The organism is Nannocystis sp., assembly GCF_016714285.1.
In the GTDB taxonomy this organism is placed as follows: domain Bacteria; phylum Myxococcota_A; class Polyangia; order Nannocystales; family Nannocystaceae; genus Nannocystis.
Map to the genome: position 1 here is coordinate 228,630 of NZ_JADJNN010000003.1, position 57,055 is coordinate 285,684.

The 57,055-nt window shown below is 71.3% G+C and carries 44 protein-coding genes and 3 pseudogenes (2 of these 47 only partly in view); 18 read left to right on the top strand and 29 right to left on the bottom strand.

What is annotated here, in order from left to right; genetic code table 11:
* The 8 genes in view from IPJ59_RS08575 to IPJ59_RS08610 are tightly spaced (at most 34 nt apart) and all read right to left on the bottom strand, a layout consistent with a single transcriptional unit that may run on beyond the window.
* Positions 1–832, bottom strand: the 5' portion of a protein-coding gene (locus IPJ59_RS08575) for a PIG-L family deacetylase (RefSeq protein WP_293270724.1). 8 nt of this gene lie to the left of the window's left edge; 832 of the gene's 840 nt are visible here — the first part of the coding sequence; it begins with the start codon at positions 830–832; the stop codon falls past the left edge of the window.
* Positions 829–1,602, bottom strand: coding sequence for a hypothetical protein (locus IPJ59_RS08580; protein ID WP_293259343.1), 774 nt, complete (start codon positions 1,600–1,602; stop codon positions 829–831). Before IPJ59_RS08580 ends, IPJ59_RS08575 begins: the two co-directional genes overlap by 4 nt.
* Positions 1,572–2,603: a glycosyltransferase family protein gene (locus IPJ59_RS08585; RefSeq protein WP_293270725.1), complete on the bottom strand. Its 1,032-nt coding sequence runs from the start codon at positions 2,601–2,603 to the stop codon at positions 1,572–1,574. Before IPJ59_RS08585 ends, IPJ59_RS08580 begins: the two co-directional genes overlap by 31 nt.
* A complete protein-coding gene (locus IPJ59_RS08590) occupies positions 2,600–3,769 on the bottom strand; it encodes a glycosyltransferase (protein WP_293270726.1) in 1,170 nt (389 codons plus the stop codon). Before IPJ59_RS08590 ends, IPJ59_RS08585 begins: the two co-directional genes overlap by 4 nt.
* On the bottom strand, positions 3,766–5,520 hold the full coding sequence (asnB, locus tag IPJ59_RS08595; RefSeq protein ID WP_293259334.1) for an asparagine synthase (glutamine-hydrolyzing): 1,755 nt from the start codon (positions 5,518–5,520) through the stop codon (positions 3,766–3,768). The genes IPJ59_RS08590 and asnB overlap by 4 nt, the downstream gene beginning before the upstream one ends.
* Complete coding sequence (locus tag IPJ59_RS08600; RefSeq protein ID WP_293270727.1) at positions 5,499–6,470, bottom strand: asparagine synthase-related protein; 972 nt, start codon at positions 6,468–6,470, stop codon at positions 5,499–5,501. Before IPJ59_RS08600 ends, asnB begins: the two co-directional genes overlap by 22 nt.
* On the bottom strand, positions 6,467–7,699 hold the full coding sequence (locus tag IPJ59_RS08605) for a radical SAM protein (protein WP_293270728.1): 1,233 nt from the start codon (positions 7,697–7,699) through the stop codon (positions 6,467–6,469). The genes IPJ59_RS08600 and IPJ59_RS08605 overlap by 4 nt, the downstream gene beginning before the upstream one ends.
* Before the next feature lie 34 nt (positions 7,700–7,733).
* Entirely contained in the window at positions 7,734–8,615 is an 882-nt protein-coding gene (locus IPJ59_RS08610) for a hypothetical protein (RefSeq protein WP_293270729.1), read from the bottom strand.
* Between the two features lie 215 nt (positions 8,616–8,830).
* Here IPJ59_RS08610 and IPJ59_RS37675 point away from each other — a divergent pair.
* From IPJ59_RS37675 to IPJ59_RS08620, 4 genes and pseudogenes are all read left to right on the top strand, one after another.
* Positions 8,831–9,034: pseudogene (locus IPJ59_RS37675) on the top strand (ribosomal protein bL12); the annotation flags it as partial.
* A gap of 96 nt (positions 9,035–9,130) precedes the next feature.
* A pseudogene (locus tag IPJ59_RS37680) lies at positions 9,131–9,415 on the top strand (ribosomal protein bL12); the annotation flags it as partial.
* A pseudogene (locus tag IPJ59_RS38675) lies at positions 9,397–9,597 on the top strand (ribosomal protein bL12); the annotation flags it as partial. The pseudogenes IPJ59_RS37680 and IPJ59_RS38675, both read left to right, overlap by 19 nt.
* Positions 9,586–9,894: a ribosomal protein L7/L12 gene (locus tag IPJ59_RS08620; protein ID WP_463673354.1), complete on the top strand. Its 309-nt coding sequence runs from the start codon at positions 9,586–9,588 to the stop codon at positions 9,892–9,894. The pseudogene IPJ59_RS38675 and the gene IPJ59_RS08620, both read left to right, overlap by 12 nt.
* Positions 9,895–9,934: 40 nt before the next feature.
* Here IPJ59_RS08620 and IPJ59_RS08625 read toward each other — a convergent pair whose 3' ends face one another.
* A complete protein-coding gene (locus tag IPJ59_RS08625) occupies positions 9,935–11,617 on the bottom strand; it encodes a lipoxygenase family protein (protein WP_293270732.1) in 1,683 nt (560 codons plus the stop codon).
* Between the two features lie 44 nt (positions 11,618–11,661).
* Positions 11,662–12,489, bottom strand: coding sequence for an SDR family oxidoreductase (locus tag IPJ59_RS08630; protein WP_293270733.1), 828 nt, complete (start codon positions 12,487–12,489; stop codon positions 11,662–11,664).
* A gap of 69 nt (positions 12,490–12,558) precedes the next feature.
* Between IPJ59_RS08630 and IPJ59_RS08635 the strand changes: the two genes are divergently transcribed.
* Positions 12,559–12,858 (top strand): hypothetical protein, encoded by a 300-nt coding sequence (locus IPJ59_RS08635; RefSeq protein WP_293259314.1) that lies wholly within the window; start codon positions 12,559–12,561, stop codon positions 12,856–12,858.
* Positions 12,859–12,977: 119 nt separating this feature from the next.
* Here the strand turns inward: IPJ59_RS08635 and clpA are convergent, their stop codons facing one another.
* Both clpA and clpS read right to left on the bottom strand, forming a co-directional pair.
* Complete coding sequence (gene clpA, locus IPJ59_RS08640; protein ID WP_293259311.1) at positions 12,978–15,407, bottom strand: ATP-dependent Clp protease ATP-binding subunit ClpA; 2,430 nt, start codon at positions 15,405–15,407, stop codon at positions 12,978–12,980.
* Positions 15,394–15,738, bottom strand: a complete 345-nt coding sequence (gene clpS / locus IPJ59_RS08645; RefSeq protein WP_293259308.1) for an ATP-dependent Clp protease adapter ClpS — start codon at positions 15,736–15,738, stop codon at positions 15,394–15,396. The genes clpA and clpS overlap by 14 nt, the downstream gene beginning before the upstream one ends.
* A 65-nt stretch (positions 15,739–15,803) precedes the next feature.
* On the opposite strand from clpS, the gene IPJ59_RS08650 reads away from it, so the two are divergent.
* Together IPJ59_RS08650 and IPJ59_RS08655 are read left to right on the top strand one after the other, a co-directional pair.
* Positions 15,804–17,033 carry a GNAT family N-acetyltransferase gene (locus IPJ59_RS08650; protein WP_293270734.1) on the top strand — a complete coding sequence of 410 codons (1,230 nt, stop codon included), beginning with the start codon at positions 15,804–15,806 and terminating at the stop codon, positions 17,031–17,033.
* A gap of 64 nt (positions 17,034–17,097) precedes the next feature.
* Entirely contained in the window at positions 17,098–18,741 is a 1,644-nt protein-coding gene (locus IPJ59_RS08655; RefSeq protein ID WP_293270735.1) for a DUF4215 domain-containing protein, read from the top strand.
* Between the two features lie 4 nt (positions 18,742–18,745).
* Here IPJ59_RS08655 and IPJ59_RS08660 read toward each other — a convergent pair whose 3' ends face one another.
* The 5 genes from IPJ59_RS08660 to IPJ59_RS08680 all read right to left on the bottom strand — a co-directional run bounded on the left by IPJ59_RS08660 (position 18,746) and on the right by IPJ59_RS08680 (position 25,434).
* A complete protein-coding gene (locus IPJ59_RS08660) occupies positions 18,746–19,708 on the bottom strand; it encodes a dienelactone hydrolase family protein (protein ID WP_293270736.1) in 963 nt (320 codons plus the stop codon).
* A 121-nt stretch (positions 19,709–19,829) separates the two neighbouring features.
* Positions 19,830–20,927, bottom strand: a complete 1,098-nt coding sequence (locus tag IPJ59_RS08665) for a sterol desaturase family protein (protein WP_293270738.1) — start codon at positions 20,925–20,927, stop codon at positions 19,830–19,832.
* A 126-nt stretch (positions 20,928–21,053) separates the two neighbouring features.
* Complete coding sequence (locus tag IPJ59_RS08670) at positions 21,054–22,088, bottom strand: hypothetical protein (RefSeq protein WP_293270740.1); 1,035 nt, start codon at positions 22,086–22,088, stop codon at positions 21,054–21,056.
* Positions 22,089–22,227: 139 nt separating this feature from the next.
* The gene (locus IPJ59_RS08675) at positions 22,228–24,387 is read right to left on the bottom strand and encodes an alpha/beta hydrolase family protein (RefSeq protein WP_293270742.1); all 2,160 of its coding nucleotides are present in this window, start codon (positions 24,385–24,387) and stop codon (positions 22,228–22,230) included.
* A gap of 99 nt (positions 24,388–24,486) precedes the next feature.
* Entirely contained in the window at positions 24,487–25,434 is a 948-nt protein-coding gene (locus IPJ59_RS08680; RefSeq protein WP_293270743.1) for a hypothetical protein, read from the bottom strand.
* A 140-nt stretch (positions 25,435–25,574) separates the two neighbouring features.
* On the opposite strand from IPJ59_RS08680, the gene IPJ59_RS08685 reads away from it, so the two are divergent.
* Complete coding sequence (locus IPJ59_RS08685; protein WP_293270745.1) at positions 25,575–27,215, top strand: MBOAT family O-acyltransferase; 1,641 nt, start codon at positions 25,575–25,577, stop codon at positions 27,213–27,215.
* An 8-nt stretch (positions 27,216–27,223) separates the two neighbouring features.
* Positions 27,224–28,987 (top strand): GDSL-type esterase/lipase family protein, encoded by a 1,764-nt coding sequence (locus IPJ59_RS08690; RefSeq protein WP_293270747.1) that lies wholly within the window; start codon positions 27,224–27,226, stop codon positions 28,985–28,987.
* A gap of 51 nt (positions 28,988–29,038) precedes the next feature.
* Here IPJ59_RS08690 and IPJ59_RS08695 read toward each other — a convergent pair whose 3' ends face one another.
* Positions 29,039–30,556 (bottom strand): hypothetical protein, encoded by a 1,518-nt coding sequence (locus IPJ59_RS08695; protein WP_293270749.1) that lies wholly within the window; start codon positions 30,554–30,556, stop codon positions 29,039–29,041.
* Positions 30,557–30,624: 68 nt separating this feature from the next.
* On the opposite strand from IPJ59_RS08695, the gene IPJ59_RS08700 reads away from it, so the two are divergent.
* Complete coding sequence (locus IPJ59_RS08700; RefSeq protein ID WP_293270751.1) at positions 30,625–31,182, top strand: hypothetical protein; 558 nt, start codon at positions 30,625–30,627, stop codon at positions 31,180–31,182.
* On the opposite strand, the gene IPJ59_RS08705 is transcribed toward IPJ59_RS08700, so the two are convergent.
* Together IPJ59_RS08705 and IPJ59_RS08710 are read right to left on the bottom strand one after the other, a co-directional pair.
* Positions 31,168–32,211, bottom strand: a complete 1,044-nt coding sequence (locus IPJ59_RS08705; RefSeq protein WP_293270753.1) for a hypothetical protein — start codon at positions 32,209–32,211, stop codon at positions 31,168–31,170. The genes IPJ59_RS08700 and IPJ59_RS08705 overlap by 15 nt on opposite strands.
* Positions 32,212–32,350: 139 nt before the next feature.
* Positions 32,351–33,088 (bottom strand): TerB family tellurite resistance protein, encoded by a 738-nt coding sequence (locus IPJ59_RS08710; protein ID WP_293259269.1) that lies wholly within the window; start codon positions 33,086–33,088, stop codon positions 32,351–32,353.
* Between the two features lie 120 nt (positions 33,089–33,208).
* On the opposite strand from IPJ59_RS08710, the gene IPJ59_RS08715 reads away from it, so the two are divergent.
* Positions 33,209–34,099: a hypothetical protein gene (locus tag IPJ59_RS08715; protein WP_293270755.1), complete on the top strand. Its 891-nt coding sequence runs from the start codon at positions 33,209–33,211 to the stop codon at positions 34,097–34,099.
* On the opposite strand, the gene IPJ59_RS08720 is transcribed toward IPJ59_RS08715, so the two are convergent.
* The 7 genes from IPJ59_RS08720 to IPJ59_RS08750 all read right to left on the bottom strand — a co-directional run bounded on the left by IPJ59_RS08720 (position 34,076) and on the right by IPJ59_RS08750 (position 45,766).
* Complete coding sequence (locus tag IPJ59_RS08720; RefSeq protein WP_293270757.1) at positions 34,076–35,182, bottom strand: calcium/sodium antiporter; 1,107 nt, start codon at positions 35,180–35,182, stop codon at positions 34,076–34,078. The genes IPJ59_RS08715 and IPJ59_RS08720 overlap by 24 nt on opposite strands.
* Positions 35,183–35,329: 147 nt before the next feature.
* The gene (locus tag IPJ59_RS08725; protein ID WP_293270759.1) at positions 35,330–36,082 is read right to left on the bottom strand and encodes a hypothetical protein; all 753 of its coding nucleotides are present in this window, start codon (positions 36,080–36,082) and stop codon (positions 35,330–35,332) included.
* Positions 36,083–36,228: 146 nt separating this feature from the next.
* Positions 36,229–38,061 (bottom strand): serine hydrolase domain-containing protein, encoded by a 1,833-nt coding sequence (locus IPJ59_RS08730; protein ID WP_293270761.1) that lies wholly within the window; start codon positions 38,059–38,061, stop codon positions 36,229–36,231.
* Positions 38,051–38,659 carry an RNA polymerase sigma factor gene (locus tag IPJ59_RS08735; protein WP_293259255.1) on the bottom strand — a complete coding sequence of 203 codons (609 nt, stop codon included), beginning with the start codon at positions 38,657–38,659 and terminating at the stop codon, positions 38,051–38,053. The genes IPJ59_RS08730 and IPJ59_RS08735 overlap by 11 nt, the downstream gene beginning before the upstream one ends.
* 151 nt (positions 38,660–38,810) lie before the next feature.
* Positions 38,811–39,521, bottom strand: a complete 711-nt coding sequence (locus IPJ59_RS08740) for a hypothetical protein (protein WP_293259252.1) — start codon at positions 39,519–39,521, stop codon at positions 38,811–38,813.
* Between the two features lie 54 nt (positions 39,522–39,575).
* The gene (locus IPJ59_RS08745) at positions 39,576–43,553 is read right to left on the bottom strand and encodes an AAA-like domain-containing protein (RefSeq protein WP_293270763.1); all 3,978 of its coding nucleotides are present in this window, start codon (positions 43,551–43,553) and stop codon (positions 39,576–39,578) included.
* On the bottom strand, positions 43,550–45,766 hold the full coding sequence (locus IPJ59_RS08750) for an AAA-like domain-containing protein (protein ID WP_293271341.1): 2,217 nt from the start codon (positions 45,764–45,766) through the stop codon (positions 43,550–43,552). The genes IPJ59_RS08745 and IPJ59_RS08750 overlap by 4 nt, the downstream gene beginning before the upstream one ends.
* Before the next feature lie 313 nt (positions 45,767–46,079).
* Between IPJ59_RS08750 and IPJ59_RS08755 the strand changes: the two genes are divergently transcribed.
* The 7 genes from IPJ59_RS08755 to IPJ59_RS08785 all read left to right on the top strand — a co-directional run bounded on the left by IPJ59_RS08755 (position 46,080) and on the right by IPJ59_RS08785 (position 55,036).
* Positions 46,080–48,815, top strand: coding sequence for an energy transducer TonB (locus IPJ59_RS08755; protein WP_293270765.1), 2,736 nt, complete (start codon positions 46,080–46,082; stop codon positions 48,813–48,815).
* A 207-nt stretch (positions 48,816–49,022) separates the two neighbouring features.
* Positions 49,023–49,463: an Hsp20/alpha crystallin family protein gene (locus IPJ59_RS08760; RefSeq protein ID WP_293259244.1), complete on the top strand. Its 441-nt coding sequence runs from the start codon at positions 49,023–49,025 to the stop codon at positions 49,461–49,463.
* A gap of 47 nt (positions 49,464–49,510) precedes the next feature.
* Positions 49,511–49,897 (top strand): Hsp20/alpha crystallin family protein, encoded by a 387-nt coding sequence (locus IPJ59_RS08765; protein WP_293270767.1) that lies wholly within the window; start codon positions 49,511–49,513, stop codon positions 49,895–49,897.
* A 254-nt stretch (positions 49,898–50,151) separates the two neighbouring features.
* Positions 50,152–51,585 carry a mucoidy inhibitor MuiA family protein gene (locus tag IPJ59_RS08770; RefSeq protein WP_293270768.1) on the top strand — a complete coding sequence of 478 codons (1,434 nt, stop codon included), beginning with the start codon at positions 50,152–50,154 and terminating at the stop codon, positions 51,583–51,585.
* Positions 51,578–52,423 carry a DUF4139 domain-containing protein gene (locus IPJ59_RS08775; protein ID WP_293270770.1) on the top strand — a complete coding sequence of 282 codons (846 nt, stop codon included), beginning with the start codon at positions 51,578–51,580 and terminating at the stop codon, positions 52,421–52,423. Before IPJ59_RS08770 ends, IPJ59_RS08775 begins: the two co-directional genes overlap by 8 nt.
* Before the next feature lie 3 nt (positions 52,424–52,426).
* Positions 52,427–54,064, top strand: coding sequence for a mucoidy inhibitor MuiA family protein (locus IPJ59_RS08780; RefSeq protein ID WP_293259235.1), 1,638 nt, complete (start codon positions 52,427–52,429; stop codon positions 54,062–54,064).
* An 81-nt stretch (positions 54,065–54,145) separates the two neighbouring features.
* Entirely contained in the window at positions 54,146–55,036 is an 891-nt protein-coding gene (locus IPJ59_RS08785) for a PAS domain-containing protein (protein WP_293259232.1), read from the top strand.
* Here IPJ59_RS08785 and IPJ59_RS08790 read toward each other — a convergent pair.
* Together IPJ59_RS08790 and IPJ59_RS08795 are read right to left on the bottom strand one after the other, a co-directional pair.
* The gene (locus IPJ59_RS08790; protein ID WP_293259229.1) at positions 55,020–56,654 is read right to left on the bottom strand and encodes a hypothetical protein; all 1,635 of its coding nucleotides are present in this window, start codon (positions 56,652–56,654) and stop codon (positions 55,020–55,022) included. The genes IPJ59_RS08785 and IPJ59_RS08790 overlap by 17 nt on opposite strands.
* A 127-nt stretch (positions 56,655–56,781) precedes the next feature.
* A protein-coding gene (locus IPJ59_RS08795) for a hypothetical protein (protein ID WP_293259226.1) crosses the window boundary here: on the bottom strand, positions 56,782–57,055 show its end. The gene runs 2,003 nt beyond the window's last position; only the last 274 of its 2,277 coding nucleotides appear in the window; the start codon falls outside the window, past its right edge — the gene reads right to left on this strand; it ends in the stop codon at positions 56,782–56,784.

Sequence of the window (57,055 nt, forward strand, 5' to 3'; positions counted from 1 at the left end):
CAGCCGGGCCGTCAGCGCGCCAGTAGATGCGCTCGGCGTAGGGCTCTGCGAAGCGGGCCGCGACGTCGTCGGCGCCGAACAGGTCGGCGAGCTGCGAGGCATAGGCCTGGACCGCCCGCGCGGCGTCCGAGCGCGCTTCGGGCGTGAAGCCCAGTCGCTCGCTCCGCAGCGCCAGACCCGATGGCGGCGCGGCGAGGGTCAGCGCCGCGGCGAGGCGAGCGAGGCAGAGCTCGCGCTCGTCCGCGGGCAGGTACGCGTGGATGTGCGGCGCGACCCGGGCCGCGGCCAGGAACTCGTCGACGGCCGCGGGACAGGGCGTGACCGCGGCGCCGTCGACCACGGCGCCGAGCCGCAGCAGGCGGGCCCGAACCGCGTGCTCGATGAGCGCGTAGGGCCGGTCCTCGTAGAAGCCGACCCGCCCGGCGAGCCCCGTGTGGGCCGCGTGGACGATGCGGTGGTCGATGTGCTCGCCGACGCCGAGCGGCAGCAAGATCGAGGACGCGTCGATCGCGGCGATGGCCAGGGTGAGCGCGTGGGTCACGGTGGCCGCGTCGATGTCGTCGTCCGCCAGCTCGCGCAGGACCAGCTCGCGGAAGCTGGACGCGACGCCGCGACGCAGCGGGGCGTCGCGCAGCCCGAGATGCTGCGGGATGGCGCCCAGCAGCGCGAGCGCGGCGAGGTCCTCCACGCGCCGCGTCGCGTGCCCGGCGTCGCCCTCGCTGAACACGGTCAGCACGACGACCTGCTCGCCGCGCAGCGCCCGCGCGCGAATGAAGCCGGGCAGCGAGAGCACGGCGTCGTCGAGGTGGGGCGAGACGACGAGCGTGGTCATGCGCTGCTCCGCAGCAGCGCGCCGCCGATGCCGAAGCCGACGGTGAGGACCAGCGCGGGCGCGGCGATCGGCGGGCGCGTGGCGACGCCGATGGCGGCGAGCTCGGCGTCGTTGAGCAGCAGTGTCGGCACCCTGGCGAGCCCCGCCGCCGCGAGGATCTCCGGCACGATCGTGTCGCCCGCGCGCCATGGATAGGAGCAGGTGCCGAGCTCGCCGTCCTGCGAGATCTCGCAGGGCAGCGCCAGCACGATCGCCGCGGGCCGTTCGTCGTCCGCGGCCGCGCGCAGGGCCGCCGCGACGAACCCGACGAGCGCAGCGCGTCCGTTGCCGTCGACCGGGCGCGCGCTCACAGGGATCTCGGCGAGGTCCCGCGGGTAGACGCGGCGGCGGGCGCCGCTGACCTTGAGCCGACTCTGGCCGAGGTCGACGACCAGGCCACGCGCGCCGAGCTCGGCGAGGAGCGCCCGCCCGCCCTGCTCGGCGCAATGCTCGGGGTCCGCGGCGTGCCGCGCTGGCACCCGATCGCTGGTCCACACGACCTCGCCGGCGGCCCCACCCACGAGCACGACCTCGCGGATATCGTGGCACTCCGCGGGGAAGCGCGCGCCCGACTCGCTGACCGCGACGCCGTCGATCAGCGATTCGACCGCGCGTCCGAGCGCCGCCCCGAAGCCGGCGCCGCGGTCCACGCGATACAGCGGCGCGCCGTCGACGACGAGGTCCCACAGCTCCAGCGGCGCTACTCGTGGATCTCGGTGGCGAGCGAGCACTTGGTCTCCTCCACGGGCGGCCACGCCGGGCAGGTGGTCCGCGAGAAGTGTTGATAATAGGCCCGCTCGATCCGGTACGCGACCCGGCACAGCGCCAGCGCCAGCGTGAATGTATGGTAGGCGACGCGTTCCGACAGCGGCGCCGTCGCCAGCCGATCGGCGCGTCGGACCCCGTAGCGGGCGGCGGCGGCGTCGTACTCGGGGAACAGCGCGCTCACCCGCTCGAGCTCCATGCGCATGCGCCGATAATAGCGGTACATCCCCCGCCAGGTCTCCGGCGCGCGATAGACCACGCAGCCCTCCGCCGTCTCCATCAGGGGCGTGGGCCCCCGCTCGGCGACCACGCGGCGCGACAGGTAGATATCGTCGACCCGCATCCCGGCGGAATAATCGTAGAAGCGGTCGACCGGCAATCGCGCGATCCGGGGCGCGAGCTCGGCGCGGGTCGGCACGCTCCAGCCGCGCATGGCGAAGCACTTGCCGTTGAACCAGGTGCGCTGCGACGAGAAGCCGCGCTCGCGGTTGTAGATGTGCAGCGCCCACGCGAGCCACCCGCGCGACACCGGCGGCAGCGGCCGCCGCGGCGGTGAGGCGACGACGAGCTCGGGCCGCGCCAGCAGGGCCAGCACCAGCGCCGCGAGGGTGGGCGGGGTCACGAGCACGTCCGCGTCGATGAACACGCAGATCGGCCCGGCTGGGCCGTGTGGGCCGTGTGGCCCGTGTGGCCCGTCTGGCCCGTCTGGCGCGGGTGGCCCGTTTGCCAGCGCCTCGCGCAGCCCGGCGCGCTGGGCCTCGACCTTGCCGCCGCTGGCACGCAGCGTGCGGACGCCGCGGGCGCGCGCGACCGCCTCGGTATCATCGGTGCAATCGTCGAGCACGACCCGCAGGTCGAAGGCGATGCCCTGATCCGCGGCATATCGGACGGCGACGAGGAGCGCGTCGAGGCAGGGCCCGAGGCTCTGCTCCTCGTTCTTCGCGGCGACCGTGAGGGGAATGATCACCGCAGTAAATCCTCGATCGCGGCGGCGACCCGGATGGCGCCACCCGCCAGCCGGTAGCTGTCGGCGATGCGACCCGCCGCCGCGCGGGCGGGCCCGTCGGCGCACAGGGTCGCCAGCGTGGCGCGCACCTCGTCGGGCGTCGCCCGCGAGAGATCACAGATATGCCCCGCCCCGGCCGCGGCCACGAATCTCGCGTTGTGCGGCTGATCGTTGCAGATCGGCGAGACCAGCAATGGCACGCCGTGCGCGAGCGCCTCCATCACCGAGTTGGCGCCGCCGTGCGAGATCATCGCCCGCGCTCGCGCGAGCGCGGCCAGCTGCGGCGCGTAGGCCATGGCCCTCACGTGGGCAGGGAGCGCGGCCTTCCCTGCCAGCTCGCCCATCGCCAGCACGAGCTGCCAGGCCTGCCCGCGCGACGCCTCGATCACGATCTCGAACATTCGCGGCTGATGGTAGATCTGACTGCCGAGCGCCATGAACACGAGCGGCCGCGCCGGGTCTGGCTCCGGCCCCAAGACGTCGCTTTCGTCTCCGCGGGCGACCTGCGGCAGCGAGGCCCCGGCCAGGAGCACCCCGGGCGGCGCAGCACCGACCAATTCCGGGGTGGTCCAGGCGACGTTCAAATGCGGTGACAGGCAATCGCTCACGCGAAAGCTGGCCCCGGGGAGCCCGTACTTCGCGAACAGCTCGGCCCGCGGCAGCGCCGAGGTGGTGGCGATCAGCTCGCTGCGCCAGCCGTCGGGGACCAGCGCGTTGAGCGAGGTCGAGACGCCCGCCCACGGCAGCCCGGCGCGCGTGGCCACGATCGGCGCGGCGTAGGCCATCGGATCGGCGACGATCACCTGCGGTCGGAATCCGTCGACGACGGCGGTCAGGCGCGAGACCTCGAGCGGGACGCTGTCGATCAGCAGCGCGGAGATCCATCGCCGCAGGCGCTCCGCGTCGCGCACCAGCGCGGCGAAGGCCGGCCCGCGGCCCGCGTCCTCGACCGGCTCGGAGCCGCCGACGAAGACGTCGCGAATGCCGGCCCGGGCGAGCGGGCCGCGCAGGTCACAGGGCGCGTAGAACCCGACCTGGTGGCCGCGCCGCGCCAGCTCCTGTGCAGGCGCGATGAACGGGTGGACGTGCCCCTTCTCGGCCAGGACGACGAACAATACGCGGCTCATGAGATCCCGTGGTGACGCGTAAAGTGGCACAGCACGATGACGCGGAACAGGGCCGCCCGCTCCCACTCGCCGAGCGGGCGGGCGGGGTCCAGCAGCGGGCGCAATGCGCCGAGGTCGATCAGCTCGCGCACGAGCTCCGGCGGCTCGGCGAGCAAGCGCGCGGCCTCCTGTTGATAGATGGCGGCGCAGGCCTGGTCCTTCGGCAGCGCCGACTTGCGGCGCAGGCGGATCGACTCCGGCAGCGCGCCGCGGAGGGCCGCGCGCAGCCGGGTCTTCTCGCCGTCGGCGAGCCCGGCCGCGGGCGAGACGGTGGCGGCGAGCGCCAGCAGCTCGGTGTCGGCGAAGGGCACGCGCGCCTCGAGGCCGACGCGCATGCCGTGAATGTCACCGTTGTGCAGCAGCCGCGGGAGCCAGCGCTCGACGATCAGGGCGGTCGTCCCCGCGATCTGCTCGTGCATGGATAACCCGGGCCGCATCCATGCGCGGTACCTGTCGCTGAACACGGTCAGCGGATCTGCGAGGACATCGCGGCGCACCGGGACCGCGGCGAATCGCTCGAGGATCGCCCGCGGGCTGGCGATCGCCGCCGGGTCGAGGAGGAAGTGGTAACCGAAGTGGGTCTCGTCGGCGGCGTCGCCGACCAGCACCGCCTTCAGGCCCGCGGCCGCGGCCGCGCGGGCGAGGCGGTCCTGCGCGAGCTCCTGCTCCCACGCGGGTAGGGCGTCGTTGCTGGCGGCGATCCGCTCGAGGTCGGCCGCGAGCTCGCCGCGCGGCGCCCGGACGACGGTGAGCGGCGCGCCGACCGAGTGGGCGGCGAGCTCGGCGAAGGGCAGGTCGTCGGAGACGACGATCGTCGAATGTGCATAGTCGAAGTCCGGCATCCCCGCGAAGGCGATGGTGAAGGCCGGCGGCGGCGTGGGCATGGCGCGGGCGGCGAGCGCAGCGATCGCGCTCGAGTCGAGGCCGCCGCTGAGGAACACGCCGACCGGCTCGTCGGCGACGCAGCTGCGTCGCACCGCCCGCTCGAGCCCGGCTCGTAGGGCCTCGTCGTCCGGCCCCGGATCGTCCGCACCGCCGACCGTGAACCGGTAATATCGCCGCACTTCCGGCCCCTCGGGTCCGATCTCGAGCCAGTGCCCCGGCGGCAGGTAGGCGACGCCGGCGAACATGGGGCGCTCCACGCCGCTGAAGCAGGGGGCGACCAGATATTCGAGGACCGCCCCGATGTTCGCGCGTACGGGCCGCTCGCGGGCGCGGGCGACCACGTGGGCCTCGGAGGCGAACAGGAACTCGCCGTCGTCCCACGCGTAGGCGAGGGGCTTGACGCCGAGCGGATCGCGGGCCGCGAAGCCGCGGCGGGCCACGGCGTCCCACACGAAGAAGGCGAACATTCCGTTCAAGGAATGCACGCACTCGGGGCCTCGCTCGACGAAGGCGGCGAGCACGGTCTCGGCGTCGGAGCGGGTGCGAAACGGATACGATAGTTGCTCGCGCAATTCGCGGTGGTTGTAGACCTCGCCGTTGTAGACGATCGAGTAGCGGCCGTCGGGCGTCGACATCGGCTGGGCGCCGCCGGCCCGGTCGAGCAGGGCGAGGCGGGTGTGCTCGAGGATCGCGTCGGCGTGCAGGACCTCGCCCTCGCCGTCCGGTCCGCGGTGACGCAGCGCGGCCCGCATGGCGCGCGCGCGTGCCAGGTTGTGCCCGGTCAGGGCCCCGCCGTCGCGGCGGATCAGTCCGGCGATCCCACACATGAGAGGTCGAGGCCGGGGAATTCGCGGGCGAACAGCGCGAGGGTCGTCCACGCCACGCGCTCGCGGTCGGTGGTGGTCGCGGGCGTGCGGCCGAGGCTGCGGGCGAGCGCGGCGATCTGCGCGGGGTCGTGGTGGCGCGCGAGGTCCATCGCCGGGGCGAAGCGCGGCGCCTTGGCTCGCCACGCGATCGCCTCGGGGACGCCGAGCTCGCAGGCGAGGCTCCGCAGCGCCCGCTTGTCCGGGTCCGCGGCGACCCACGGGGCCATGGTGGGGTCGAGGAAAGGCGCACAGGCGACGAGCCCGGTGGCGCGGGTCATCGATCCGACGATCGGCAGATAGTCGGCGCCGTCGCTGCCACGAAACACTTCGTCGGCGCCGTCGCCCGAGATCAGGACATCGAAGCCGTCGGCGCGGACCGCCCGCGCGAGCAGGTGGCGGCTGACCGGATGGAGGTTGTAAAGCGGGCACTCGCATTCGCGGATCGCCGCGGGCAAGGCCGTGACATAGTCGTCCTCGCGGACCGTCACCCACCGCAGGGTGACGCCGAGCTGATCGGCGATCGTCTGGGCCTCGCTCGCCTCGCTGTATCCGGGCAGCTCCGGCGCGAGGGTGTATGCGACCACGCGATCACGCAGGATCGCGGCCAGCACGGCAGAGTCGACGCCGCCGCTGAGCGCGAGCGCGGCGGGCCCGGCCGGGAGCTGCGCGCAGGCGGCGGTGAGCAGGTCGCGCAGCGGGCGAGCGGGCGCGCTGCGCCCGAAATGTGGCCATTTCTGTGGCCATTCGCGGCGGGCCCCGAGGATGCAGGTGGCGCCGGTCGGCTCGGTCTCTCCGAACGCAGCGCGCACGCCCTCCGGGTCGAGGCGCACGCGGGCTGCGCCGATGAGGCCGCGCAGCGAGGGGCCGCTGTGGCCGCGCCACTGCACCAGCGAGGCGAGGCGAGGGTTCATGGGCCGAGCACGCGCAGCGGACGCAGCCGACCCGCGCGCACGTCGGCCCCGGCGAGCTGTGTGTGGGCCGCGAGCGGGCCGGCGCCGCCGTGGCAGAAGCGGCATGACGCCAGTGCCTCGCTGCGATTGAGGTAGGCGAGGATCGCCTCGCCGAGGTCTGGGGTGGTCAGCGGGACGCCGTCGCCGGCCCGCGCCGCGGCGAGGTCGTCCGGGTGCGCGCCGTGCAGCAGGTCGCGGTGGAACTCCTCGGCGTAGGCCGCCCGTGTACACATATAGAACCGACCGCGGCGGACGACCATGCAGCGGTGGCGCAGCCAGCAGCCCTCGTAGGTGCGCTGCACCTCGGCGGGGTCGTCCTCGCGTTCGCCGCGCATGACCTCGCTGAACTCGGCGACTGGTTTGACGTTGAGGACGACGTCGAAGGCGCGGGCCTTCGCGCGGGCGTCGGCGAGGAGGGCCGGCTTGACCGGGGCGCTGGTGTAATTCGAGATCGTGAGCTCGTCGAGGGCGGCCCAGAAATCGTCGGACATGCTGTGCAGCAGCAGGCCGTTGGTGAACAGGCGCACCGCCTGGCTGATGCCGCTGCGGCGCACGGCCTGAAGCACCTCGGCGATTTGGGGGTGCAGCAGCGGCTCGCCGCCCATGATCTTGAACACGTCGACGTCGAGGTGGCGGGCCATGGTCTGGCACATCGCCGCGATCTCGTCGACGCCGAGGGTGTGCTCGGCGAGGTACGGCGACATGTTGCAGCAGGCGGTGCAGCGCAGGTTGCAGTGCTCGACCACGTGGAGCTCGAAGGCCTCGACGCGGATGCGGCCGGCGATTCGTTCGTAGCGCTGGCGCTGCGAGGTGGGCCGGGCTCCGCGGCGGGCGAAGGTAGCGACGACGCGGGGCCGGTCGCCGCCGCGGACCTCGATCTCGGTGTCACGCGCGAGGCGACGCCGCAGCCAGCGGGTCGCGGGTGCGAGCTCCGCGTCCGCCATGGTGACGACGACCGTGACCAGGTCCTCGACGCGGAAGGGCCCCTCGACGCCGTGCGCGCTCAGCTCGGCGTGGGACGAGGCGTGGCGCAGGGCCGCCAGCAGGCGCTCGAGCGCGACGTCGGCGTGGCCGTCGTCCGGCGCAACGACGGCCGCGTCGACGGCGAGGAGCGAGCCGTCGCCCGCGAGCGTGACCGCGATCGCCACGCCCGCGTGGATGGTGGACCAGCCCGTGACAGGGGGATGCATACGACCTACGGCCGGCGGTCGATGGCGCGGCGAGTCACGGGTTGATGTCGCAGACGAGCGGCTGGCGGGCGACGCACTGGCTGGTGTTGTCGTCGCACTCGCTGTTCGCGTCGCAGGTGAAGTTGATGCAGGGCTCGCCCGCGCCCGGGGCGGCCTTGCAGACCATGGCGTCGCACACGAAGTTCTCCTTGCAATCGAAGGTGCAGGGCTCGCCCTCGCCCGGGGGCGGCTTGCATACGCCGCCGTCGCAGCTGAGGCCCTCCTTGCACTCGACGGTGCATGATTCACCCTCGCCGGGGGTGGCCTTGCAGACGTTGGCGTCGCAGGTGAGGCCTTCGGCGCAGCCCGTGAACCCAGGGCAGGCGCCGCCCTCGGCGATCAGCGGGATGCAGGTCAGGGTGTCGCCATAATCGCAGTACAGGCCGTCAGCGCAGATGCCGATGCCCTGAATGTCGCCACCGGTGTCGATGGCACAGACGGCGCCCGCCGACAGCCGCTTGCAGGGGTCGACGCACACGCCGTCGGCGCACTGGAGGTCCTTGGCGCAGTCGCTGAAGTTCTCCTGGTCCACGCAGGCGGCGCCCTCGGGCTGGCTGCCGTGGATGATGGCGCAGAAGCTACACTCCGTGATGTCCGGGAAGTCGAGGCCGCACTCGACCTTGTCGGTGAAGATGGCGGTGCCCCGGTCGACGCAGCTCTGGTCGTAGGTGAGGCCGCTGGCGGTGGCGAGCATCTTGTACTGCTCGATCTCGTTGTTGAACTCGGTGACGCAGGCGTCCATGTCGACGAAGGGCGGCGGGGCGCAGTCGCAGCTGAGGGCGAGCTCGCAGAGCTCTTGAATGGGATCGCCCTTGCCGCAAGCGGAGGCGGTGAGGAGCAGCGAGACGCCGAGGAGGGGGCTGAAGAATGCGCGCATGCGGCATGCTAGGCCGGTGGGCGCGCGGGGTCAAATTCTGCGGCGCAGCGGTCATTGTGCGGCCGGCAGGGTAGTCGCCTCGTCGCGCGCAGGTGTATCGTCGCGTTTGGAGGTGAAGCATGGCCCTGGTCCCGCGGCGCATTTCGAAGATTGCTGTTCCCAGCCGAGGACTCACGCCGGCCGGGCTCAAGTTGAGCGCGACCCCGGAGGCGCCATCGACCTTCGACGTGGTGCTGAAGGACGCGGGGGCTGGGAAGCTGAATGTGGTGAAGATCGTGAAGACGCTGACGGGGATGGGGCTGAAGGAGGCGAAGGATCTGGTCGACGCGCTCGGGGTGGTGAAGGCGGACGTGAGCCGGGAGGAGGCGGAGGCGATCAAGGCGCAGCTGGTGGAGGCCGGGGCGACGGTGGAGATCCGTCCACATGGCGGAGTGGCGCCGGCTCCCCAGCCTCAGCCGACACCGACGCCCGGGCCGACGCCGACGCCGGGGCCGGAGCTGCGATATGACGTGGTGCTGAAGGACGCGGGGGCTGGGAAGCTGAATGTGGTGAAGATCGTGAAGACGCTGACGGGGATGGGGCTGAAGGAGGCGAAGGATCTGGTCGACGCGCTCGGGGTGGTGAAGGCGGACGTGAGTCAGGAGGAGGCGGAGGCGATCAAGGCGCAGCTGGTGGAGGCCGGGGCGACGGTGGAGATCCGTCCGCACGGGGATGGGCGCCGGTTCCCAGCCTCAGCCGACACCGACGCCCGGGCCGACGCCGACGCCCGGGGCCGGCGCTGCAATACGACGTGGTGTTGAAGGACGCCGGGGCTGGGAAGCTGAATGTGGTGAAGATCGTGAAGACGCTGACGGGGATGGGGCTGAAGGAGGCGAAGGATCTGGTCGACGCGCTCGGGGTGGTGAAGGCGGACGTGAGTCAGGAGGAGGCGGAGGCGATCAAGGCGCAATTGGTGGAGGCCGGGGCGACGGTGGAGATCCGTCCGCACGGGGGATGGGCGCCGGTTCCTCAACCGACGCCGGGGCCGACGCCGGGGCCGACGCCGACGCCCGGGCCGGCGCTGCAATACGACGTGGTGTTGAAGGACGCCGGGGCTGGGAAGCTGAATGTGGTGAAGATCGTGAAGACGCTGACGGGGATGGGGCTGAAGGAGGCGAAGGATCTGGTCGACGCGCTCGGGGTGGTGAAGGCGGACGTGAGTCAGGAGGAGGCGGAGGCGATCAAGGCGCAGCTGGTGGAGGCCGGGGCGACGGTGGAGATTCGTCCGCACGCGGCGTGATCAGGCGGAGGCCGAGGCCGTGGGTCCGCGCGCGGCGTGATCACACGCTGGCGCTGTTGGGGATCTTCGACGGCAACATGCCGTGATAGGGGACGGCGCGGTCGTCGTTGCGGCGGTGGATCTCGGCCTCGATCGAGGCGAGCCGCTCCTGGAAGTTCGTCACGATCTCGCGGATCTGCCGCGGCTCGCCCAGGAGCGGGTCGTCATCGCCGTAGTGGCCGTATTGATCGAGCTGGTAGGCGGTGAGGAGATTGATGATCTCCAGCTGGGCCAGCGACTGCTTCTGCGCCGGCAATAGCTCGAGCAGGGCCCGCTCGGCTTCGGCGGCGTCGCGCAGGCTGCCGCGCGGGGGCAGCGGGCTGTAGAGCGCCATCGGATAGTTCGGCACGTAGGTCGCGTACTCCCATTGCCGGTAGTTGAGAGAGGCGTGATACGGGCCGTTGGTGAAGAGCACATTGGTGACGAGCTCGGCCAGATCGGCGCGGGTCGGCGGCCAGGCGGGCAGGCCGGGCAGGTTGCCGCGGCTGGGGTCGCCGAGCTCATCGAGCCAGGCGCGCAGCTCGGGGTCGGCGTGGAGCTCGGCGTCGCTGGTATAGAAGCGATCGAGGTAGGCGGCGACGTACTCGGCGGTGGCGTTCCAGATGAGCAGGCCGTCGTCGCGGAAGGGGTAGTGGGGGAGGGTCTCGCGGTCATCGACGCCGCGGTCGGCGAGGTCGCGCGGGAGGGCCCAGGCGCGCAGGTCCCAGCGCTTGAAGCTGCGGGCGGCGATCTCGAGCGAGCCCGCGAGCGTGGGGGCGAGGAGGCGGTCGATGTAGCCGCCGGGGTTGACGAAGGTGCGCCGCGAGAGCTCGTCCTGGGCCATCATGTAGCGCAGGTGGGGCCGCAGCAGGGCGGCGAGCGGGTGGTTGTCGGCGAGCTGGCGGGCGGTGGCCATGGCGAAGTTCTCCATCGCCAGGTGAACGATCGCCACGTGGTGGCCCATCATGTGCAGGGCGTATTCGGCGGCCTGCACGGCGGTGCGGGCGAGGAGCCACTCGGCGCCGTCGCGCGGGGTGTAGAGATTGTGCGGGCCCGGGCGCTGGTCCAGCTGGATCGCCACGGGCACGAGGCGGCCGGCGCGGGGGGTCTCGCGGCGCATGTCCTGAGAGCCAGGTTGGTCGACCCAGCAGAACAGGGCCAGCGGGGCGTAGAGGAACTTGGTGAGGCCGTGGGATTCGCCGGCCTCGATGCCGTCGAGCAGGGCGTAGTCGGCGAGGTGGAGCCGGCCCTCGGCGGCGGCGTGGTCGAGCCCGATGCCGGTGATCGCGGCGAAGTCGGAGGCGGTGAGGCGGAGGTTCTCGGGCAGGCGGCTGATGCGACGCAGGAGCCGACACTCGATGCCGGCGACGCGCTGCTCGGCGAACATCGCGTCGTCGCGCCAGTTGCGGACGATCGCGGGCGGGTCGAACAGCTTGAACAGGTCCTCGTAGTCCTGCAGCTCGTCGAAGCGGTCGATCAGGCTGGCGAGCTTGACGGCGGCGAAGTTGGCGGGCACGCCGACCGAGGAGGAGAGGCGGTCGGTGAAGTAGCCGGCGGTGAAGATCTCGGCGGCCGGGAGGCTGCGGTAGACGACGAAGGGCGGGACGATCGTGGCGTCGTAGACGTAGCGCTCGCGGTTGGTAGCGAGGCCGGGCTGGCGGAGCGCGGGGTCGGGGTCGTGCTGCGGCAGGTACGCTCGAGGCATTTGCCGGCCATCGTAGCGCCAGGGCGGCGGCCATGTCCGCGCGGTCAGCCGCGGTGTTTCGCGAGCTCGCGCTGGCGGGCGAGGCCGCGGCGCTCGAGGATCGGGCGCAGCCACAGGGCTGTCCCCGGGAACAGGTCGGCGAGGCGGGCCAGGAGCGCGCGGGAGCGCGGCAGGTGCAGCTCGAGCGGGCGGCGCGGGAGCACGCGGTGGACGATCGCGTCGGCGACGTCGGCGACGCTGAGGATCCGCGAGCCGGAGAAGGTGAGCGCGGCCTCCTTGTAGCCGACCTGCAGGTCGAGCATCGGGGTCTGGACGGCGTCGGGGCAGACGACGCTGACGGCGACGCCGCGCGGGCGCAGCTCCTGGGCGGCGGCCAGCGAGAAGCCGCGCACGGCGTACTTGGAGGCCGAATAGAGCGAGATGCCGGGGATCGGTGCGAGCGCCGCGAGCGAGGCGATGTTGATGATGTGACCGTCGCCGCGGGCGAGCATGTGGCGGGCGGCGGTGTGGGTGCCGAAGATGACGCCCTTGGTGTTGACGTCGAGGTGACGGTGCACGGACTCGGGGTCGAAGTCGCCGACGAAGCCGGGCAGGAGATAGCCGGCGATGTTGATCAGGACGTCGACGCGGCCCATGACGCGCTCGGCCTCGGCGAACACGAGCTGCCAGGCGCCGGCCTGGGTGACGTCGAGGCGGCGCAGGTGGACGCGCTCCACCGGCCAGGCGCGAGGGTTGGCGGCCGCGTGCGTGCGCAGGCCAGCTTCGTCGAGGTCGGTGGCGAAGACCTCGTGGCCCGCGGCGAGCAGGACCTCGGCGAGGTGACGGCCGATGCCGCTGGCACATCCGGTGAGAAAGAAGCGTCGGGCGGGCACGGCGGCGCGAGCCTAACACGGGGCGCGCGCCGGCTTGCCGGGGCTGCGGGGCCGTGCGACGATGCGCGCATGAAGCAGTTCATCTGGTACCTCCTCTTCGCGATCATGGTGTTCGTGAGCTACCAGGGCTACGTCAACTCGAAGGACGACCCGGAGACGGAGGCCATGTCGCGCGACGCGGTGTGCGCGTTGGACAAGGAGTGCGGGCTGGTGGCGGGGTCGCAGGCGAACGTGCGGGTCACGGACATCATGTCGCGCAACTACCAGTGGAACGCGAAGGCGGGCAGCTACGTGGCGACCTGCAAGCGGGAGTACATGTTCGTCGGCAACTGGAAGTGCGAGGCACGTCCAGGGCAGATCGGTCGCTGAGCTGCGACGGCCCGCGTCGTAACGGCCGAGTTGTAACGGCCGGGTTGTGATGGCCGGGTTGTGATGGCCCGGGTTGTGATGGCCCGGGTTGGAATGGCCCGGGTTGGAATGGCCGGGCCTCAGTTGGCCAGGTCGGTGGGGTCGCCTGGGCCAGCGGGGTCCGTCGCCTGGTAGGTGAAGCGGAGCTTGTCGTCGTCGCCGACGTCGACGGCGACGTGGCCGCCCTTCTCGAGCGCGCCGAACAGGAGCTCGTCGACCAGCTTGCCCTTGATCTCCTCGTCGATGAGGCGGGCCATGGGGCGGGCGCCGTAGAGCTTGTCGAAGCCCTTGCGGGCGACCCAGGCGCGGGCGGCGTCGCTGAAGCTGAAGTGGACGCCGCGCTCGCTGAGCTGGACCTCGAGCTCGAGCAGCATCTTGCCGGCGACCTGCAGGATGATGTCCGGGGGCAGCGACTTGAAGACGACGATGCGGTCGAGGCGGTTGCGGAACTCGGGGCTGAAGGTGCGGTCGAGGGCGCTCTTGGGGTCCCCGAGCTTGTCGCCCTCCTCGTCGAAGCCCATGCGCCGCTTGGTCAGCTCGGAGGCGCCGGCGTTGCTGGTCATGATGAGGATGACGTTGCGAAAGTCGGTCTTGCGACCGGTGGAGTCGGTGAGGGTCGCGTGGTCCATGACCTGGAGGAGGATGGAGAAGAGGTCCGGGTGGGCCTTCTCGATCTCGTCGAGGATGACGACGGAGTGCGGTGACTTGGTGACGGCGTCGGTGAGGAGGCCGCCCTGGTCGAAGCCGACGTAGCCGGGCGGGGCGCCGATGAGGCGGGAGACGCTGTGCTTCTCCATGTACTCGCTCATGTCGAAGCGGATGAGCGGGACGGCGAGGATCTGGGCGAGGGCCTTGGCGAGCTCGGTCTTGCCGACGCCGGTGGGGCCGGCGAACAGGAAGCTGCCGATCGGCTTGTCGGCGCGCGAGAGGCCGGCGCGGGCGCGCTTGATCGCGGCGGTGACGGTGGCCACGGCCTCGTCCTGGCCGAACACGAGGTGGGCGAGGCCGTCGCGGAGGTTCTGCAGGACGTCGCGGTCCGAGGTGGAGACCGACTTGGGGGGGATCCTCGCCATGCGGGCGATGACGGCCTCGACGGCGGCGCCGTCGACGACGATCGGTGCCTGTGCGGTGGGCTCGGCGGACCTGTTGCTGGTGTCCTCGACCAGGGCCTTCGCGGGGGCCGGTTCGGGCGCGGGGGCGGCGAGGCGGGCCGCGGCGCCGGTCTCGTCGATGACGTCGATCGCGGAGTCCGGGAGGTGACGGTCGCGCAGGTGCTTGTGCGCGAGGGTGGCGGCGAGGGTCAGCGCCTCGGGTGTGTAGTGCACGCCGTGGTGGGCCTCGTAGGCGGGTTGGAGGCCGCGGAGGATCTCGATCGTCTCGGCGACGGTGGGCTCCAAGACCTCGATCTTTTGGAAGCGGCGGGCGAGCGCCTGGTCGCGCTCGAACGAGGACTTGAAGTCCTTGTAGGTGGTCGCGCCGATGCAGCGCAGCTCGCCGGAGGCGAGGGCCGGCTTGAGCATGTTGCTGGCGTCCATGGTGCCGCCCGAGGTGGCGCCGGCGCCGACGATGGTGTGGATCTCGTCGATGAAGAGGATCGCGTCCGGGTCGTCCTGGATGGCGGCGATCACGGCCTTGAGGCGCTCCTCGAACTGGCCGCGGAAACGGGTGCCGGCGAGCAAGGCGCCCATGTCGAGGGCGTAGATGTGGGCGCTGGCGAGGGCCGGCGGGACCTGGCCGTTGTGCACGCGCAGGGCCAGGCCCTCGACGACGGCGGTCTTGCCGACGCCGGGCTCGCCGACCAGCACGGGGTTGTTCTTGCGTCGACGACACAGCACCTGGATCACGCGCTGGACCTCGGCGTCGCGGCCGATGAGCAGCTCGATGCGGCCGGCCGCGGCCTTGGCGTTGAGGTCGACGGCGTAGGCGGCGAGCGGGTCGTCGGCGAGGCGCTCGTCGTCCTCGTCGTCGTCGGGGCCGCCGACGGGATTGGTTGCGGGGCGGGAGGTGGGGGCACGCTCGCCGCCCTTGGGGATGCCGTGCGACAGGAACATGGTCGCGTCGCGGCGAGTGACGCCGTGTTCGCGGAGGACGTGGGCGGCGAAGGACTCGGTCTCGGCGAAGATGGCGATGAGGAGGTTGCCGCCGTTGACCTCGTTGCGGCCGGTGCCCTGGACGTGGAGGATGGCGCGCTGGAGGACGCGGCCGACGCCGATGGTCTGGTGGACGGCGCCTGGTGGTGGTGCGGTGGTGGCGGCTTTGGCGTCGGCTTTGGCGTCGGTGGTCGTGTCGGCGGGGATGTCGGGGAGGCGCTCGGTGTTCTGTTCGATGAAGGCCTCGAGCTCGCCGCGGATCTTCTCGACGTCGCCCTGACAGGCGAGGATGATCTTGCGGGCGCTCGGGTCGTCGAGGAGTGCGAGCAGGAGGTGCTCGAGGGTGATGTACTCGTGCCGGCGACGCTGGGTGTCGGCGATCGCGGCGTTGATGGTCTGCTTGAGTTCAGTGCTCAGCATCGGGGTCCTCCTCGGGCTCCATCGAGGCCACGAGCGGGCAGTCCTGCTGGCGGGCCAGCATGTGGACCTGGGCGACCTTCGTCTCCGCGATCTCGTGGGTGTAGACGCCGGCCACGCCGACGCCGTTGTTGTGGATGTGGAGCATGATGGTGGTGGCCTCGGCCTCGTTGCGGTGGAAGACCACTTGCAGCAGGCGGACGACGAACTCCATCGGCGTGTAATCGTCGTTGTGGATGAGGACGCGGTACATCCGCGGCCGGGTGGTCTTGCGCTGCGTGCGGGTCTTGAGGACGACGCTGCCCTGGGGGCTATGTTTGTCGCGGCTGGCCATCGCAGTACGGTGGTCGACTATAGCGCACCCTGGTCAGGCGCCCGGACCCAGCGTAAACGTAGGTCGTGTCCGATCTGACAACCCGCATCGTGCCGTCGCTGGCGAGCGTGGACGCCGCACAGTGGAACGCGCTCGAGCACGGGCCCTCGCCGTTCAGCGAGTACGGGTTTTTGCGGGCGCTCGAGCGCTCGGGATCGGTGGGTCCGGAGTCGGGGTGGGAGCCGGCGTACGTGCTGGTGGAGGCGCCAGCGGGTGTGAGCGCGGCGTGCGCTGAAGACGGAGCTGCGGGTGTCGATGCGGGGTCCGGGGAGATCCCAGGGCGGCGGATCGTCGGGGCCGTGGCGGCCTATGTGAAGGCGCACAGCTACGGCGAGTACATCTTCGACTGGGCGTGGGCGCGGGCGGCCGAGCGCGCGGGGCTGGCCTATTATCCCAAGTTGGTGGTCGCGGTGCCGATGACGCCGGCGACCGGGCCGCGGCTGCTGGTCGCGAAGGATGTGTCGCGGGGGCCGGTGGTGGCGCGGCTGGTGACGGGGGTGCGGGCGCTGGCGGAGCGGCGGCGCTGCTCGTCGATCCACTGGTTGTTCACGACCGCGGCGGAGCAGGCCGAGCTGCGTGAGCACGGGTTCATGCCGCGGGCGAGCTTCCAGTATCACTGGCACAACGCGGGCTACGCGAGCTTCGATGAGTTCCTCGCGCGCATGACCTCGCGGCGGCGCAAGCAGCTGCGCAAGGAGCGGGCGCGGGTGCACGCGGCGGCTCCGGGGGTGGAGTGGGTCTCGGGGTCGGCGCTCACGGCCGAGGACTGCGCGACGATCGACCGCTTCTATCGCGTCACGACGCACAACCACTTCGGGCAGGACTACCTCCAGCCGGGCTTCTTCGCGGCGGTGGTGGCCGAGCAGCCGGAGCGGGTGCAGTGGGCGCGGGTGCGGCGGGGCGAGCGGACGATCGCCGGGGCGTTGTTCTTTGAGACCGCGGCGGGGCTGTACGGGCGCTACTGGGGCTGCGAGGAGGAGATCGAGTTTCTCCACTTCGAAACGGCGTACTACGCGGCGATCGATCGCTGCATCGCCCGCGGGACGCCGCTGTTCGAGGCGGGGGCGCAGGGCGAGCACAAGCTGGTCCGCGGCTTCGTGCCGGCGTCGACGTACAGCAGCCACTGGGTCCGTCACCCGGGCTTTTCAGCGGCGATCGAGCGCTTCCTCGTCGACGAGACGGCGGCGGTGCAGGGGCACATGCGCGAGCTTGCGAGCCTGCTGCCGTTTCGTGCCGGCAGCGACGACGCCGGCTGATGCAACGCGACGGTCGGCGAGCGCGGCGGTCGACGGCCTTGCCGGCGCCGGATACCCTCCGGGCATGATTCGCCATGGCTTGCCCTCGCTGGTGCTCGCGGTCGCTGCGTGTTCGATGCCCAACCCGCTGTTCGAGGTCGACGACAGCGACACGGGCGGGACGATCGGGCAGGCGAGTACATCGGTGGGGCCGGCGAGCGAGACGGTGACGCCGACGAGCGGACCGGACACGGACTCGGGGCCGACGAGCGGGCCGGTGACCACCGGTTCGGGTGGGGTTTGCGGCGACGGGATGGTCGACCCCGGCGAGACCTGCGACGACGGCAACCAGGTGAACTACGACGGCTGCACCAACGTGTGCACGCTGCCGAAGTGTGGCGACGGCATCAAGCAGGCGGGCGAGGAGTGCGACGATGGGAACACCGATGAGACGGACTCGTGCCGCTCGACCTGCGAGGGGCCGGCCTGCGGCGACGGCTTCAAGCAGCCGGGTGAGAGCTGTGACGACGGGGTCGACAACGGCGGCTACGATCTATGCAAGGAGGACTGCAGCGGCACGCGCTTCTGCGGCGACCAGATCGTCGACATGGAGGAGACCTGCGACGACGGCAACGACGTGGCGGACGACGGCTGCGACATGTGCGTGCTGACCAGCTGCGGCGACGGGAAGGTGCAGGCCGGGGAGGAGTGCGACGACGGCAATGACGTGGACAACGATGCCTGCACCAACAAGTGCAAGATGCCCGCGTGCGGCGACGGCGTCAACCAGCCCGGAGAAGAGTGCGATGACGGCAACGCGATCAGCACGGACGCGTGCACGGCCGACTGCAAGCTAGCGAAGTGCGGGGACGGCTTTGTCTGGGAGGAGAAGGAGGAGTGCGACGATAAGAACCTGGTGAACGAGGACTCGTGCCTGAACAACTGCAAGGTGGCGGTCTGCGGCGACACGGTGGTGTGGCCGGAGAAGGAGACCTGCGACGACGGGAACAACCTGCCGGACGACGGCTGCACGTCGGACTGTGTCAAGGAGGTCAACATGGCGGTGTGCGGCGACGGCAAGCTGGACATCGGGGAGGAGTGCGACCCCATGATCGCGCCGTGGAAGGACTTCGGCAACAGTGTGTGCAGTGATTGCACGATCAAGAGTTGCTTCAAGGTGCACAACGGGCCCAACGAGGAGCCGCAGTTCATCGGCAACACCTGGCTCACGGCCTGCACCGAGGCGCCGGGCCAGATCGTCGTGGCGATCCTGGTGGACGAGCAGAAGAAGGTCGTCTACGCGGCGAAGGGCAACCGCGGCATGGTCGACTGGACGACGGATAACATCACGATCGGCGTCGCGAAGCCGGGGACCGAGTTTGATGTCAAGAATCACAAGCGGCTGGTGCTGATGACCCGGGTGATCCCCAACGACGCCAAGAAGGACTGGCTGATGCTGACCAGTCAGGTCGCGGTGCAGAAGGACCCCTACGATTGCCATACTGCGATGGGTGACGGCTACGGGGTGGCGATCTTCCCGGAGGTCTACCAGTCGAAGTTCCCGCGGATGCTGGTGATGGGGGCCAATGGCGGTCAGACCGGCCTTCCGCGGCCGATCGTCAAATTCACGGCGGCCAGCGAGATCAGCTACTCCGCGGGCGACCCGATGAGCGTGTGCAACGCCGGCGTGACCGGCTTCGCCGGGACCTTCTATCTCAGCGTGTTCTGAGGGCTCAGTTCTTCAGGTTGAAGCCGCGCATCCACTGCCAGGCCGCGTCGCGGACCTTGTAGGTCGGCTCGTCGAGGTAATGCGGGGCGCCGGGGACCAGGTCGAAGCGGGTGGTATAGCCGTACTTGTTCTTCCAGGTCTCGGCCTCGAACTGGACGGCGTTGGCGTCGAAGTTGGGGTCCTCGGAGCCGCAGGCGTAGTACATGCGCAGCTTGTGGCCGTTCCAGCTGGCGAGGGCGTCCTGGGCGAAGTTGCCGCCGGTGCCGGGGAAGACCATCGTGCCGGCGAGGGTGTCCTGATTCTCTGAGCCGATGATAATGACGAGGTTGCCGCCCGCGGACCAGCCGGCCCAGTAGTAGCGGCCGCGGTCGACGTTGTACTGGGCGTCGAGGATCTCGAGGGTCTCGTTGAGCTTGGCGACGATCTTGTTGGTGTCGTTGTATTCGTGGAGGTCGACCAGGATCGCGGCGTCGGCGAGGGTCGCGTTCTGCCACTGGTCGAGGGTCTCGTTGAACAGCCAGATCACCGGTGAGGCCAATTGCTGCGGGTCGTAGGTGGTAGGTATATAGATCTCGGCGCCCAGCGGGGTGAGGCTTGAGCTGCCCGGGGAGATGGTTCCGCCCATGCCGTTGGAGGGGTCGACGTTGACGTTGGGGTCGAGCGGCGCGCCGGTGCTGCTGTCGCCGTCGCTGGTGCTCGCGGGCGGGTCGGTCGTGGGGTCGGTCGTGGCGTCGCTGGTGGGGCCGCCGGTGGGGCCGTCGCTGGTGAGGCCGCTGCTGGTGCCGGGGGCGGTGGTGGTACCGGAGGCGGCGGTGGTGCCGCCCGGGTTGTCGGTGGTCGGCGTGGACTCGCTGCTGCTGGGCGCGGTGGCGGTGATGCTAACGGGGCCTGCGGTGGTGCCGTCGTCACCGTCGCCGCCCTGGCTGCAGGCGAGGAGGAGGAGGGGGAGGAGGGCGAGGCGACGCATGGCGCAGCATCGCAGGGGCGGCGGGCGATGTCACGCGGCGCAACGCGGAGCGGCGGGTCAGGGGCCCGCGAACAGGACGCGGTCAAGGGCGAGACGAGCGCGCGAGGGACATGCGGCGCGGTCAAGGGCCCGCGAACAGGACGCGCAGGAGGGCGAGGCTGCCGGCGAGGCGCAGCAGCTCGAGCGGCCAGCCCCAGCGATGCCGCTCGAGCAGGCCGGCCCAGGCGATCGCGCCGGCGGCGACCAGGCCGACACCGGCGAGGCGGAGGGCTGGCGAGAGTGAGAGGCCGTGCAGGACCAGCAGCATGGTGGCCGGGATAGCGAGGGCGGCCTGGACGAGGATGTAGCGGGTGAGCCCGGGGGAGGTCGGGACCTCGTAGCGCGGCTCGTCGCGGGTGGTGGTGACGGAGGGCTGTCCGGGGCGCCAGCCGGGGTGCGCCACGATCGCGTGGAGGCGGTCGCGCCAGCGCGAGGTGCTCGCGGCGAGCCCGGCGATGGTGAAGTAGTAGTGAAAATTGGCCCACAGCGGGTTCAAGCTGCGCAGCGGCTTGGTGGTGCCGTAGATCGGTGGCTCTCGCTCGAGCGCGTGGCTGCCGAAGAGGCGGTCCCAGAGGATGAAGATGCCGCCGTAGTTGCGGTCGAGGTACTGCGGGTTGACGGCGTGGTGGACGCGGTGCAGCGAGGGCGTGTTGAACACCCGCTCGAAGGCGCCGAGCTTGCCGATGAGCTCGGTGTGCAGCCAGAACTGGTAGAGCGAGTTGATGCCCTTGCAGGCGGCGTACACGAGCGGCGGGACGCCGAGCAGCGCGAGCGGGAGCAGGAAGGGCACCATGCTGAGGTTGGTGAACAGGGCCTGGCGCAGGGCGACGGCGAGGTTGTAGTCCTCGCTGTGGTGGTGGACGATGTGCGAGGCCCACAGGATGTTCACCTCGTGGCTGGCCCGGTGCCACCAGTAGTAGAAGAAGTCGACGCCGATCATGCCGATCAGCCACACGCCGGCGGTGCTCGGCTCGACCACGCGAAACTGGTAGACCCAGGCGTAGACGGCGAGGCCGAGGCCGAAGCTGATGATGTTGAAGAGCTGCTGGGTGATGCCGCAGCTGATGTCGCTGAGCGCGACCGGCAGGTGATAGACGTTGCGACCGCGACGGCGCGCGAGCAGCAGCTCGAGCCCGATGAAGAGGATAAAGCCGGGGATCGACCAGGCGATGATCTGCACGAGGACTCCGCTCCGGGGATCGAGCGTGCGCCCGCGAGGGGGCGGAGGGCAAGCGGGCGAGGCTACGCGGGGGCGGTGTGCAGACGAGGAGCGGTGCCGGGCTTCAAGTGCTTGGTGCCTGCAGGTTCACCAGAACTTCCACCAGGGGCGCGGCGGGCTCTCGTCGGTGGTGGCGGCGGCGGGGCCGTTCGGGTGGGGGTGTGTGCCGAGGCGATCGAGGCCGTCGTGGAAGGTGGTGTATTGGGCGAGGTCGGGGCGAGCGAGCGGCCAGATGGCGAGGTCGACGCGGGCGGCGGCGTCGTCGACCTGACGCCGCAGGTCGGCCGGGGCACGTCCGCTGGCGCCGGCGATGCCCGCGACGACCTGGTCGACGAGGGGCTCGCGGCCGCCGATGGCGACGACGCGACCGAGGCCGTAGAGCACGAGCGCCTCGGTCTGCGGGAACAGGGTGACGAAGGTGAGCAGGGCCTCGGGGTGGTTGGGGCGCAGGTGTAACGAATGCAGGAGGCAGTGCGCGGCCTTGCCGGTCATGCCGAGCTTCTTGAGGGCGACGCCCATGTCCGAGAGCGGGCCGGCGGCGGCGGGGAGCATGCGGTCGTCGACGCTGCTGCAGGCGTGGCGCACGGCGCCGAGGTAGTGGTGGACGGCGGCGTTGAGGTCGCCGCGGGCGCGGTGGCAGCGGCCGAGCAGGTGGTGGACTGCGGGGGCGCGGCTGCTGGTGTCGACCAGGAATTGCAGGGGGGCGACGGCGGCGTCGAGGTTGCCGGCCGAGAACTCGCGCAGGCCGGTGGCGTAGTTGCGGGTCCAGTCGTGGACGAGGTCGACGCAGAAGCGGTCGAGCGGGAGGCTGCCGCCCTTGCCGTCGACGATGAGGGTGACGCAGGTGTTGAGGGTGGCGGCGCCAGCGGTGACGCGGATGAGGTCGCGCTCGTCGAGGGGGATGGCGACGGGGGCGAGCTGGCGGTCGGGGACGCCGAGGTGATAGGCGAGTCGGCCGGCCTGGTTGAAGCGGACGTCGAGGTCGACGTACATGTCCTTGAGGACAGCCTCGGCGCGGGCGAGGTCGGGGGCGTGGAAGGCAAAGACGGGGATCGCCAGGTTGCCCTGCTCGCGCAGCTCGTAGCTGCCGCCGTCGATCACCCCGTCCCCGGCCAGCATCATGGGCATGACACAACGGGCGCAATGAGGGTGTCAAGGCGCGCGGCGATCGGCGCCGAGCTGGCGGCTGCAGGCGAGGCGGGACACAGGGCGCGCGGGGGGCCGCGCGCGCGCGAGCCTCGGCGCTCGCTGGCGCGGACGCTCAGGCGCGCGAGCGCAGCCAGAGGTCGAGCCAGGCGAGCACGCTGTCGTGCCACAGCAGGCTGTTGGCGGGCTTGAGGACCCAGTGGTTCTCGTCGGGGAAGACCAGCAGCTGGCTGGGGATCCCGCGCCGTTGCAGGGCGGTGAAGGTGGCGAGGCCCTGGGTCTCGGGGATGCGGTAGTCGAGCGCGCCGTGGATGACGAGCATCGGCAGGCGCCAGCGGTCGATGTAGTTGACCGGGTTGTGCAGCTCGTGCCGGGCGGTCTGCTCCCAGTAGGGGCCCTTGTGCTCCCACTCGGGGAACCACAGCTCCTCGGTGGCGTAGTACATCATGCGGTTGTCGAAGACGCCGTCGTGGTTGACGAGGCACTGGAACGCGTCCGGCCACTGACTGGCGATCCAGTTGACCATGAAGCCGCCGTAGGAGGCACCGAGCGCGCACACGCGGGTCGGGTCGAGCCAGTCCTGCTGGGCGAGTGCGGCGGCGAGGCCGGCCTTGAGGTCCTCCAGCGGCTTGCCGCCCCAGTCGTCCTGGATCGCGTCGGTGAAGGCCTGGCCGTAGCCGGTCGAGCCGTGGAAGTCGATCATGACGACGGCGTAGCCGGCCCCGGCGTAGGTCTGCGGGTTCCAGCGGAAGCTCCAGCGGTTGCCGAACGAGCCCTGCGGGCCGCCGTGGACCAGGAAGGCGACGGGGTACTTCTTGGTCGGATCGAAGTCGACTGGCTTGACGATCATGCCGCGCACGCTCGCCTTGTCGGCGCCGATGAACTCGAGCGGCAGGGCCTCGCCCATGCGCGCTGCGGCGAGCTTGCTGGCGTTGATGGCGGTGTGGTTGCGCAGGTCGCCGCCGCTGAGGTCGACGCTGGCGAGCTCGTCGGGGGCGTGGAGGCTGTTGTGCAGGAAGACCACGCGGTCGCCGGCGCGGCGCAGCTGGCTGACGGCGCCGTCGCTGACGACGGCGCGCGGCGGGCCGCCGGCGAGGTCGACGACGAAGAGGGGGGTCTGGCCGAGCTGCTGGGCTGTGAGGTAGATGAGCTGCGAGTCGGCGGAGAACATCAGCTCGTCGGCGGATCGGTCCCAGTCGGGGCTCAGCTCCTTGGCCTGTCCTTCGGGCCAGCTGCGGACCATGACGCGGAAGCGGTCGGCCTCGTAGCCGGGGCGGGTCATGGCGCGGTAGGCGAGGGTCTTGCCGTCGGGCGAGAACACGGGACCGGTGTCCCAGGCGGGGTTGTCCTGGGTGAGGTTGACCGGCGCGGCGGAGCCGTCGACGGGGGCGACGAAGAGGTCGAAGTTGGTCGACCAGGGCTCGGTCTTGCCGGCCTCGCGGGCGGAGAAGACGAGCTGCTTGCTGTCGGGGCTGAAGACGTACTCGTCGCTGTCGCCGAAGGGCTTGGAGGGGACATCGGCGTCGAGGGCGTGGCTGATGTCGACGGGGGGGCGGCTGCCGTCGATCGGCCAGACGAAGAGGTGGCTGCGGCGGCCGTCCTTCCAGGTGTCCCAGTGACGGGCGAACAGGCGGGTGTACAGCTGGCCGGAGCTGTGGCTCTTTTTGCCGCGCTCGGCGAGGCGTTCGGCGGTGCAGGCGAGGATCTTGTCGGCGTCGCAGTCGGGGAAGACATCGGCGGAGAAGGCGAGCAGGCGACCGTCGGGGCTGACGCTGTAGTTGGCGAGGTCGACGGGGAAGCTGGTCAGCGCGGCCGGGGCGTCGCCGTCGAGCGAGCCGCGCCAGACCTGCACGCTGCCGGCGTGTTTCTGCAGGAACAGGAACTTGCGGCCGTCGGGCAGCCAGCGCGGGGCGTCCTCGTTCTCCGGGTCGGTCGTCAGCTGGATCGGCGGCTTGCCGTCGCGGCGGACGACCCACAGGTCCTTGCGGCCGCGGTTCTGCTCGAGGTCGGTCTTGCGCAGGGTGAACAGGACCTGGCGGCCGTCGGGGCTGACCTGGGGGTCGCCGACGCGGTCGAGGGCGAGGAGGTCGCGCGCCGAGAAGTTGTGCACGCCGACGGGGGCGATCACTTGCTCGACGAAGGGTTCGGGGGCGGCGTCCGTGATCTCGGCGACCGGGGCGGGGCGGGTCACGACGCGCTCGGCCGTCGGCTGGCGGTCGCAAGCCAGCAGCAGCAGGGAGACGGCGCAGAGCGGGAGGCGGACGTGGGGACGCATCGCACGCAGGCTAACCCGGCGCGGGGTGTGAATGTAATTTCAGGCGCGGGCGCTGCGGCGATGCGGCGATGCGGCGGAGGGCTCGCGCGAACCGGGTCCTCAGAGGGCGGCCGCGGGCTTCGGGCGGCGCTGGGCGGCGCCGGTGTAGCGGCGGTAGAGCTCGACGCGGGTGCGGCCGAGGGCGAGCATGATGATGCCGGTGACCAGCATGCTGACGCCGACGGCGGAGAGGACGATGCCGGCGTCGCGGGTGCTGTGGCCGCCGCGGTTGCTGTGCGCGTTGAGGCTGAGGTAGAGGGTGCCGCTGACCAGCGGGGCGATCGAGAGGGAGGTGAAGAGGATGCCGCCGGTGAGCACGCCGATGCGACCGGGGCGGACGCGGGCGAGCATGGGGCCGTCGTGCTCGTCGAGGGTGAAGCGGCGCGAGGGCGTGATCCGGTCGCCGGCGAAGAAGAAGGTCTGGCCGCGGCTGCCGTCGACGACGCGGTCGCAGGGGGCGCCGCAGACGGCGACGGCCTGCTGGGCCTGGGCGTAGTTTCCCCAGTTCATGCTGGGGGCGACGAGGATCTGGTTGCTGATCTCGTAGAGGCGGACGTTGCCCGGGCGGGTGGTCTCGATGTGCAGGGTGGGGCGACCGGGGCCGGCGGGGGCGACCGTTGGGGCTTCGGTCGGGACGGCGGCGTAGCGGAGGTCGGCGACCTGGTCCCAGGGGATGATGTGGCGCTGGCCGTCCGGGGTGTCGAGGACCACCTGCTGGCCGGAGATGACCTGAACGATGGTGCCCGAGAGGACCTGGCCGTTGCGCAGGGTGACGCCGCTGGTCTCGGGGCTCGGGGTGGCCTGGTTGGCGTAGAGGACGGGCGGGGGGGCGCTCGGGGGCACGGCGAGGGGGACCGGCCCGTGGGTGCCCTCGACACGGACGGGCGTGGGCAGGGTCTCGGCGGGAGGGGCCTGCGCCGCTGCGGGGCCGGTGCTGAGGGCGACGGCGAGGGCCACGAGGGTGGCGGTCGGGCGCGCGATGGGGGAGATCGGGCTGCCTGTGCGCATGGCGCGAGTGTACGGCGCGGCGGGACGGGCCACCAGACCGCGGAGGGGTCGGCGCTGTGTAGAATTTTCATCAAAGGGAACTCCGGGCCTGAAATTCGCGTTCACGGGCGCGGCTGGGTAGCGTGCCGGCCCGCGCACCGATGCTCTTCGTCAGCTTCGACTTCCTGCTGTTCATCATCCCGGTGCTCCTGCTGGCGTGGGCGCTGGCGAACGTGGCCGCGTTGCGGGTGCTGTTCCTGATCGCGGCGAGCTACTTCTTCTACATGGCGGGTCCGCACACGGACCCGATCCAGCCGCCCTGGTACTTCGTCGGGCTGCTGTTCCTGTCGACGGTGCTGGACTTCGTGTGCTCGCACCGAATCGCGGCGCGGCGGCCGGCGCAGGAGGCCGGGGACGCGGGCGCGCGTCGGGCCTGCAACGCGTGGCTCGGGGTCAGCCTGGTCGGCAACCTGGGACTGCTGGGGTATTTCAAATACACCAACTTCTTCCTCGGGGCCTTCGGCGACATCGCGGCGGCGCTGGGGGTGGAGGTGGTGGTGCCGCACCTGCGGCTGCTGCTGCCGATCGGGATCAGCTTTTATACGTTCCAGACGCTCAGCTACACGATCGACGTGTGGCGCGGGCGGCTGACGCCGGAGCCGTCGTTTCGCCGCTTCGCGCTGTTCGTGGTGTTCTTCCCGCAGCTGGTGGCGGGGCCGATCGTGCGGGCGCACGAGTTTCTGCCGCAGCTGCACCGTCCGCCGCAGCTGTCGGCGGCGAACATGAGCCAGGGGATGTACCGGATCCTCTGCGGGGTGCTCAAGAAGGCGGTGCTCGGCGACTTCATCGCGGCGCAGTTCACCGACGCGGTGTTCGCCGCGCCGGACACGTATACCTCGCTCGAGATCCTGCTGGCGCTGTACGCGTTCACGCTGCAGCTGTACGCGGATTTCAGCGGCTACTCGGACATTGCGATCGGGGTGGCGTTGCTGCTGGGGTACACGATCCCCGAGAACTTTGATCGACCGTACCAGGCGCAGAACCTGGGCGAGTTCTGGCGGCGCTGGCACATGACGCTGTCGACCTGGCTGCGGGACTATGTGTTCTTCCCGCTGGGCGGCAGTCGCGGCTCGCCGGCGCGGGTGTACTTCAATCTGTGGCTGACGATGTTCCTGGTCGGCATGTGGCACGGGGCCAGCTGGAACTTCATTATCTACAGCAATGTGCACGCGCTGGCGATGCTGTTCAACCGCTGGAACCGCGGACGGCGGCGCAGCGAGCCGATCACGCTGACGAGCTCGGCGCCGTGGGTGGTCGGGGTGCTGCTGCTGTCGGCGGCGGTGTTCGGGCTGGGCGTGGACGTGCTGCACCTCGAGGCGGGGACGGCGGGTGGGCTGGCCGGGTTCGCGGCGGCGATGTTCGTGATCGTGGCGTGGCTGCCGGAGACGAAGGCGTGGTGGAACGTGGCGTTGCACGTGGCGCTGACCTTCCACTTCACGGTGCTGTCGCGGGTGTTCTTCCGCGCGGACGACCTCGAGACGAGCCGGGCGATGATCGCGGGGCTGCTGCGATTCGACGCCCACGGGGTCCGGCCGGGGCTGCTGTCGCCGCTGGCGTGGGCGCTGCTGATCGGGGGGATCGCGTATCACATGACGCCGAAGCGCTGGGTCGAGGCGCACGGTTACAAGCTGTTCCGGGCGCTGCCCGGGCCGGTGATCGGGCTGCTGTTCGCGGCCGCGGCGCTGGCCGTGCACCTGCTGCTGTCGGGCGGACCGCGGGCCAACATTTACTTCCAGTTCTGATGCCTGCCATGACCAAGCCTGCGAACGATCAACACGCTGGGCTCCTCGACGGGGAGGACCGCAAGTTCCGGGTCGAGCTGCGCGGCGCGGCGGAGCCGAATGGGCCCTACCCGCGCGGGACCTTCCGCCAGATCGTGACGGCGATGCTGACGCTGGTGATGGCGATCGGGCTGACGTACCTGGTGCCGCGCTGGCACTGGGCCCGGCCGTGGACGCCCGACATGGACTACGTGCCGTTCTGGAACCTGATCGGCCGGGTGCTGCTCGGGGAGGGCGAGGTCGCCGACCAGGTGAACGTCGAGCTGGCGAAGGTACAGGAGCTGGCGCGCGTGGAGGTCGCGGCGGACGAGAAGGCGGAGCCCTTCGTCGACCGCGCGGTGCGGACGCCGGTGGAGCTCGGCGAGCGGCTCCCGGAGTATGTGGACAATCCGGAGGACGCCGAGCGGGTCGAGATGACGCTCGAGAACGCGGAGGCGCTGGAGACGTTCTATGGCGCGCTGGCGGCGAGCGAGCTGGGCTACGCGGGGGCGATCACGCGGGTGATGCATTATGGTGATTCGGCGATCGGGAACGACGGCATCCCGGGGGCGATCCGGATGAAGATGCAGGCCCGCTTCGGCGACGCGGGCCACGGCTTTCACCTGCTGGGCCAGCCGAACGCGAGCTACCGGCATCAGGGGGTGCGCTTCGCGGAGAAGAGCCCGTGGAACCACTGCTTTATCATCTTCGGCTGCCGCGAGAAGGACGGCCATTACGGCCTCGGCGGGACGACCTTTGAATCGGTGGGCGGGGCGGAGATCACGCTGAGCACAGCAAACAAGGGGGCGATGGGGCGCAAGGCGTCGCACTTCGAGGTGTGGTACGCCGGGGCGCCGCGCGGCGGGAACCTGAAGGTGCAGCTCGACGAGCAGGAGCCGGTGGTGCTGGCGACGGCGGCGGAGCAGCTGGAGGACCGCTGGTACGCGGTGGACGCGGAGGACGGCGAGCACTCGCTGACGGTGCGCGCGGCGGGCAGCGGCAAAGTACGTGCATACGGGGTGGTGATGGAGCGCTCGGTGCCCGGGGTGGTGTGGGATGAGATGAGCCAGATCGGCGCGCTGACGCGGCGCATGAGCAATTTTAATAAGGACCACCTGCACAGCCAGATCCGCCGCCGCGATCCGGACCTGGTGGTGTTCATGTTCGGCGGGAATGACATGAATACCCAGGGGACGATGGCGAAGTATCGCGAGGAGTTCACGGAGGTGATCCGACTGTTTCGCGGGGCCCAGCCGCTGCCCTGCCTGGTGATGGCGCCGCTCGACCACGGCGAGCGCGACGGGGCGCGTATCGTGACTCGGCCGATCGTGACGAAGCTGGTCAACGCGCAGCGCGAGGTGGCCAAGGCCGAGGGCTGCGCGTTCTTCGATACCTTCGCGGCGATGGGCGGCGATGGCTCGATGGGCCGCTGGGTCCGCTCCTCGCCGGCGCTGGGGTCGGGCGACCTGTCGCATTTGACGCACCACGGGCACAAGGTAGTCGGCGGGATGCTGTATCGGGCCCTGGTGGCGGGGTACGTGGATTATCGCAAGCGTATGGTCGGGCAGCCGGTGCAATTGCCTCCGCAGGCGGCGGCGAAGGTCGAGGCGACGGCGGCGAACGAGCAGGCCGAGGTGAAGCCCGAGGTTGCGAAGCCAGGCGCAGCGGATGGCAGCGACGCGAGCGCACCCGAGGCGGTGCGGCCGGGTGCCACGGCCGCGGCGGCGCAGCCGGTGAAGTTGCCCGGCAATTGAGTGGTGCGGGCGGGTGGGCCGACCCTGATGCTGCTGCGGTGAGCTGTCGCGTCAGCCCGGGATCACCGGCGGCTCGTCGTCGGGGATGAGGCAGGAGCTGAGCTCGAAGAGCATGAAGATGAGGACCTTCTCTTGCGGGGAGAGCTGGGGGGTGGTGCAGCCGTTGGGGAAGGCCTTGCCGGGGGCGTCGCCGGAGGAGACGTGGATGTCGGTGTCGACGACGCGGCCGCATTGCTGCTCCTCTGCGACGCCGATCGGGGCGTTGAAGGTGAAGTACTGGACCGAGGTCGGGTTCTCGCCGTAGATCCAGCGGGTCGAGACCATGTCGTTGATCGCGGCGATGGTGTTCTGACCGGCCTTGATCGCGATCTCGCCGAAGACGATCGAGCCGCCGACGTTGACCAGCCAGTCGGCGAGGGCCATGCCCTTGGGGAAGTCGGTCTGGAGCTTGGCGGTGAAGGGGTCCTTGAGGTCGGCTTGGTGGTCGAAGGTGGCGGCGGTGGGGAAGGGGGCGGCGCCCTTCTCGATCCAGATGTTGTGCCAGTGCGAGAGGAACAGGCGGCCGCCGATGCCGGCGTAGTCGACGATGTTCTGGCGGGCCATGGCCGACTTGTTGCCCTCGTCGGTGCCGCCCTCGCAGGCCATGATGACCATGTCGTAGTTCTTGAGCTTGAAGGGGTCGTCCCACAGGGTCTTGCCGCCGGGGAACACGGCGCCGCCGTTGAGGTTCGCGGTGTACTTGTTGCCGCCGTCCTTGCCGGCGAACATGTTGATCCGCCCGGGGCCGTTCTCGGGGGTGAACTCGCTGTCCTCGATGCCGACCTTGCGCAGCAGGCACTCGAGCGCATCGGCGCCGCCGGTGACCATGGCGATGCGGGGGATGTGGCCCTCGACCTGGTTCTTCGGCAGGCGCGAGAGGGTGGGGTCGACGAGGTTCTCGGCGCAGGCGGTGACGTTGGGGATCACGACCTCGCGGCGCCACTTGCCGATCGTGACGACCAGCGGGATGTTGGCGCCGGCGGGGACGTTCTCGAGGACGAACTCACCCTTGGTGTCGCTGAGGGCGGCGGTGATCGGCTGGCCCGAGAGGCCGGTCTTACAGGTGTCGCAGGTGACGCTGTCGGGGATCGGGTCGAGCGGGGCGTTGGGGACGTAGACGACGACGTTGTAGAGCGGCAAGGTGCCCTCGGGCGCGTACACGGTGCCCTTGAGGGTGGTGCTGCCGTTGGGACAGACGGGGACCTGACACTCGAGGTTGACGCAGGGACCGCCGGTGGTCGCGTCGCCGCCGCTGCTGCCGGTGTCGGCGCTGGTGATGGTGGGGTCGGTGATGGTGGGGTCGGTGGTGGTGCCGCTGGCGGGGTTGGTGGTCGCGGCGTCGGTGCCGCCGGTCGGGGCGTCAGTGGTTTCGGTCGGCTGCACGCCGGTGCTGGCGGCGCTCGGGTCGGAGATCGTGATCGGGACGGTGGCGGCGGTGGGGTCGCTGTCGCTGGCCCGCCCGCTGTCGCCGCAGGCGGGCAGGGTGGCGAGCGCGCTGAGCAGCAGGGCGGGACGGCGGAGGGCGAGCATGTCGGGAGGGTAGCCGCGGGCGCGGGCGCGGGGGAAGGGCCGCGCGAACTCTGGTAGGCTGCGACGCGATGCGGGGGGATGTCCTGGTGCCGCGGAGCCTCGTCGTGCTGACGCTGTGCTGCACGTTGATCGGCTGCACGCTGATGGGCTGCGCCAGGCGGACGCCGCCGGGGGTGGTGCTGCCGGGGAGGGTAGAGACCGCGGCAGATCGGTCGCTGGGTCGCGACCGCGGTGACATCGAGATCGCTCTCGGGGCGGTGACGACGGCGGTGGCGGCGACGCTGGTGGTGCTCGGGGCGGTGGCGGCTCACAAGGCGGCGTATGTCCGCAGCTACTGCTCGGCGAACAATTGGCCGCCCACCGAGCTGCCGAACCCGGAGCGCGAGGAGACCTGCACCGACCCGCTGGGGATGGACCCGTTCGCGACGGCGACGGCGTCGAGCGCCCTGAGCTTCGCGCTGGCGGTGCCGATCGCGGCGGCCGGCGGGGTGCTGCTGCGCAAGGGGGTCAAGATGCGGCGCGCGTACATGCAGCAGCAGGCGATCGAGAAGCATCAGCTGTCGGTTCGGCCGTGGCTCGGCGGGGTGCGGGCGGGCGCGGGGCTGTCGCTGTCAATTCGCTTCTGATTGGGCTTGGGCTTCTGAGAGCGGGGCGGCGCCGCAGTCGGGGTCTGGCTGCGGGGTGCTGCCGGCGCGGAGGGCCTGCTCGCAGGCGCGGCGGCGCAGGTACCAGTGGTCGTCGCCGAACACGAGGGCGTCTCGTTGCAGGCGCAAGGAGCGGGAGATCAGGCAGCCGCCGGCGCGGGTGAGCTCGCCGGGGGGTTTGCGCTGGCGGCGAAATTCGTGGGGGCCGAGCAGGGTGAGGCTGTCGCCGGCGATCGCGTAGCCGTAGGCGAGGCTGCGGGGCTCGTCGCGCTCGGCGTGACTGAGCGTGCCGCGGAGCGGGTCGGCGGGCTCGTGCTGCCAGGGCTCGCAGACGCTGCGATCGCCGCGGCGGCGCAGCAGCCACAGGCGGCGTGTGCGGGCCAGGCGGGCGGCGGCGGGGCCGGGCGGGCCGGGGTCGTCGGGCTGCGTGCGGGTGGCCGGGTCGGCCAGGGCGGAGGCGCAGCCGATCGGGCGCAGCTCGCCGATCGATCGCAGGGCGCCGTCGGGGTCGGCGGCGGCGCAGCGCTCGGGGTCGATGAACCAGCGCTCGCGGCCGATGAGCAGCAGGCGGCGGGCGTCGCTCGAGTCGTCTGGCGCGAAGGACATGCCCGAAAAGACACATGGCAGGGCGAGCGAGGCGACCCCGACGGCGCCCGGGGCGGGCGGGAGCTCGCGCTCGCGGACGGGAGCGGCGAGCTGGAGCTGGTCGTCGATGAGTCGGTACGCGAAGCGAAAGTGCAGCGGGCCGTCGCGGTGGCCGAGCTGGCCGCGGGTGGGGTCGCCCGGGTCGGGCTCGATCTGCCAGGGCTCGCAGCGCGGGCCGTCCGGGCCGGGCAGGCGCCAGTAGAGGGTGCCGGCGGCGGTGACGACGGCGTGCAGGGCGGTGCGGGTGGCGAGGTCCTGCGCGTCGGGCTGGACCGCGACCTCGGGGTGGTCGTGGGCGAGCTGCGCGGGTCGGCCGGGGCCGCGTGCGCAGCCGAGGAGCACGACGAGGGCCCACGCGCGGCGCATGCGGGCGGGACGGTAGCGCGGGGCGACGAGCTTGCCCAGCGGGACACGAGGCTCAGGAGAGCGGGCGCGGAGCTGCCGGGGGGGGGAAACGGGGGGACCGGGGGGGCGAGTTGGGCCCGGCGCGGCGCGGCGGGTGGGCTCAGTCGAGGTAGGCGCGGGCGGCCTCGTCGGCGACGGCCATGCGGGCGGCGAGGGCGAGGAAGAGCTGGCGACCGAGCGAGCCGTGGCCGCCGGTGCGGATGTGGCTGGCGAGCTCGCGGAGGACCTCGTCGCGGCGCTCCGCGCTGAGCCAGAGCAGGGCGTTGCCGAGCTCCTCGACGGTCGGTGACTCGTCCATGAGGCGGTGCAGCCGCTGACGGCGGGCGTCGCTGAGGGGCATGCGGGCGAGCAGCTGCAGGAACTGTTCGCGGTCGGCGGGGGGCAGCTGCTTGCTGGGCTCGGGGGCAGCGGCGCCGCGACGGTGGAGCAGGAGGGCGGCGAAGCTGGCGATGTGCCCGGCGGTCTCGATCGCCTCGCTGGTCCACAGCTTGCGCCACGTGACGACGTGGCCGCGCTCGATGCCGAGGCGCTGGCCGATCTGCTCGAGCACGCGGGCTTCATCGGTGCTGCCCTCGCCGTCGACGAGGGCGATCGACCAGGCGCGACGGAGGATCTGCTCGTGGGTGTCGGCGGGCGGCGGGGCGAGCCGGGCGACGTGGGTGAGCAGCCGCTCGCGGTCGCTGACGAGGTCGATCCACTCGTCCTGCTCGTCGGGCGGGAGGGCCTCGTGGACCATGTCGAGGACGCGACTGGCCTCGCCACCCTTGAGCACGCCGTCGGCGAGGGCGACGAGGCCACAAGCGACCAGAGTCCATTCGAGTTCAAGCTTCAGTGCCACCCGGCGAGGCTAGCGGGTTTCACCGCAGCTGGGCAATCAGTGCAGATGCGAAGAGATCGCGCGCAGGGGTGCCCCTTGTGCGCGGTGTCGAACAGGGGTTACAAGGGAAGTGTGCGGGGCATGAGGGAGCGAATCGAACGGGAGATCGACCGCGACGCGCGCGTGATCACCAGCGGCTTCGTGCATGAGGTCATCGCGGCCGCGCTCGCGTACCTGCAGCAGACCAGCCTCGCGGCGCGCTGTCCCGATCCGGTCGCGCTCTTCGACGAGCTCGACGCGATCACAGGCAAGTTTCGCAGCTTCCACCGTCGCCTCAACGACAGCCGCATCAACCGCCGCGGCGACCGCGGCGAGCGCGAGGGCGCCGAGCTGCTGCCGCCCGCCGTCCGACCCTTCGCCCACCACGGCAAGTACCTCGGCGCCTTCCCCACCTTCGAGGCCTTCGCCCACGCCTGCCTCGACCCCGGACGACCCGAAGAGTGGGCCGGCTACGTCGACCTCACCCAGGCCGGGCTCGATCTCCACATCAGCGGCCGCTTCTGGACCGTCGACGCCGACGGACTCACGCACGCTTTCGCGGTCGATCGCTATGGCGGTCCGGGTGGTCCGGGTGGACGGGCCGGGGCTCGCCGGGCGCGGCCGCTGTGGTCGCGTTCATCGCGGTCGCGAGACAACGACTGGCTCGAGCTCGTGGCCAGCGGTGAGGCGCCGCCGCTGCCGAGTCGCGCCCCCGAGCGAGCGCTGGCCCTGCTGCGAGCGTCCGGCTGCGACGCGGCGACGATCGACGAGATGATGCCGCGCTACGCCGGCCGCTATGTGCAGGCCGGCCATCACGCGTGGTACCACCTGCGCCGCGCGGGCGTGCCGGGCTGGCTGCTGCGTCGGGTCGAGCTCGAGCTGGTGGCCGGCGACTGGTCGCGTATCGGCGCGCTGGCGTGGGTCGACGACCCCGAGGGCGGCGTCCACGTGTTTGCGATCACCGACCCGCTAGCCAGCGCTCGTCGGCGCTGAGGGCCCGCCGCGTTTGCGGCCGTGGAAGTCGCGGAGCAGCAGGACCAGCACGGTGATCGCGGTCAGCGGGAGCACGACGTAGCGCATCGCCAGGCCGTAGGTCGCGACGGCGTCGTGCTGCTGGGCCGCGAGCACGAGGTACACGGTGTAGGCGACGTAGTAGGCGACGAAGACGGCGCCCTCCCAGCGCGAGACGACGCCGCCGGTGATGAAGAGCGGCAGGCAGGCGAGGGCGACGGCGGTCATCACCGGGATGTCGAAGGCGAGGGCGGCCGGGGCCACGCCGACGCCGCTGGGGGCGATGACGGAGGAGATGCCGAGGACGCAGAGGATGTTGAAGATGTTGCTGCCGACGACGTTGCCGACGGCGATGTCGCGCTCGCCGCGGTAGGCGGCGAGCACCGAGGTGGCGAGCTCGGGCAGCGAGGTGCCGGCGGCGACGATCGTCAGGCTGATGATGAGCTTGCTGAGGCCGAGGGTCTCGGCGAGGGCGATCGCGCCGTTGACGAGCCAGTGCGAGCCGAGGACGAGCATCGCCACGCCGGCGAGGATCATGGCGATCTGGACCGGGATGCGGTCCTTCAGGCCGAAGGCGACGGGGGTCTCTGTGCCGGCCGCGGCGATCGTGCTCTCCTGGCGGGCCATGCGGATGAGGATCGTGGTGTAGAGGACGATGCCGAGCGCGAGGATCGCCCCGTCGATGCGGCTGATCACGCCGTCGAGGGCCATCAGCCAGCACAGGCCGGTGGCGGCGATCATGATCGGGACGTCGAGGCGGACCAGCTGGCGCTGGACGATCAGCGGGGCGACCAGCGCGGACAGGCCGAGGATCAGGAGGATGTTGAAGATGTTGCTGCCGACCACGTTGCCGAGGGCGAGGTCGGTCTGGCCGGTCAGCGCGCCGGTCACCGAGACGGCGAGCTCGGGGGCGGAGGTGCCGAAGGCGACGACGGTGAGGCCGATGACCAGCGAGGAGATGCCGAGGCGCCCGGCGATCCGCGAGGCGCCCGCGACCAGGGCGTCGGCGCCGACCACGAGCAGCACCAGGCCGACGATGAAGAAGACGAGGGTGAGCGCGGACATGCCGGCCGCGATTGTACGCCGGGTCGGGCCTGCGGCCGCACGAAGCGGCCGCGCGGGCCCACGCTCAGGCAGGGTGGCCGGGGATCACTTGCCCCTCGCCTTGCCCTTGATCGGCCTCGACGTGCTCCCCGCCAGCACCGCTCGGGATCACTTGCCCTTGGCCTTGCCCTTGGGCTTGCCCTCGTCCGGCTTCGCGCCCTCAGCCTCGGCGTCTTCGCCCTCCGCGCCCTCCTCGCCCTCGACCTTGGCGAACTTGCTGGCGATGAGGGTCTCGTCCTTCTCGATCTCGGTGAAGGCGGCCTCGGCCTCGTCGAGGGCGGCGCGGATGGTCTTGAGGGCCTCGGCGAACTTCTCGTCCTTGCCGAGCTCCGGGCCGAGGGCGCCCTGCAGCTCCTCGAGCGGGCGGAACGCCTTGTTGAGGATCACCTGGGTGTTGCCGCCCTTGATGCCCTTCTCGGACAGCTTGTCGAGCTGCTTCTGCTGGTCCTTGGCGCGCTTGCCGAGGGCCTCACCGGTCTTGTCGAAGGCCTTCTGCGGGTCCTTGGCGCTCGCCCACTTGCCGGCCTCCTTCTCGATGTCCGCGAGCAGCGTGCGGGTGTCGGCGGTGAGCTTGCGGTAGTCCTTGACGCGGGCCTTGATGTACTCGCGGTCGCCCTTCTCGAACATCTTGGCGTTCTCGGCGGCGAGCTCGGCGTCGACCTCCTCCTTCGTCTTGAAGCCGGCCTCCTTGCGGCGGCGCTGGAGCTCCTCCTCGGAGACCTCGGGGCCCTTCTTGATGTCGGCGACGCCCTTGGTCGCGGGGCCGATCTGGTCGGCGATCGACTTCTTGTCGCCGCTGTCACAGCCGGTGACGGGTCCGAGGAACAGGCTCAGGGCGACGACTGCGAGGGTGTGCTTCATGGTCCAGGTGCTCCAGCGGCGCACTATACGCGCGCGGCGCGGAGGGTGTCAAATCGCCCGCAGCTTCGATGTCGCTGTCTCTTGGGGCAGGTCGTAGTTCTTTGGCGGGTGCGTCACTGGGTGCGTTGGGGTGCGTTGGGGGTGCGTCATGGGGGGCCTTCGCGGAGGTCCTCGCGGAAGGGGCCGGGGAAGACGACCTGGGCGGGCTCGGCGGGCGGCGCATCACCTGGGTGGGCTCGGGCAAGCAGGAATACGAGCTCGCCCTGGGTGAGGCGCAGCCATTCCACTGGGGCGCCGGGCGGGCCGAACTGGGCGAGGGTCGCGGCCTGGTCCTTGAAGAAGAAGCGGTCCTCGCCGAGGCCGTGCATCCACTTCGCGCCGTGGGTGGGCACGAGCATGAAGAGGCGGCCGTTGTCGTCGTAGATCTTCACCTGCTGCATGCGCCCCAGATCTTCGGCGTCGACGACCTTCGCGAGCTCGGCGCTGGCGGTCGGCGTGAGGCGGAAGTCGCCGAGGTAGCGTGAGAACATGGCCGGAGAGACATGCACCTCGACGGGTTCGGGGTAGGGGTCGACGGGCTCGCCGTGGGCGATCGCGGCGACGGCGTCGAGGACGTTGCGGCAGTCGATCGCCTCGGTGTTGGCGAGGGCGAGGATGGTGATGCCGTCGCCGAGGTAGCGGGCGATCGCGCCGTTGAAGCCGGCGACGCCGCCGGGGTGGCCGACCATGGTCTGGCCGCGCTCCTGCGAGACGACCCAGCCGAGGCCGTACTTGCCGGCGATGGCGGGGTTTTGCGCGGGGCGGAACATCTCGTCGAGGGAGGCCTGGGAGAGCAGGAGGTTCGGGATCCGCAGGGCCCGGTCCCAGCGCAGGAGGTCGGCGGGGGTCGAGACCATGCCGGCAGCGCCGCCGTAGATCGAGAGGTTGAAGCCGGCGACGGGGACCAGCAGCTCGTCCTCGCTGAACTGGTAGCCGGTGGCCAGCTCGCCGCCGTCGACGGACTCGCGGCCGTCGATGCGGGTGTGCTCGCCGAGGGCGCTGCGGGTCATGCCGGCGGGGGCGAAGATGTGCTCGTGCATGTAACGACCGAGGGGTTGGCCGGACAGCTTCTCGATCACCATGCCGAGCAGGAAGTAGCCGGAGTTGCTGGGGTCGAACTCGCTGCCGGGTGGGAACTCGAGGGCGGCGTCCTTGAAGATCGCGGCGACCTGCTGCGGGGTGTAGCGGGTGCCGGGCTCGACGCCGGCGCTGGCGAGGCTGTCGGTGTAGTTGGGGATGCCGGAGCTGTGGGTGAGGAGGTGGCGGATCGTTACGCCGGGGCGGGTGTAGTCGCCGGGCAGGTGGACGCGGAGCTCGTCGTCGAGGCGCAGCTTGCCGGCGTCGCGCAGCTGCAGGACGGCGACGGCGGTGAACTGCTGGGTGAGGCTGCCGATCTTGAAGCGGGTGTCGGCGGTGATCGGGCGGTCGCTGGCGATGTCGGCGCGACCGTAGTGGCCCATCGACAGCAGCTCGCCGTCGCGGGCGACCAGCACGCTGCCGCTGAACTTGAAGGCGTCGCCGTGGTGGACCCCGTAGCTGCGCATGTGGCGTTCGATCTGGACGCCGAGGTCGAGCGGGACCGCGGCGACCGGGGCCTGGGCGGCGGCAGCAGTGAGCGGGATGGACTCGCGGTGCTCGTCGTCGTCGTGGAAGCTGCGGCGGGTCTCGCCGCTGGTGTTCCTCGCGGGCCAGAAGCTGGCGGTGGCCGCTGCGGCGCCGGCGATCGCGGCGGCGACGATCGCCGCGACGGCGAAGCGTGGCCAGCGGATCGTGGAGACCGTGAGGTCGATCGGTGGGGTCGACGATGGGGTCGGGGCGCGCAGGCGCGGGTCCTCGGCGGCCGCGCGCAGGACTCGGTCGGCGAAGTCGGCGGGCGGCTCGGCGGGGGTCCAGGCGGCGAGCGCACGCTGCTCGAGGTCGCTGCGGGGTTCATCGTGCACGGTACACCTCCTCGAGGGAGCGGCGCAGGGCCGCACGGGCGCGGCTCAGCCGCGACTTGACGGTGCCGAGGTCGATCTGCAGCGTGCTGGCGATCTCGGCGTATTCGAACTCGTGATACTCGCGGAGCAGGAAGGCGGCGCGGTACTCGGGGGCGAGCTCGTCGATCGCCCGGCGCAGGACGGCGGCGAGGCGGCGGCGCTCGGCGTCGCTGTCGGTGGCGGCGTCGGCCTCGGGCTCGCTGGCGTCGCTCAGTGAGTCGGTGGGCAGCTTGCGGCGGCGCAGGTGGTCGATCGCGAGGTTGGTGGCGATCGTCAAGATCCAGGTCGAGAGCCGGGCGGGGCCGCTGCGCTGGAAGCCGGGCAGGGCCTTGAAGACGCGGAGGAAGGTCTCCTGGGCGAGGTCCTCGAGCGCGAGCTGCTGGCCGCGGTGGAACAGCATGCGCGAGAGCAGGGCGAAGACCGGTCGCTGGTAGCGGACGACGAGGTCACGCCGGGCCCGGGCGTCGCCTCGCTGGGCCCGCAGCAGGGTCAGCTCGTCGAGTTCGGCCGGCGGTGCTGGTTTCACGGGGGCCTCGGCCGTGGGGGCGGTGGCGATCACGGGATGGTGCCACGGATGCGGGGCGTGGTTGTTCCCGGGCGCGGCAGATCGCGTCGCGGAGGCGCGGCGTGGAGGCGCGGTGTGGAGGCGCGGCGTGGAGGTGTGGTCGCGCCGCGGGGCACCGAGGGGGGCGGCGCGGAGGCGCGGGGCGTTACTCGAGGGCGGCCTGCAGCTTGTCGAGGGCCTCGGACCAGAAGGCCTTCTTGGCCGCGACCTCGCTGGCGTCGCTGAGCTGGCGGTGCATCACGTTGACCTGGCTGCGGCGCTCGCCCTTGGCCCAGAAGTAGATCTCGACGCTGGTGTGGTCGGGCCAGTCGAGGCGCAGCGACTTGTTGGCGTTGGCGCGGTGGACCTTGAACTTGGTCTGCAGCCACTTGCCGGGGGCGCGGCCTTGCCAGGCGCGGTAGAGGTCGTCGACCGAGACCGAGAGGGTGCGGCTGGTGTTGGCGGCGAGGCCGGGGGCGGCGGGCGCCTGCAGGCCACGCGCCTCGGCGTGGGCGCTGGCGATGTGTTGTCGCCACCAGCGCGGGCAGTCGTGGGCCTCGGCGAGGTGGCGCACGGTGGCGCTGCGGCCCGCGGCGGCGACGTCGAAGCGGTCGAGCAGGCGAAACCACTGGGCCCAGCTGCGGCCGGTCGCGGTGCGGATCACGGCGTCGGGCTCGCGCTCTTGCACGACCTGGCGGACCGGGCGGGCCAGCTTGGGGGCGCTTCGGGTGGACCTGGTCTTGCGGACAGGTCGCGGGGTGGCCGGGAGGCTGCGGGTGGACCTGGCCTTGGGGACAGGTCCGACGACTGCGGGTGCTCGTGCGGGTGGGGTGGGCGGCTTGGAGGGGGCGCTACGTGCGGTGCGAGGGGTCGGCATGACAGGGCGCGTTATCGCACGGATGGCCCGTCGGCGGGAACACTGCGCGGGCGCTCAGGCGCCGCCGCAGACGATGGCGACCTCCTCGTAGTCCTCGGGGTGGCTGCGGAGGGCCTCGCAGGCCTTCTTGAAGAAGGCCTCGAGGGTGGTGGGGTAGACCTTGGCGCGGCTGTCCCGGCCGGCGGTGACGACGAGCGAGCCGTCGGGGGAGAAGTCGGCGTGGTTGACGGCGGCGGAGTGGCCGTGGAGGGTGGCGATGAGCTCGAAGCCGGGGGAGGCGAGGGCCCACAGCTTGGCGGTGTTGTCGGAGGAGGCGGTGACGATGCGGTTGCCGTTGCTCGAGAAGCTGGCGTGGAGGACGGCGGCGGAGTGGCCCTGCAGGGTGGCGAAGACCTCGGGCTTGTGGCCCTCCTCGAGGTTGTAGACCCAGGCGTCGCGGGCGGTGGCGACGACGAGGCGGGCGCCGTCGCGGGAGAAGTTGACGCTGTGGACGGAGCCGGAGCCGGTGTCGAGGGTGTCGATGTCGGTGCCGTAGCGGGTCGACCACAGCTTGGTGGTGTTGTCGGTGGAGATGGTGGCGACGACGGAGCCGTCGGGCGAGAAGGCGGCGCTGGTGACGGGGCCGGAGTGGCCGATGAGGTCGATGTCGCCGCCGCAGGCGGCGGGGACGAGGATGGCGCGGTTGCTGCTGCGGCTGGCGATGAGGGCGAAGCTGCCGCCAGGCGCGAGGGCGGCGACGTCGATGCGGCCGTGCATGCCCTGGCAGCCCTTGTCCGGCAGCTCGCGGCCGGTGGCGACCTCCCAGACGCGGATCGTGTCGTCGGCGCCCGCGGAGATCATGCGGGCGCCGTCGCGGGAGAAGGTGGCCGCGAGGACGGGGCCGACGTGGCTGGCGGTGTGGAGCAGGGCGCCGGTCTGGCTGTCCCACAGGCGCAGGGTGGGGTCGTCCTCGGCGAGGGTGATCATGCGGCCGGCGCCCTCGCCGGAGAACACGACGGCGGCGACCGGACCGGTGTGGCCGTAGAGGGTGCTGACGAGGTTGTAGCTCGGCGAGGAGGCGTCCCAGAGGCGGGCGGTCTTGTCCTCGCTGACGGTGACGATGCGCGTGCCATCGGGTGAGAAGCGGGCCAGGCGGATCGGCGCGCTGTGACCCTTCAGCGTCGGGATCGCGTTGCTGAGCGAGGCGTCCCACAGGCGGGCCGTGTTGTCGTCGCCGACGGTGAGCACGCGGGCGCCGTCGGACGAGAAGCGGCCGATCCTCACCTTGGCGGTGTGGCCCTCGAGGGTGGCGACGACGTTGCCGCTGCTGCTGTTCCACAGGCGGGCGGTGCTGTCGTCGCTGGCCGTGAGCACGCGGGCGCCGTCGGGCGAGAACCGGGCCATGCGCACGTGGTCGGTGTGGCCGATGAGCTCGACGACGAGGTCGCCGCGGCTGTGCCACACGCGGGCGGTGGTGTCGGCGCTGGCGGTGACGAGGCGGCGGCTGTCGGCCGAGAAGCTGAGGTCGAGCACGGCGTCGGTGTGACCGCCGAGGACGGCGATCTCCTTGCCGCTCTGGGCGCCCCAGAGGATCGCGGTGCGGTCCTCGCTGTGGGTCGCGACGGTGGCGTTGTCGACCGAGAAGACGGCGCCGAGGATCGCCCCGGTGTGGGCGGTGAGGCCGGCGATGTGCACGCCTTGATCGCTCCACAGGCGGGCGGTGCGGTCCTCGCCGATGGTGAGGATGCGCTGGCTATCGGGCGCGAACACGACGCCCTTGAGGGGGCCGGCGTGGCGGCGCATCACGGCGATCATCCGCGCGGTGCTGGTGTCCCACAGGCGGGCGCTGCCGTCGCTGCAGGCGGTGACGAGGCGCAGGCCGTCGGGCGAGAAGGTGGCGGCGGTGATCGGGCTGGTGTGGCCGCGCAGGAGCTCGCTGCGCTTGCTGCCGTCGAGCTCGACGAGGCGCAGGGTGCGGTCGGTCTGGGTCAGCGCGGCGCGCAGGAGATCGGGCGCGACGCTGGCGATCGGGCGGGCCGCGGGCGGGAGCTTGTAGGCCTCGATGAGGTCGCCGGACGAGACGTTCCACAGGCGCAAGTTGCGGTCGCCCGAGACGGTGTGGATGCGGTAGTCGTCCTTCGAGAAGCTGGCCTCGAGGACAGGTCCACTGTGCTCGTCGAAGACGCGGATCGATCGCCCCGAGACGGCGTCCCACAGGTGGGCGCTGTTGTCACGGCTGGCCGTGAGCACGCGGGTGCCGTCGTGCGAGAAGTCGGCGTCGACGATCGCCTCGGCGTGGCGCAGCACGCCGGGCCGCTGCACCGGGGTGGCGACGGCGGCGGCGAGGCCCTGTAGCACCCGCGGCGGGACCTGGCGGCCCTTCTGCATGCTGCGGCTGGCGGCGCGGATCGCCATGCGCAGGGCCTCGCGCTCCTTGCCGGCCTGCTGCGCGAGCAGCAGCGCCTCGGCGCCGTCGCGCTCGATCTCCGTGATCTCGTTGTTGCGGGTGTTGAGGTCGGCGAGCATCGACTTGCTGCGCTCGGCGACGATGTACTGCCAGGCCGCGAGCGCGAGCAGGACGCCGAGAAGGGCGACGGTGCCGGTGAGGATGCTGATCGTCCGGCGCTGCGAGAGGGCGCCCTCCTCGGCCCGCTCCCGCCGCTCGCGCTCGATGTCGGCCCGGTAGCGCTCGCGGTCGGCCTTGCGCTGCTCCTCGATCGCCTTGCGTCCCGCGGCCTCCTCCTTGCGCGCGGTCTCCTCGACGCGGTGCCGGCTCTCGGCCTCGCGGCGGGCGTAGTTGACGCCCGCGAGCAGGAACTCGTGGTCGCTGACGGTGAGGTCGCCGCGACCCTGCGACCACACGAGCGCGTCCTCGAGGGCCGCGCCGCGCAGGAGGTAGTCGTCGAGCTTGCCGGAGCTGGCCCAGCGGTCGACCAGCTCGGCGAGGCGCTGCTCCTTCTCCTTGGTCTTGAGCCACTTGTGGTCGTAGACCTCGGCGAAGATGAGGTTGCGGGTGCGCAGGTAGATCTCGCCGCCGTCGAGGAACTCGGCGGCGAGGCCGGTGAGGCGCAGCTCGGTCTGGATCTGGCTGTTGGGCTCGGCGGGGACGCGCTCGCCGTCCAGCAGCTTGCGGTAGAGGTGCAGCATCTGGCGCACGCGCATGCGCGAGGCGTTCATGTCGAGGCGCTTCTCGGCGTACGCGAGGTTGGCGTCGCCGCCGCGGCCGCTGCGGATGAACAGGTTGAAGGCGGCGTCGTCGACCCGCGCGGCCTCCTTGCCGGGCTCGACCGGGCCGTGGCGCTCGAGGTCGTCGCACAGGCGCTGGGTCATGTAGGGGTGGCCGGCGGTCCACACGTAGACGGCGTCGAGGAGGGCGTCGGCGTCGCAGCCGAGGCCCTCGAGGCCGGGGCGGAGGGTGGCGAGCTCGGCCCGCGAGAAGTCGTCGAGGCGGATCTCGCGGCCGATGTTGAAGGGGGTGCGGACCGAGTTTTGGATCAGGTCCGCGGGGGCGGCGACGCCGAGCAGGCAGAAGGTGAGGCGGCCGTAGTCGGGGTCGTCGGCGCGGAGGTTGTAGGCCGAGCGGATCGAGGCGAAGAAGTCGTCGGTGGCGAAGCTCAGCGCGAGCACCGAGTCGACCTCGTCGATGAACACGACCACCGGGCCGGCGACGCGGTCGAGCAGCTCGTTGCGGATGAAGCGGTACCAGCGGTGGACCGGGGTGAGGTGCTGGTGCGTGGTCCAGAACAGGTCGAGGTTCGGCAGGCCGAGCGCCTGGGCGATGTCGTCGGCGATGCTGTAGTACCACTCGTCGATCGTGACGGAGGTCGAGCCGATGCCGGAGAAGTCGATGCTGACGCAGCGCACGCCTTCACGCGCGAGGGCCTGACCGACGCGGACGCGCAGGCTCGACTTGCCGATCTGCCGCGGGGCGAGGATGTAGCAGAACTCGCCGTGGCGCAGCGCCTCGAACAGCTCGCGGTCGGCCCGCCTTGCGACGTACAGCGCGCCCTGCTGGACCGCGCCGCCGACCTGGAAGCCGGAGCGCGCCGTCATAGCCGGAGTCGCTCGTAGAGGCGGTAGCGCAGGCGGTAGAAGCCGACCTTCTCCTCGACGGCGAGGCCGGCGGCCTCGAGGCGGGTCGAGATCTCCGGGTCGAGCTCGGACAGGGTCTCGCTGCGCAGGCGACGGATGCCGGCGAGCAGCTCGGGGGCGTTGTGCAGGCGCCGGGCGTAGCGCTGGAGGAAGTCGTCGAACAGGCTGGTGCCCTCGTCGAGCAGCTCGCTGACGGCGACGCCGCCGGCCAGGTTGGCGCGGTGCATGACGTGGCGGACGAGGTAGGGGTGGCCGCCGAGCAGCTCGGTGAGCGCGGTGAAGTCCTTGTCGGACCAGCTGAGCCCGTAGAGCCCGGCGAGCTGCTCGATCTGCGCGCGGTTGAAGTCGCCGAGGACGATCGGCGGGGTGAGGTTGAAGGGCGACTGGGTCGGCCGATCGATCAGGCGCCGCGGCGTGGTGCTGATGCCGAGGATGAAGCGCAGCTTGCCGAGGCGCGCGTCCTGGGCCCACGCGCGCAGCATGCCGAAGCAGTCGTCCTTGAAGGGCAGGCCCCACACGGCGTCGACGCGGTCGAGCGCCATGATCACCCGCGTGTTGACCAGCGGCAGCACGTTCTCTCGCATCAGCCGGCCGAGCTTTTGGTTGACGCTGCCGTGCGAGCGCCACAGGGTCGGTACCCAGTCCTCCGGCCCGCCGAGCGCGCCGACGATCTGGAAGGCGAGCTCGCGGATGAAGCTCGGGTAGTCGGCCCGCGACTCGTGGTCGAAGGTGTCGAGGTTGATGGCGATGACGCGGCAGTCGCCGCCGTCCTGCTGCATCACGCAGTTGGTGAGGAACTGGGCGGTCCAGGTCTTGCCGAACTTCTCCGGGCCCCACAGCACGACCGGCGCGCCCGGCTGGTCGAGGTAGTTGAGCGCGGTGCGCTCCTCCTCGGCGCGGCCGATGTGCCAGCTGTGATTGAAGGGGGCGCCCGGCGGCTGCACGCGCGCGGCGATCGTGAAGTAGATGCCGGAGTCGCCGACGCTGCCGCCCGAGAGCGAGGTCATGAACTCCGGCACGGGGGCGACCTGCGAGGCGGCGGCGCGCGGGTCCGGGGTCGCGGGCTGCGGCGGTGGCGTGACGGCGGTGGCCGTCGGAGGCGGCGGTGGCGGCTTGCGGGCGAAGGGCAGCGGCTCGGGGCGGGTGCCCTGGTCGTCGCTGAGCTCGAAGGCGTCGAGGTCCTGGACGATGCGCCAGTGGCCGGCGGCGTGGCGCCTGGCGACGCGGGGCCACAGGCGCAGGCTGGCCTCGCCGCGGTCGTCGACGGTGATGCGGCCGGCGGCGTAGCCGTGGCGGCGGTCGAGCTTGCCGTCGCCGAAGCTCTCGAGGCCGAACAGCGAGCTGCCCTGGATCTGGCGCCGCATCGCCGAGCCGCCGATGCTGAGCGAGGTGGTCATGTGCTCGTGCATGTGCCCGAACAGGTGGACCGCGAAGCGGCCCGGCGGGACGATCTCGCCGAAGAAGTGCTCGCGCGCCTCCGACGACAGCCAGTCGGGCGGGTGGTGCGTCATCAGCAGGGTGAAGTCGCAGCGCTTGACCCACGCCGGGCCGTCGCTGTCGCACACGCCGTGCAGCTGGCGCACGTCGACCGCGAGCTTGCCCTCGTAGTTGCTGCCGGTGAGCTGCAAGAAGGCGCTGTTGAGGCCGATGATGCCGAGGCGCAGATCGTTGCGGGTGAGCACCGTCGAGAAGTCGCCGGGCAACATCCCGGGCTGGCGCTGGAGGGCGCAGAACGGGTGCCGCTCGTGCCACGCGCTGTAGTTGGCGAAGGCCTGCTCGACCAGCTTGCGGTACGGCGAGCTGGCGTCGCGCCAGAACTCGACCTGGACCTCGGGGAAGGCGGGCCAGCGCGCGAGCACGAGGGTCTCGGGGCGGCGCGGGTCGGGGCGCACGAGGTCATGGTTGCCGGGGACCGTGAGCAGGCTGGGCGTCGAGCCGAGCGCCTTGAGGTGGTCCCACAGCTGGGCGAGGGTGTCGCTGAGGCGGTTGAACTCCTCGGGCGCGGCGCGCTGGGTGAGGTCGCCAGAGAACAGGACCAGGTCCCACGGGCCGCAGCGCTCGTGCAGCTTCTCGAGGTCGGTGAACAGGATCTCGCGCACGCCAGGCCACAGCCACCCCTGGGCGTCGAGGCCCTGGTGGAGGTCTGTGAAGTGAAGCCAGCCGAAGGAGCGCATAACCAAGAGCTTCGGAGTGTATCATCCGCGATGTGTGCGGCAGGGCAGGGGCGTTCTCGCGGTGATTGTCCGGCGCAGGGCCGCAGCAATCAGCGATGATGAGGATCGTCGCCGCGACGGGTGATCGGAGGTTGTGACGCGCTGGCCTCAGCTGCTGCTACCCGGTTGGGGGGGCACGAGGCCAGGGTGCTGTCTACGCCCGGGACGCCGCGTCGGCTTCCAGAGCTGCGCCCGCATGCCGCCCACCTGCGCCGCGGGTGTGCAGCGATGGCGCGCATTCTTGCGCTTCGAGGCCTAGGCAGACGCGAGCCGCATGAGCGATGCTCTCGCCACCGTGCGCGGCCCCCCTCGATGGCTGGTGATCGCGGCCCTGATGGGGCCCGCCCTGCAAGCGCACGCGCGGGCCCAGGACGCCTTGCCTACGGGGTCCGGTGAGCTGGTCCAACCTGTCCTGCAGAACAGCGCCGAGATCAGCTATCCGGAGGCGCTGCGGCGCCTCGACCCGCCGCCGCAGGGGCGCGTGCTCATCAAGCTGGTGGTCGGGGTCGACGGCGTGCCGCGGGAGCTCGAGCTGGCCCTGCGCGTGCACCCGGAGCTCGACCAGCTCGCGCTCGCGGCCGCGGGGGCGCTGCGCTACAGCCCGGGTCTCTACAAGGGACGTCCGATCGAGGTCGTGCTGTCGGTGGCGATCGACATCGCCGCGCCGCCGCCCCTGCCGCCCGAGCCCGTCGAGCCAGCTCCGCCCGCCGCGGAGCCGGGGCCCGCGATCGAGCCAGATGCGGCCGGTCCCGAGCCGGTGGCGCAGGGACCCGTGCGCATGCAAGGGCTCTTGCTCGAGGCCGGTCAGCGCACGCCGGTGTCGGGCGCGAGCGTGCTGGTGATCCCGGCGGAGGCCGACGCCGAGGTCGGCGAGGTGCGCAAGAAGGACTACGGCGAGGCGCCGACGCCAGCCTGGCAGCAGCGGGTGTTCACGGGCGAGGACGGCGGCTTCGAGCTGCGCGGGCTGCCGGACGGCAAGGTCCGGGTCATCGTGCTGGCGCAGGGCTTCGAGCGCCTCGAGTACGTAGAGGAGATCGCGAAGGGCGGGCGCCTCGAGGTCAAGTACTTCCAGCGGCGGATGGTCGTGAACCCCTACCGCACGGTGGTGGCGAGCCGACGCAACGAGCCGGAGGAGGTGTCGCGGCGGACGATCACGGTGCAGGAGATCAACAACCTGCCGGGCACGCAGGGCGACGCGCTCAAGGCGATCCAGAACTTTCCCGGCGTGGCCCGGCCGCCCTTCGGCGCCGGCCTGCTGGTCATCCGCGGCGCGGCGCCGGCCGACTCCCGCACTTACCTCGGCTACCACGAGATCCCGCAGCTGTTCCACTTCGGCGCGCTGTCCTCGACCTTCAACTCGGACATCCTCGCGCAGATCGACTTCCTGCCCGGCAACTTCGACAGCCGCTTCGGCGACGCGATCGGCGGCATCATCAACGTCAACCCGCGCAAGGGCCGACGCGACGGGGTCCACGGCTACGTCGACGCCGACCTGTTCGACGCCGGCGTGCTTCTCGAGGGCAAGGTCGGCAAGGGGAGCTTCGCGCTGTCGGGGCGCCGCAGCTACATCGACGGGGTGCTCAAGGTGGCGGTGCCGAAGGACGCGGGCCTCGGGCTGACGCAGGCGCCGCGCTACTACGACTACCAGGCGCTGTTCGACTACCCGCTCGGCGGCGGCGAGTTCTCGATCCGCTGGTTCGGCTCCGACGACCGCTTCAAGCTGATCGCCACCCCGCCCAACGACACCGCGGACACCGGCAGCAACAGCGCCCAGACGGCGATCCTGTTCCACCGCTTCGACGTCATCTACCGCAAGCAGCAGGGGCCGTGGGACTTCCTGATCACGCCGTCGTTCAACTACCAGCGGCTCAGCGGCAAGTTCGGCAACCTGTTCGAGTTCGACTTCCCGAACACCGGCTTCTCGTTCCGCAGCGAGGCGGCGCGGCAGATCAGCGAGCGCTTCGCGCTGCGCCTCGGCACCGAGCTGCAGGCCGGCCGCTACAACATCGACGCGCGCGCCCCGGGCTTCCCGGCGGCGGCGGGCCTCGGCGGCACCGGCGTGTTCAACGTCGGCGACCTCGCCCAGTCCTACGCGACCCCGGCGATGTACGCGACCGGAACGATCCAGCTCGGCGAGCGCTTCACCCTGCTGCCGGGCGTGCGCACGGCCTACTACGCGTTGCTGGTGAAGAAGGCCACGGTCGACCCGCGCCTGCGCTTCATGTGGCAGGTCGGCGAGGAGACGACGATCAAGGGCGGCGTCGGCCTCTACAGCCAGATCCCCGATCTCATCAGCCTGAACCCGATCTGGGGCAACCCGCGGGCCAGCGTCGAGCGAGCGGTGCACACCAGCCTCGGCGTGCTGCACACCTTCTCGAATCTCGGCCTGAGCGTCGAGGTGACCGGCTTCTACAAGTATGTGTTCGACCGCTCGACGCAGTCGACGCGGATCATCCGCGCCCCCGACGACACGCTGCGCCTCGAGAACTTCGCTAACCAGGGGATCGGCCAGATCTTCGGCGGCGAGTTCCTGCTGCGCAAGGCGCTGACCAAGAAGTTCTTCGGCTGGGTCAGCTACACGCTGATGCGCAGCGTCGTGCAGGAGAAGCCGGGCGCGAAGTACACGCCCTTCGCCTTCGACCAGCCGCACATCCTCACGGTGATCGCGGTGTACAAGCTGCCGCGCGGGTGGCAGGTCGGCGGCCGCTTCCGCCTCGTCAGCGGCAACCCGACCACGCTGTACAAGGACGGGGTGTTCAACAGCGAGGACGGCGGCTACCTCAATGCCCGCGGCACGCAGGGCCGGCTGCCGACCTTCCACCAGCTCGACCTCCGCGTCGACAAGACCTTCACGTACAAGCGCGTGATGGTGAACGTCTACCTCGACGTGATCAACGTGTACAACCATCAGAACCCCGAGGCGATCGTGTACAGCTACAACCTGCAGCAGAATACTGTCCAGGCCGGCTTGCCGATCATCCCGTCGCTCGGGGTCCGGCTCGAGTTCTAAGGCCGGGCCCGCCTCGGGCGGAGTGACTCCGGCGAGTGACGCGGGCCGAGTAAATCGGGCCCTTGACAGGTCCAGCGACGGTTTTAGTTTGGCGGCCGAGACGAGGCGAGCGCGCGGACCGGATGCTCCGGAGCGCAGGCCGCCCGCAGCCACCGACTGATCATCGCTCGTCCGCGCTGCGCGCGACGGGCCAGGAGAACGCACACCATGCTCACCTACTGGATGGACCTCAACGACCCGTTCCGCGCCTTTGACAACGTTCGTCGGCGCATGGGCCAGGTGCTCCGCGACTACGACGAGAGCGCCGGTCCGCGTGCCCGCGCGAGCTACCCGCACGCCAGCCTGCGCGACACCAAGGAGGCCTTCGTGCTCACCGCCGAGGTGCCCGGCGTCGCCGAGGCCGACCTCAAGATCACCGCGACCCACGACAGCCTCACCGTCAGCGGCGAGCGCAAGACCGGCGCGCCCGAGGGCTACGCGGTCCACCGTGAGGAGCGCGGCGCGCTCCGCTTCGCCCGCAGCTTCGCCCTGCCGGCGAAGATCGACGTCGAGAAGATCACCGCCGGCCTCAAGCACGGCGTGTTGACGGTCACCATGCCGAAGCACCCGGAGTCGCAGCCCAAGGCCATCACCGTGAAGGCCCAGTGAGCGCGTCCCATTCGCCCCGCTTCACCCATCTGAGGAGGAATTTCGTCATGTCCCAGGTCAACAACATCGTCACCCACAAGCCGTCTGCGGCCGAGCCCACGACCAACCGCCCGGTGGTCGCCCCCGCGGTCGACATCTACGAGAATGCCCGCGAGTACCTGGTCCTCGCCGACCTGCCCGGCGTGGCGCACGACGGCGTGCAGATCCACTTCGAGGGCGGGGAGCTCAGCCTCGCCGCGAGCCGCCCGGACGACAAGGCCAGCGACTACCTCGGCAGTGAGATCGTCGACGCCGACTACCGCCGCGTGTTTCGCATCCCGGAGACGGTCGACACCGACAAGATCGAGGCCAGGCTGGTCGACGGGGTGCTGCACCTCGTGCTGCCCAAGACCGGCAAGGCCGGCCCGCGCCAGATCACCGTCAAGATGCACTGAGCCGACGCAGGCCAGGCGTCGTCCCTCGTGCGGCCTCCCGTGACCGGTGAGGCTGCGCGGGGGCGCGGCCTTGTCGGGGTCGGCATGACCGAGACCTCGCGAGGTTGAGCACGGGCGATCGGTATTCGCGCGCGTCGCTCGGGCGAACGAGGCTGTGGTGGGCGCGGCCGGGCGCGGCGAAGGGCCGGTCCCCGGGCCGCACTGATGCGGTACCATCCCTCGCCCCGGCGCCCGGCGTCGCGGCAAGGAGTGGCATGAACATCCCGGTCCTCACCTCGCGCATCGACTCGGTGACCGTGTATCGCCAGGGGGCGCTGGTCTGTCGCACGGCGATCGTGCTGGCGGCGCAGCCAGTGCCGCCGCAGATCAAGCTGGTCAACCTGCCGCTCAGCCTCGACGACGGCAGCGTGCGCGTGCGGGTCGAGGGCGAGGGCAGCGACCTCCCGGTGGCCAGCGACGTGCGCGTGGCGCTCGACCTCGCGGTGACCGAGCAAGACCTGCCGCCGCCGGATGACGAGGCGCTCAAGGCGGCGCGGCGCGCCGTGGCGGAGATCGCCGAGCGCCTCGCGCAGCTCCGCGGGCAGCGGCGCCGCTTCGAGCGGCTGCAGGTGTTCGAGCGCCCGGCCAACAAGCGCGGGCAGCCCCCGCTGGCCTCGCCGGTGCGCGCGCGCCTGGCTCTGCTCGAGTTCCGGGCCAAGGCGATCGCCGGGCTCGACGAGCGCATCCACGACGCGCTCGCGCAGGAGCGGCGCGCCGTCCAGGTGAAGGAGGACCTCGAGCACCGCCAGCGGGCCGCGTCGAAGGCCCGCCAGGCCAAGCCGCACGAGCTGCGCAAGGCGGCGCTCATCGCCCTCCGCGGCCACGTCACGCCGACGGCCCCGGTCCGCATCGTGATCGAGTACATGGTCCCGGGGGCGCGCTGGGCCCCGTCGTACGCGATCTCCCTCAGCAAGGACATGACCCAGGCCAGCGTGTCCGTGCGGGCCGTGGTCGCCCAGAGCACCGGCGAGGATTGGCACGCGGCCAAGCTCACCCTGTCCACCGCCGACATCCAGCGCTGGACCGAGCTGCCCGAGCTGCAGGTGCTCCGCATCGGTCGGCGCCAGCCGCCCGTGCAGCGCCGCGGCTGGCGGGCCCCGCCCGCCGGTGCCGCCGAGCTCTACGCCGACTTCGACCGCTTCCTCGCCGCGGGCCCGAGTTCAACGCCCCCGCCGGCGAAGCCGCGGCCCGCCGTCGGCCACGCGCGCGCCGAGCCGAGCCCGGACCTCGACGCGCTGGCGATGCTCAGCGACGACGACGAGCAGCCGTCCTTCGACGGCGCGGCGCCGATGAGCACCCGCAGCGGCAGCGTCGAGCGGCGCAAGGAGGCCATCGTCGCGAGGCCGGCGCCGATGCCGTCGGCCCCGCCGATGCCCGTCAGCGCCGATGGCCCCGCCGGCACCGATGCCCCCCCAGCAGGCCGCGCCTGTATCCGCCAGCTACGCGCCGATGCGGGCCCAGGCGGCGTCGGTCGCCGCGCCGAAGGGCGCGATGCCTCTGCCGGGCGCGCTCGGGCGCGGCGGCGGCTTCGGCGGCCTCCCCGAGGGCGGAGGCGGGGGCGGGCCCGCCGGGTTCCAGGCGCTGGCTCCGGAGCCCGAGCACGAGGCTGCGCCGGAGCAGCTCGCGTACGGCGACCTGCGCATGCCTGACCCAAAGGACAGCCGCCGCGGCAGCCTGATCGTCAGCCAGCGACGCGAGCGCTACCTCGAGATGTTGTGGGTCCGCGAGGTCACCCGCGAGATCGACGTCGTCGCCCTCATCGACGGGGCGATCCACACGGCCCACCGCGCCGGCCAGGGCGGGCCGCCGCCGCGGCATCACCTCGCGAGCTCGCAGGGCGGCTTCGACTACGTGTACGCGGCCGACGGCACCGTCGACATCCCCAGCGACGGCGTCTTCCACGGCATCCCGCTGATGTCTCGCTCGGCGCCGATCGAGCTCGGCTACATCGTGGTGCCGCGCGAGAGCACCGACGTGTTCCGTCACGTCAAGCTCAAGAACCCGCTCGACGCCCCGCTGCTGCCCGGCCCCGCCGACATTTACATCGGCGGCGACTACCTGCTCAGCACCGACCTGCGCCTCGCCCCGCCGCGCGGCGAGCTGAAGATCGGCCTCGGCGTCGAGCAGGCGATCAAGGTCTCGCGCAACACCAGCTTCGCCGAGGAGAGCGCCGGCCTGATGGGCGGCTCGCTCGCGCTGCGCCACGAGATCACGATCGAGGTCGCCAACCGGCGCGAGCGTCCGGTCAACGTCGAGGTCCACGAGCGCCTGCCCACGCTGCGCGAGCGCGAGGACGAGATCCAGCTCGACCTCGCGGCCGTCGATCCGGCCTGGACCGCGTTCGAGCCCGACGACTACCCGCTCAAGGGCGGCCACCGCTGGCAGATCCAGGTGCCCGCGGCTCAGCAGAAGAAGCTGCGTGTCGTCTACGTGATCAAGATCTCCGCCAAGAAGGAACTGGTCGGCGGCAACCGTCGGGAGCAATGAGCCATGCCTGAGCCCAAGATCGTCGATAAACCCTCCGAGGACCTGGCCAGCCTGGGCGCGCTGATCCTCGACCTCAAGGCCCCCGTCGTCGAGGTCACCGTGCTCGAGGACCGCGCCCACGTGGTCCGCCGCGGCGTGGTCGATCTTCACGGCGGCATCACCCGCCTGCGCGTCCGCGGCGTCGCGCCGGTGCTCGCCGACAAGACCCTGTGCGCCTCCGTGGTGCAGGCCGGCCAGAAGACCACCGACACCACCCGCGAGCAGATCAAGGACGTCCGGGTCAAGCGCGCCCGCCTGGTGCTCGGCGAGGACAAGCCGGAGCAGCGCCGTGCCCTCGAGGCCGAGCTCGAGCAGCAGCAGCGCGTGCTCGAGGCCCAGCGCGCCCGCCACGAGCAGCTGCGCGGCGAGCAGGCCGCCCTCGACGGCGTCGCCGATGTCACGGTCACCGACATCGGCGTCGACGTCAGCTACGGCGAGGCCGCGCCGGAGGCCTGGCTGCAGCTGCTCGCGCAGATCTCCGGGCAAGAGGAGGCGGTCCGCAACCAGCGCCTCGCCCTCGAGTTCGACATCGCCGAGCAGGAGCAGCTCATCCAGCGCCTGCGCACCCGCATGGCCGTCACCGCCACGGTCAGCGACGCGGCCGCGGCCGAGGTCATCGTCGAGGTCTGGGCCGCCGCCGCTGGCCACTACACCGTGCAGGTCGATTACGTGGTGCCCGGCGCCTGCTGGCGGCCCTACCACCGCGCCCAGCTGGTCGAGCTGGTCCAGGGCAAGGAGCCGCTGCTCCACTTCGCCAGCGAGGGCTGCGTCTGGCAGAACACCGGCGAGGACTGGACCGACGTGCAGTTCATCTTCTCCACCGAGCGCCCGTCGCTCGGCATGGAGCCGCCGCCGCTCAGCACCGAGGTGCTGCACGCGCAGCGCAAGAGCGAGGTGCTGGTGGTCGAGGCGCGCGAGCAGGAGGTCCAGACGACGGGCCTCGGGGTCGCGCCGAAGCAGCGCACGGCGGAGCTGCCGGGCATCGACGATGGCGGCGAGGCGCTCAAGCTGCGCTCGACGACCAAGGCGAGCGTGCCTGGCGACGGCCGGCCGCACCGGGTGCCGCTGATGGCCTTCACCTCGCCGACGAGCATCGAGTCGGTGCTGATGCCGGAGCTGGCGGAGGCGGTGGTGCTGAAGAGCAGCCACGTCAACCGCTCGCAGCTGCCGATCCTCGCCGGGCCGGTCGACCTCGTGCGCGAGGGCGGCTTCGTCGGCCGCAGCTCGCTGCTGTTCATCGCCCCGGGCGAGAACTTTGCGATCGGCTGGGGCCCCGACGGCGCCGTGCGCGTGCAACGAAGCGTCGAGCTGGCCAAGGAGGACCGCGGCGTCATGAGCTCGTGGGTCACCCAGGCGCACGTGGTCAAGGTGAAGATCTCGAACCTCGCCGCGCAGGAGCGGACCGTCCACGTCACCGAACGCGTGCCCGTATCGGAGATCGAGAAGCTTCGCATCGAGGTCGACACCGCCGCCACCAGCGACAAGCAGAAGCCCGACAGCAACGGCTTCGTGCACTGGCGCCTCGAGCTCCCGGCCTTCGGCCGCAAGACCCTCGAGCTGCGCTACCTCGTCCGCAAGCACGGCGACGTGGTCGGTATTTGAGCGGCATGCGCGATCGTGCGCATGCCGGTCACACCTTGAGAACGTTGTACGACAGGCGTTCTGCTGCAATTGTTGCCGGCGGTGGACGAACAGGCGCAGCTTGCGGCGGAGCTCGTGCAGTTGCGGGCGGAGAACCAGCGCCTGCGCGATGAGGCCAGCGACAGCGCCGCGGCCAACACGAAGTTTCGCGTGCTCTTCGAGCACTCCTCCGACGCCCACCTGATCTTCGATCACAGCGGGATCCTCGACTGCAACCGGGCCGCGGTGGAGATGCTGGGCTGCGCCGACAAGGCCCAGCTGCTGCGTCTGCACCCCGCCGTGCTGTCGCCGGAGTTCCAGCCCGACGGGCGCCGCTCGCTCGAGAAGAGCGCCGAGATGGACGCCCTGGCCCGCGAGCGCGGCTATCACAGCTTCGAGTGGACGCACCGCCGCGTCAGCGGCGAGGACTTCCCGGTTGAGGTCACGCTCACGCCGGTGCTGCTGCCCGGTGGGCCGGCGCTGCTGGTGGTGTGGCACGAGCTGACGGAGATCAAGCGCCGTGAGGCCGAGCTGCGCGCGCAGCTCGAACTCATCCGTCAGCAACAGGCGGAGATCCAGCGGCTGTCACTCCCGGTCCTCGAGGTGTGGGACGGCGTGATCATGGTGCCGGTGCTCGGCGCCCTCGACCGCGTCAGCGCACAGGCGCTGCTCGGCCCGGTGCTCGCGGCGGTCGGCCGTCGCCGCGCCCACACGGTCATCCTCGACCTCACCGGCCTCACCGGCGCCGACGCTCCGACCGCGAGCCACCTCGGCGACCTGCTCGCGGCCGTCCGTTTGCTCGGTGCCGAGGGCCTGGTCGTCGGCATCGGCCCCGAGGTCGCCGTGGCCTTCCTCGCCGCGGGCGCGGCGCTCCCGCGGGTGCGCACGCTCGCCAGCCTGCGCGAGGCGATCGAGCTGTGCACCCGCCGCGATCGGCTCAGTCCGCGGCCTTGAGCTTGCGCTGGTGGTGCTGGCGGATCTTCTGCACCGGCACCGTGACGCGCTTCGGGCCGGCGACGCGGGTCATCTGCGTCACCTGCTCCCAGCGATCCGGCAGCGCGGTGACCACGAGCACCACGTCGCCCTCGGGCTGCGTGAGGTGGGCCGCCGGCTGCTGCACGAGCTCGCCGTCGATCATGAACTCGACGCTGTGCACCGCGCTGATGTCCTCCGGGTTCACCGCGCCGGGCACCGAGATCCACGTCTCGTGGCCGTCGGGGTAGACCGAGCCGACCAGGATCGAACCCATGTCGTCGGGCTTCGGCGCGCCCGCGTCGTCGAGCTTGCTGAGCGCCTGGATCACCGGATAGACCTTGTTCCAGCCCCAGCTCGAGGCCCACACCGGGTGGCAGTAGGTCATGTAGTCCTTGTGCACGGTGGGGTGGTAGAGCTTGTAGTTGATCACGCCGAAGCCCCAGTCGTGGATCTCGCCGTGGGTCTGGCCCTCGTCGGGGTAGGTCGGATAGCTGTTGTCGGGCCCGCCCTCCTCGCCGCTGCAGTACACGTGGTAGCGGCCCTGCGAGTGCCCGACCTCGTGCACGAAGGTCTCGCTCGAGAAGTCGATGTCGATCCACAGACCCGAGGACACCCGCGCATAGGCATCGCTCGCCTTGCCGCCCTGGGGGATGCCGAAGGCCTTGCCGCCGGCGCCGCCGAGGCCGCCGCTGCACACGTCGACCAGGCCGTAGTAGTAGCGCTCGTCCTCGGCGCCCTCGTCGAAGCGCAGCCCGCTCATGTACTCGTTGAGCTCGTTGAAGTCGCTCAGCTTGGTGTTCCAGTCGATCGGCGCGTGCAGCTTGAACTCCAGCTTGTCCAGCGGGTTCATCATGTACATCTGGTCCTGGAAGATCTGCATGACCTCTTCGGAGGTGTCCGGCTTGGTCTTGCAGCCGTCGCCCGAGTCGTAATTGAAGGGCACCAGCGTCACCTTCATCACCTGGTCGCTCTTCTCGATGCCGACGAAGGCGTTGCCCTTGTACGGCAGGCGCGGCGGGTTGACGCCCTCCGCCAGCTCCTCCTGGCCGGGGCCGGTCTCGTAGAGCTCGACGTTGAAGGTCATGTTGGGGAGGACCTGCTCGGGCTGGAGGGGCCAGTAGAAGCTGCGGTCGAGGTTGCCGATGAACGAGTTCTGGTCGACCATCGCCGTCTTGCTCTGCGTCAGCGCGGTGCCGTCGGGGTACTTGACCGTCAGGCGGCCCTCGATCTTGCGCGGGGTCCAGTCGGCCGGGAGGTCCTTCCAGAAGGCGCGGATGAGGGTGAAGCGGTTCTGGATCAGGTACGAGGTGCGGTCGGCGCCCCCGAGCCCCTTGCCGTCGCGGCCGATCGCCACGCCGACGCCCTGGTTGGCCTCCATCCACTCGATCTCGAGTCCGCCGCGCGCGAGGATCGGCACGAAGGGCACGGGCTCGCCCGTGGTGTCGGTCGCGCTCGTGGTCGGCTCGCCGGTGTCGCCGGTCTCAGCAGCAGAGCTGGTGGAGCCCGCGGCGGTCTCCTCGGTCTTGTCGTCGCCACAGGCGGCGCAGAAGAGGGCCAGGAGCGCGAACGAAGCCAGGCGAGTCGGAGCGGACAGCATGGAAAAACCCTAACCCTTTGCCCGGCCAGCCGACAAGCGGTGCGCGCCCCGGTGCGCGCCCCCCCTCACGCGCTGCCCAGGGGCCGGCGTGGAGCCAGGCCGCCGTGCATGTGCATCAGCCGCCATTTCAGCTGGCGGGGCGTGAGCGCGGGAGGCGGGCGAGCAGGCGAGCCAGTCCCAGCAGCACCGCCATCGCGGCGATGGCATCGACTGCGCGCATGAGCTGGGGTAGCCCGACCGTCGGGGCGAGCGCGACGCACACGAGGAAGGCCAGGCCGAAGCCGAACTCCGGGGCCCTGCCGAACAAGCTGCGTGCCGATCTCAGGCCGACGCTGTACCAGCGCACGAGGCTGGCGAGCGCGAGCACCAGCAGCGCGAGCGCGCCGACCGCTGCGGTGACC

What these genes read in the sequence shown, in the direction of transcription:
- IPJ59_RS08625 (WP_293270732.1), bottom strand. Translation starts at nt 11,617, where the DNA reads ATGCCTCGAGCGTACCTGCCGCAGCACGACCCCGACCCCGCGCTCCGC.
- IPJ59_RS08770 (WP_293270768.1), top strand. Translation starts at nt 50,152, where the DNA reads ATGAACATCCCGGTCCTCACCTCGCGCATCGACTCGGTGACCGTGTAT.
- IPJ59_RS08675 (WP_293270742.1), bottom strand. Translation starts at nt 24,387, where the DNA reads ATGCGTCCCCACGTCCGCCTCCCGCTCTGCGCCGTCTCCCTGCTGCTG.
- IPJ59_RS08705 (WP_293270753.1), bottom strand. Translation starts at nt 32,211, where the DNA reads ATGCGCCGCGCGTGGGCCCTCGTCGTGCTCCTCGGCTGCGCACGCGGC.
- IPJ59_RS08750 (WP_293271341.1), bottom strand. Translation starts at nt 45,766, where the DNA reads ATGCGCTCCTTCGGCTGGCTTCACTTCACAGACCTCCACCAGGGCCTC.
- IPJ59_RS08760 (WP_293259244.1), top strand. Translation starts at nt 49,023, where the DNA reads ATGCTCACCTACTGGATGGACCTCAACGACCCGTTCCGCGCCTTTGAC.
- IPJ59_RS08725 (WP_293270759.1), bottom strand. Translation starts at nt 36,082, where the DNA reads ATGAAGCACACCCTCGCAGTCGTCGCCCTGAGCCTGTTCCTCGGACCC.
- IPJ59_RS08755 (WP_293270765.1), top strand. Translation starts at nt 46,080, where the DNA reads ATGAGCGATGCTCTCGCCACCGTGCGCGGCCCCCCTCGATGGCTGGTG.
- IPJ59_RS08660 (WP_293270736.1), bottom strand. Translation starts at nt 19,708, where the DNA reads ATGCGTCGCCTCGCCCTCCTCCCCCTCCTCCTCCTCGCCTGCAGCCAG.
- IPJ59_RS08790 (WP_293259229.1), bottom strand. Translation starts at nt 56,654, where the DNA reads ATGCTGTCCGCTCCGACTCGCCTGGCTTCGTTCGCGCTCCTGGCCCTC.
- IPJ59_RS08695 (WP_293270749.1), bottom strand. Translation starts at nt 30,556, where the DNA reads ATGCTCGCCCTCCGCCGTCCCGCCCTGCTGCTCAGCGCGCTCGCCACC.
- IPJ59_RS08690 (WP_293270747.1), top strand. Translation starts at nt 27,224, where the DNA reads ATGACCAAGCCTGCGAACGATCAACACGCTGGGCTCCTCGACGGGGAG.
- IPJ59_RS08590 (WP_293270726.1), bottom strand. Translation starts at nt 3,769, where the DNA reads ATGAGCCGCGTATTGTTCGTCGTCCTGGCCGAGAAGGGGCACGTCCAC.
- clpS (WP_293259308.1), bottom strand. Translation starts at nt 15,738, where the DNA reads ATGGCCAGCCGCGACAAACATAGCCCCCAGGGCAGCGTCGTCCTCAAG.
- IPJ59_RS08745 (WP_293270763.1), bottom strand. Translation starts at nt 43,553, where the DNA reads ATGACGGCGCGCTCCGGCTTCCAGGTCGGCGGCGCGGTCCAGCAGGGC.
- IPJ59_RS08655 (WP_293270735.1), top strand. Translation starts at nt 17,098, where the DNA reads ATGATTCGCCATGGCTTGCCCTCGCTGGTGCTCGCGGTCGCTGCGTGT.
- IPJ59_RS08765 (WP_293270767.1), top strand. Translation starts at nt 49,511, where the DNA reads ATGTCCCAGGTCAACAACATCGTCACCCACAAGCCGTCTGCGGCCGAG.
- asnB (WP_293259334.1), bottom strand. Translation starts at nt 5,520, where the DNA reads ATGTGTGGGATCGCCGGACTGATCCGCCGCGACGGCGGGGCCCTGACC.
- IPJ59_RS08635 (WP_293259314.1), top strand. Translation starts at nt 12,559, where the DNA reads ATGAAGCAGTTCATCTGGTACCTCCTCTTCGCGATCATGGTGTTCGTG.
- IPJ59_RS08600 (WP_293270727.1), bottom strand. Translation starts at nt 6,470, where the DNA reads ATGAACCCTCGCCTCGCCTCGCTGGTGCAGTGGCGCGGCCACAGCGGC.
- IPJ59_RS08680 (WP_293270743.1), bottom strand. Translation starts at nt 25,434, where the DNA reads ATGCGCACAGGCAGCCCGATCTCCCCCATCGCGCGCCCGACCGCCACC.
- IPJ59_RS08780 (WP_293259235.1), top strand. Translation starts at nt 52,427, where the DNA reads ATGCCTGAGCCCAAGATCGTCGATAAACCCTCCGAGGACCTGGCCAGC.
- IPJ59_RS08740 (WP_293259252.1), bottom strand. Translation starts at nt 39,521, where the DNA reads ATGCCGACCCCTCGCACCGCACGTAGCGCCCCCTCCAAGCCGCCCACC.
- IPJ59_RS08685 (WP_293270745.1), top strand. Translation starts at nt 25,575, where the DNA reads ATGCTCTTCGTCAGCTTCGACTTCCTGCTGTTCATCATCCCGGTGCTC.
- clpA (WP_293259311.1), bottom strand. Translation starts at nt 15,407, where the DNA reads ATGCTGAGCACTGAACTCAAGCAGACCATCAACGCCGCGATCGCCGAC.
- IPJ59_RS08775 (WP_293270770.1), top strand. Translation starts at nt 51,578, where the DNA reads ATGCCTGACCCAAAGGACAGCCGCCGCGGCAGCCTGATCGTCAGCCAG.
- IPJ59_RS08720 (WP_293270757.1), bottom strand. Translation starts at nt 35,182, where the DNA reads ATGTCCGCGCTCACCCTCGTCTTCTTCATCGTCGGCCTGGTGCTGCTC.
- IPJ59_RS08670 (WP_293270740.1), bottom strand. Translation starts at nt 22,088, where the DNA reads ATGATGCTGGCCGGGGACGGGGTGATCGACGGCGGCAGCTACGAGCTG.
- IPJ59_RS08715 (WP_293270755.1), top strand. Translation starts at nt 33,209, where the DNA reads ATGAGGGAGCGAATCGAACGGGAGATCGACCGCGACGCGCGCGTGATC.
- IPJ59_RS08610 (WP_293270729.1), bottom strand. Translation starts at nt 8,615, where the DNA reads ATGCGCGCATTCTTCAGCCCCCTCCTCGGCGTCTCGCTGCTCCTCACC.
- IPJ59_RS08700 (WP_293270751.1), top strand. Translation starts at nt 30,625, where the DNA reads ATGCGGGGGGATGTCCTGGTGCCGCGGAGCCTCGTCGTGCTGACGCTG.
- IPJ59_RS08605 (WP_293270728.1), bottom strand. Translation starts at nt 7,699, where the DNA reads ATGCATCCCCCTGTCACGGGCTGGTCCACCATCCACGCGGGCGTGGCG.